The following is a 55,312-nucleotide window of genomic DNA, read 5'->3' on the forward strand; positions in this document are numbered from 1 at the left end:
TGAGCCTCCCCAACTGAACTGGTCCACCGCTATGTTTAGGAAACGGAGGACCGAGAATGGCAAACAAGCGACCCAAGCCAGAAGAGATTGTCTCGAAGTTACGGCAGGTTGAAGTTCTGATGGGTCAAGGAATGTCCCGCCTTGATGCGATCAGACAGATCGGCGTTGTTGAACAGACCTACTATCGCTGGCGCAAACAGTATGGCGGAATGGGCGTAGATCAATTGAAGGAACTGAAGCGGCTGCAGAAGGAAAACGAGCAACTGAGAAGAGCTGTATCTGATCTGACTTTGGATAAATTGATCCTGAAGGAAGCTGCTCGGGGAAACTTCTAAGCCCCGTTCGCCGTCGCGCTTGCATCGATCACGTTCGAAGCCAATTCAAGGTATCGGAACGCAGGGCCTGTCGGGTTCTTGGGCAGCATCGCTCCACACAAAGGCATATCCCGAAAGGCCCTGCAGATGAGGATCGTTTGGTTGCCGATATGATCGAACTGGCCAGACAGTTTGGCCGCTACGGCTATCGTCGGATCGCTGCTTTGCTCAGAGAGGCAGATTGGTCGGTCAGTGATGGCCGTATCGAACGGCTCTGGCGGCGAGAGGGGCTGAAGGTTCCAGCAAAACAACCGAAGAAAGGGCGGCTCTGGCTGAATGACGGATCATGTGTTCGGTTGAGGCCCGAGTATCGGAACCATGTCTGGAGCTACGACTTCGTGCATTGTCGGACAGATGACGGAAAGGTCTTCCGGACGCTGAACATCATTGATGAGCACAGCCGAGAATGTCTGGCGATCAAGGTGAAGCGCAAGCTGAACTCGACAGACGTGATTGATGTTTTGACAGACCTGTTCATCCTGCGTGGCTCGCCTACTTTCATCCGGTCGGATAACGGCCCTGAGTTCGTTGCGCAGGCAGTCCGGGACTGGATCGCCGCCGTCGGAGCGAAGACCGCCTACATCGAGCCAGGATCACCCTGGGAAAACGGATATTGCGAAAGCTTCAACGGGCGGATGCGAGATGAACTGCTCAATGGTGAAATCTTCTACAGCCTGCGCGAAGCACAGATCCTGATCGAACAATGGAGAAAGCACTACAACACAAAGAGACCCCACAGTGCGTTGGGCTATCGCCCACCAGCCCCGGAAACCATCATACCAATGGAACACAGGCCAATCATGCACTAACAATCAATTTGGACCAGTCAGATGAGGCTGCTCAATGAATATTGCCTGTGTCCTCGGCGATCTCGGAGAACTAGAGCAGAATTCGAAGAGACTCTGGGAGGCTATGGACGCGTACGAAGCCGTACTTGCTCTCCGCACGATAAAAAATAACCCAGAAGGTTGGGCGGCAACCCATGCAAATATCGCGATTTGTTGCCGTAGTCTTGCACGATTGACGGGCGATAGCACACTGTTCGATCGAGCTGAGGCTTCTTACGAAAAGGCGCTCCAGGTCAGAGCTCCGGGAAATGCAGCGTATGATTGGGCGAATACTATCGGCGGGCTTGGAGAACTGGCGCTAGATCGCTTCGCACTTGATCCTGACCCGGCACTACTGGAAGTAGCTGAAAAGCGTCTGGCTGATGCGAAGTCAATCATGTCAAAATCAGATGAAGTTCTAAACAGCCGGATCGACGATCTACTTGAAAAGACCAATGAGATGCGAAAACAAGGCGGCATTGTGTGAAAGCAGTTCCAAGTTTGAAACTCTGTTTTCTAGCATTGGGGCTGTCTAGGGATTTGATTTTTAAGAAAGAATTTCATTCTGGGAAGCGGGCGAAATTTTTTTGAGCTAGGTCCAAGTTCGGGAACGCGATTTCAGGAGCCTGCCCGTCACCGCGGCTAGGTTATAATCCTATTTTACAGGGCTTTCAGGGGTGTTTGAAAGTTTGCAACGGGAGGTGTCCTGATTTTCCCTTCAGGCGCCATACCGGCCATTTTGCCGGGTATTGAAGGACAAACGCGCCGAGCCTCATTCCAGGTTCAAACCTTTCTGAAAGCCCCATTCTATATGGCCTCATCCGGGTTCTTCCGGCTTCATCCGGGTTCTTCCGGTACTGCAATATCAAGTGTCTCCTAACATCGTTTTTGATTTTTTCCTGATTTTCAGAGCTTTTCTGGGGGTGTTTTCCCCTCTCTGGAACGGGCCTTGGGGCGGCAGAGGTCTTTAAACGCCCTTTGAACGGAATTTGAACTAGCGGTGGCATCAATCGGTACAGACCACCAAAGGCGAAAATTCCGCTTCACTGCCGGGGACGTAGCCTCCAGCCTGCAGACGTCGGAGGCCAAACCAAAAGTGCTGTTTCGGTAATTCGGCAGGTGAAACAGGCGGGTTTTCCTGTCCGGGGTCAAGCTGGTGCGCAATTGAGCCATTGACGCGCCGGGGACGCCGGAACAGTGTCAAGGCATGAGCACTGCACTGAAAATTTCCCGTATTCCCCGGCCCTTCGACCCTGAACTCGGCGCCGAGGCGCGTGACCTGGTTCCGGCGCTTTCCGGGGATCTGGCGAACCTCGTAGCGGGGGCCTGCGGTTCGAGCCCGTATCTTAAGGAATTGACGGCACGTGAGTCGGCTTGGCTGCCGGAGGCGCTGCAGGATCCCGCAGCGGCACTGGAGGCGGTCTTTGACAACTGCCGGGCGCTGGGGGGGGGGCAGCTGAAACCGGGGCTGCGCCAGGCCAAGCGGCGGATAGCGCTGCTGACAGCGCTTTGCGATCTGTCCGGGGGCTGGAGCCTGGAACAGGTGACCGGGGCGCTCACCGATTTCGGGGCGCTCTGCGCCGATGTGGCTATAAAGGCGGAAATTGCCGCTCTGATCCGCCGAAAGAAGCTGCCCGGGCTGACAGAGAATGACGCAGAGACGGCGGGCGGTTTAACCGTTCTGGCGATGGGCAAGATGGGCGCGCATGAGCTGAACTACAGCTCGGACATCGACCTGATCTGCCTGTTTGATGAAACCCGGTTCGATCCGGATGATTTCTATGAGGCGCGCCAGGGCATGGTGCGGGCCACCAAGAACATGAGTGCTGCGCTCAGCGACCGCACTGGCGATGGCTATGTGTTCCGCACCGATTTGCGGCTGCGGCCCGATCCGGCGGTGACGCCGGTGTGCCTGGCGATGGAAGCGGCAGAGCGCTACTACGAAAGCCTGGGCCGCACTTGGGAGCGGGCTGCCTATATCAAGGCGCGCCCCTGTGCCGGCGACATCGCGGCGGGGGAGCGGTTCCTGAAAACCCTGCGCCCCTTTGTCTGGCGGCGGCATCTGGATTTTGCCGCCATTCAGGACGCCCACGACATCCGCTTGCGGATCCGCGAGAACAAGGGCACCGGTGGTGCGCTGTCTGTGCCCGGACATGACATGAAGCTGGGCCGCGGCGGCATCCGCGAGATTGAGTTCTTTACCCAGACCCGGCAGCTGATCGCCGGCGGGCGCGACGAGAGCCTGCGCCTGCGGGGCACGGTAGAGGGGCTGGCAGCGCTGGCAGAGAAAGGCTGGGTGCCGCAAGAGGCCGCAGAGCAGCTGAGCACCCATTACCGCGCCCACCGCGAGGTGGAGCACCGCATTCAGATGGTGCATGACGCCCAGACCCACCGGATGCCGAAATCCGAGGACGGCATTGCCCGGGTGGCCTGCCTGATGGACCGGGACCCGGATCAGCTGCTGGCTGGGATCAGGGCCCGCCTGGAAGAAGTGCATGAGCTGACCGAGGGCTTCTTTGCGCCGGGCGGCGGGCCTGCGCCGATACCGGATGACACGGCCGAACTGGACGGCGCCATCATTGCCCGCTGGCCAACTTATCCTGCGCTGCGTTCAAACCGCGGCGCGCAGATCTTCGAACGGCTGAAGCCCGAGCTGCTTGCCCGCGTTGCCAAAACCGCCAAGCCGGCTGAAACGCTGGTGGCGCTGGACGGCTTCCTTGCGGGCCTGCCGGGCGGGGTGCAGCTGTTTTCCCTGTTTGGTGCTAATCCACATCTGATTGACCTGCTTGTCGACATCGCCGGCACCTCGCAGGAGCTGGCCAGCTTTCTGTCGCGCAACTCGGCTGTGTTTGATGCGGTGATCGGCGGGTCGTTCTTTGACGATTGGCCAAGCCGGGCGCGGCTGCTTGCCGATCTGAAGCACCGGCTGGCGCAGGAGAGTGACTATGAGGCCCGGCTCGATACCGCCCGCCGCTGGTGCAAGGAGTGGCACTTCCGTGTCGGCGTGCACCACTTGCGTGGGCTGATCGACGGGCACCAGGCGGGGGCGCAATACGCAGAATTGGCCGAGGTGGTGATTGCCTGCCTTTCGCCCGAGGTGGTGGCGCAGTTTGCCCGCAAGCACGGGCCGCCGCCGGGCCGCGGCGCGGCAGTGCTGGCGATGGGATCGCTGGGAGCCGGGCAGATCAACTCGCAATCCGACCTGGATGTGATCGTGATCTACGATCCCGGCGACGCCGAAATGTCCGAGGGCAAGCGGCCGCTTGCCACGCGGCCCTATTTCGCCCGCCTGACCCAGGCCTTTGTCACCGCGCTTTCGGCACCGATGGCGCAGGGACGGCTGTATGAGGTCGACATGCGCCTGCGCCCCTCGGGTACACAAGGCCCGGTGGCCGTCAGCCTCAAGGGCTTCACCCAGTACCAGCAGAACGAGGCCTGGGTTTGGGAGCATCTGGCGCTGACCCGCGCCCGGGTGGTTGCCGGCGAGGCCTCTTTGGCTGCTGAAATCGAAGACTTCCGCGCCGGTTTCCTGCGCCAGCCGCGGGAGCGGGCCAAGGTGCTGGCGGAGGTTGCGGAAATGCGGGCACGGCTGTCGGCGGCCAAGGCGCCCTCCGGTGTTTGGGATGCCAAAAACGGGCCTGGCCGGATGATGGACATCGAGCTGATTTCGCAGGCTGGCGCGCTGACGTCCGGTTCGGTTGCCCGTGATGTGGCTGCAGGTCTGCGCGGCGCTGTCGCTGCCGGATGGCTGAGTGACGCTGACGCAGAATACCTGCAGGCCAGTTACCGCTTATTCTGGTCCGTGCAAAGCGCAGCGCGGCTGCTCTCCGGCAAGGCCATCGAGGCGGACAGGATCGGGGAGGGCGGGGCGCAGTTCCTCTGCCGCACCACCGGATATGCCCGGCTGGACGCGCTGGAGCAGGAGCTGCAGGCCCGCTACACACGCTGCGCTGCGATCATTGCAGAGGCCTTGGAAAGGGATAAGGCGGATGAAGGGCAGCACTGAACAGGACCCGCGCGGTCTGATCTATGAATCCTACCGGATCGAGGGCATTACCGATGCGCAATGCCGCAGCATCTTCTTTGACTGGGCACTTGGCATGGACGCGGCGCGCGACAGCCGCGCCGATATCCAGGCGCTCTTGGAGATGTACGGCAACGACCAGCCGGAACACCCGATGACTGCGGTGCTGCGCGACGGTCTGCAAGGCGCGGAAAAACCGCGCCGCCGCGGCGGCTGGCGCTCGCGCGACCGCTGACAGACCGAGGTGAATGGCCGGGGCAAAAGTTACCCGGCCATAAACATTCGTTAATTTTTCGCTAAATTGGACTGAAATTGTCCCATTTCCGCCCCGATTGAGCGGCACCTTGCCCTTGACCCAGACGCCGGGCACTCACCGGCGAGCGGTTGAAGAATGGTAAGGAGCAGCCCAATGAAGATCTTCCGCAGCCTCGCACTTGTCTCTCTTGGATTGATGGTTTCCGCCTGTGCCTCGGTCGACGTGCCGTCGCGCAACTTGCCGTTCGAAGCGACACCCGATGCGGCAGTGAGCGTGCCGGAGGGCTATGAAACCCTGCCGCAGATCGACCCGCTGCCTGCGCTGCGGGTCAGCAGCGTCACCGTTTCGGTGCCGCGCAGCCTGACGGTCTCCGAGGCCAACAGCTATCTGCCCAAGGGCGACATCGTCTGGCGCGAGGATCCCTTTGGCGACCGCTACACCCAGGTGCAGGCCATCGTTCAGCGCGCCATGGAGGCCGGCAGCACCGGGCTGGAAGGTCCGATTGATGCGGCGCTGAACGTTGAGGTGCAGCGGTTCCACGCGCTGACCCAAAAGGCCCGCTACACCACCGGCGGCATTCACGCCATTACCTTCAAGATGCGGCTGACCGATCTGGCCACCGGCGCGCTCTTGCGCCCGGAAAAGGTGGTCGAGGCTGATCTCAAGGCCTTTGGCGGTGCCCGCGCTCTGGAAGCGATGTCGCGCGGCCAGACCCAGAAGGTGCGCATCACCGGCCATCTGGCCAATGTGATCCGCCAGGAGCTGACCAAGCCCGGCAGCTACCAGAACCCCCGCCTGGGCTTGCTGCAGGCGTTCCAGTAACCGGGCGGGCCGCGGAAAACTTCTTGCCAAGAGGGGCCAGGCGGCCCCTTTCCCTGTTGCGGGCTTAAGGATAAGAGGAGGCCATGACAGCCTCCCCTGAAGCGCCGCAGCGCCCCCGCGTGAAAATGAAGCCCAAGTCGAACGCCCGCGCCATCCGGCACGGGTTTCCTTGGGTCTATGCCAACGAACTGGTCACCGACCGCCGCACCCGCAAGCTGGCGCCGGGCACACTGGCCGTGCTGGAGGACGAAGCGCAGCGGCCCCTGGGGCTGGTCTCGGTCAACCCGGACAGCAAGATTATCGCCCGGATGCTCGATCGCGACCCGGAGGCGGAGATTGACCAGGCCTGGTTCGCGGCCCGCCTGTCACGCGCGCAGGAGATGCGCGAGCGGCTGTATGATGCGCCGTTCTACCGTCTTGTTCATGCGGAATCCGACGGGCTGCCCGGCGTGGTGATCGACCGTTTCGGCGCTGCCTGCGTGGTGCAGCCCAACGCCGCCTGGGCCGAGGCGCATCTGGACGCGCTGACGGCGGCGCTGGCGGATGTGACCGGCGCGGAGGTGATCCTGAAAAACGCCTCCGGCCGCACCCGCGGGCTGGAAGGCCTGGATGACGTGAACAAGACCCTGCTGGGCGAGGCGCCTTCGGCACCGGTGCCTGTGCTGATGAACGGTGCCACCTATATGGCCGACCTCACCGGCGGCCAGAAAACCGGCCTGTTCTTCGATCAGCGTGAAAACCACGCCTTTGCTGCCCGCCTGACGGCCCCTGGCGCCAAGGTGCTGGATGTTTTCTCCCACGTGGGCGGCTTCGGCCTGGCGATGCTGGCAGGCGGGGCAGGGGCCGCCGCCTGCGTTGACGGCTCTGCCGCGGCGCTGGAACTGGCCGCCCATGGCGCCGAGGCCAGCGGCTTCAAGGACAAGTTCACCGCCCGCCAGGGCGACGCCTTTGACGTGCTGGCCGCACTGAAGGAAGAAGGCGAAAGCTTCGATGTGGTGATCTGCGATCCGCCCGCCTTTGCGCCCTCCAAACAGGCGCTGGAGGCAGGTCTGCGCGCCTATGAACGCGTCGCCAAACTGGCAGCCCCTCTGGTCAAACCCGGCGGCTACCTCGGCCTCTGTTCCTGCTCCCACGCGGCGGATCTGGCCAAATTCCGCAATGCCTCCGCCCGCGGCATCGGAAAATCGGGCCGCCGTGGCACGCTGATCCACACCGGATACGCAGGCCCCGACCACCCGCAGCTGCCCCAGCTTGCAGAAAGCGGCTACCTTAAGGCCGTGTTCTTCCGGCTGGACTGACGCCAGTGAAGCTGCTTCTCGATACCTGCGTCCTTTACCCGACAGTTATGCGCGAGATGCTGCTGGGTGCGGCAGGGCTCGGGCATTTCACTCCGCTCTGGTCGGCGCGCATTATCGGGGAATGGGAGCGTGCGGCCCTGAAACTCGGCCCTGAAGGCGCCGCCCAGGCCAAGGCGGAAACCGCCTTGCTGCGCGCCCAGTGGCCGCAGTCCGAAGTGGCGCCGTCACCGGGCACCGAAGCCCGCCTCTGGCTGCCAGACAGCGCTGACATCCATGTCCTGGCCGCCGCCATTTCCGGCCACGCTGACGGGATCGTGACAGTCAACAACAAGGATTTCCCCCGCCACACCTTGGCCGAAGAAGGCCTGGAGCGCTTCGGCCCGGACGAGCTGCTTTACCGCTTCTGGCTGCAGGACGGTGCTGGCATGGAAACCCTCGGATCCCAAGTGCTGGCCGAGGCCAACCGCTTGTCCGGCGGCGGCTGGGAGATCCGCCCGCTTTTGAAAAAGGCCCGCCTGCCGCGTTTAGCGAAAGCTTTGTCCAGCTGACATAAAGCCCTGCAGCTTTGCTGCTTTCCTCTTGCAGGAAATATCCCGGGGAGTTTGAGGGGCTGGCCCCTCAAGCCAAAAGCGCTCTCAGCCTTTGGCCCATTTGTCTTCCAGCCGTTCCAGCGCCTCGATCCGTTCTTCGGTCTTGGGGTGGCTCATCAGCCAGGCAGGTGCCATGCCGGCCCGTGCCTGGGTCAGATCCTCCAGCTTCAGAAACAAGCTCTTCTGCGGCGCCAGCCCGATCCCGGCCTTGGTCAGCAGCGCTGCGGCATACTCATCCGCCTCATATTCATCCCCGCGCGACAGCCGCGCCGCAATCAAATTGGTCAGCACGCCGGCAATCCACGGGCCAACAATGGGGATATAGCGGCCCAGAATCATCATCAGCGCGGTGCGCAGCGCGTTCTGGCCGGAGAAGTCGATCATCCGTTTCTTCGCGTGCCCCAGCGCCACATGCCCCAGTTCATGGGCAATCACCGAGGCCATCTCCTCAGCGCTCACCTCGCCGTTCTGGTACTTGCGGTAAAAGCCGCGGGTGATGAAGATCCGCCCGTCGGGAGCAGCCAGCCCGTTGACCGGGTCGACCTCGTAGATATGCACTGGAATACGGGCGATGCTGAGCGCCGCCGCCAGCCGGTCGGTCAGCGCCTTCAACCGCGGGTCTGCCAGCTCGGTTGAGCGCTGGTCCAGCTCGCGATGCGTGCGCCAGACAGAAATCCGGTACATCACAAGGCCATAGGCGACGGCCAGCAGGATCGGCATGAGGCGCAGCATGGTTTAGATATGGGCGGGAACGGGCCGCAGCGCAAGCCTGCCCGTTCCCTGTCCTTCAGGACGCCAGCCAGAAATAGAGCGGCAGGCCGATGGTGATGTTGAAGGGAAAGGTGACCCCCAGCGACAAGGTCAGGTAAATTCCTGATTCAGCTTTGGGCAGGGCGATCTTCATCGCTGCCGGCACCGCGATGTAAGAGGCCGAGGCCGCCAGCACCATCAGCAGGAACAGGCTGCCGCTGCCCAAGCCCGCCGCCCAGCCTGCGCCATAGGCCAGCAGTGCGCCAATGACCGGCATCAAGGCGCCGAAGACAAACAGGCCCGGCGACAGCATTTCGCGGTTCTTGATCAGGCTGCGGCCTGCCGACAGGCCCATGTCCAGCAGGAACAGGCACAGAATGCCGGTAAAGGGTGTCACGATGAAGGGCGCGATCAGCTCCATGCCCTTGCCGCCGGTGATGGCGCCAATCGCAAAGGCGCCCAGAAGCAGCACAACCGAGCCATTGGCCAGCAGCTCGCGCCAGAACCCCTCAGGCCGCTGGCCATTGCTTCCGGCGCTATGGGCCAGCCAAAGTGCCGAAAGGATCGCTGGCACCTCCATCGCAGCGGCCACCGCCACCATGTAGCCATCATAGGCCACCCCGGTCAGTTCCAGCAGGCTGGTTGCGGTCACGAATGTCACGATCGAGATGGAGCCGTAGTGGCCGGCAACGGCCGCGGCATTCAAGCAATCGAGCTTGGTTAGCACCCGCAGCAATCCGAAGGCGATGAAGGGGATCAGAAAGGACAGGGCCACTCCCGCCAGAATGGTCAGGAACAGATCCTGGCTGACGCCGTGCTCGGCCAAACTCGCGCCGCCTTTGAAACCGATGGCTAAGAGCAGGTAAAGCGACATGAATTTCGCCGCGCCTTCCGGGATCGACAGATCGCTGCGGGCAAAGGCTGCGATCAGGCCAAGGGCAAAGAACAGGATTGTGGGCACCAGCAGGCTGCTGGACAATGTTTCAAGGGCGGTAGGCATCGGTCTCTCCGTTCCAGAATTTCCGCCCTGATGAATTGCACTGCAGCATAGCTCCAATATATTGTATCTAACAATTACATAGATTCAGGCTATGAAATGCGTCCCACACTGCGCCAGCTGGAATACATCGTGACCGTCGCCCGGCTGGGTCAGTTCGGTTTGGCGGCAGAGGCGCTGAACGTCAGTCAGCCCAGCCTCTCGGCCCAGATTGCAGCGGTGGAGGAGGATCTGGGCGCCCGGCTCTTTGAACGCGGCCGGGCCGGAGCGCAGCCTACGGCCAAGGGCACTGAGGTGATCCGCCGCGCTCAGCGGATCCTGGGAGAGATGGATGACCTGCGGGCTTCTGTTGCGGGCAGCGTGCCTTTTGGCGGGCGGCTGCGCCTGGGGGTCTTGCCCTCCATCGGCCCCTATCTGCTGCCGCGGGCGGTGCGTGCCATCCACCAGCGCCAGCCCAGTCTGCGGGTCATCGTGCGGGAGGAAAACACACGCGACCTTGAGCAGGGGCTGAAAGCGGGCCGCTTCGACATGATCATCTCAACCCCCGAGGATCACCCCAACACCAGCCAGATCCGGCTGTTCAACGAACGCCTCTGGATTGCAGCGGCGCTGGACGACCCTCTGGCCAAAGACGAGGGGCCGGTGGACGGCAGCAGCCTGAGGGGGCGGAACTTTCTGACGCTGGACAGCGGCCACCGTCTGTCGCGGATCGTCTATGCGCTGGCCTCGGGCTGCGGAGGGGTGGTGCCGGATGACTACGAGGGTACCAGCCTTGACTCAATCCGGCTGATGGCGGCCACCGGCGCCGGCGTTGCAGTCTTGCCCGAGCTTTACACTTTGCGGCAGCCCAAGGGGCACAGCGAGGTGGTTTTCCGTCCGCTTCAGGCCGAAGGCGCCAGCCGCGACATCGCACTGTTGCAAAGGGCAGGGGAGGAGAACCTGGCCGGCACGGAGCTGATCAGCGGGGTGCTGCTGGAAGTGGCGGCAGGTTTCGGACTGCGCACTGGTGCACCGTCCGAAACCTGACCGCCAGCCCCTAGGGCCCCGGCCCTAGTTCATTCCCAGTTTTCCTGGGAATTCGATATTGATCTCCAGACTCGACAGCTCGTCGCCGCGCTCCATGCGGATGTCGATAGCTTCGTCGCCGATCTGCATATGGCGGCGGATCACGTCCAGAATGTCGCGTTGCAGTTGCGGCAGGCAGTCCGGGCGGGCGCCGCCGCTGCGCTCATGCGCCAAGAGGATCTGGAGGCGTTCCTTGGCAGTGCTGGCCGAGGCTTTGCGGGGGCGGAGGGAAAAGCCGAACATGCTCACGCGGTCCTTCCGAAAAGGCGTTGCAGCAGGCCGGGGCGCCGGTCGGCGGCAATGCGCATTTCGATCTGCTCGCCGATCATCCGGCCCACCGCGTCCTCGTAGGCCGTTCCGGCAGCCGACGGGTCGTCCAGCACGACCGGCACGCCGAGGTTGGAGGCACGCAGGACTGCAGCGCTTTCGGGGATAATGCCAAGCAAAGGCACCGCCAGGATCTCCAGCACATCCTCCACCGGCATCATCTCTCCGCTTTCGATCCGTGCCTTGTTGTGGCGGGTGATCAGCACCTGCGCCTTCACTGGCTCGGCGCCTTCCTTTCCTGCACGCTCGGTGATGCTGTTCAGAAGGCCAAGCACCCGGTCGCTGTCGCGGACCGAAGAAACCTCGGGGTTGGTCACCACAATCGCCTCATCGGCAAAATACATTGCCATCTGTGCGCCGCGCTCGATCCCGGCCGGGCTGTCGCAGATGATATAGTCGAAGTCCTGGCGCAGCTCCTCCAGCACTTTCTCCACGCCTTCGCGCGTCAGCGCATCCTTGTCGCGGGTCTGCGAGGTCGGCAGCACAGACAGCGTTTCCAGCCGCCGGTCGCGGATCAGCGCCTGCTTCAGCTTGGCATCGCCCTGGATGACATTGATGAAGTCAAAGACCACCCGCCGCTCGCAGCCCATGATCATATCGAGATTGCGCAGGCCGACGTCGAAATCGATCACCACCGTTTTATGGCCGCGCCGGGCCAGTTCGGCACCCACCGCTGCCGAAGTTGTCGTCTTGCCCACGCCGCCCTTGCCCGAGGTGACGACAATCACCTTGCCCAGCGGCGCTTCCGGTATCAGGTCCTTGCTCATTGCCCTGCCTTTCTTAGTCTATTGCCTCGACGCACAGCCGCTCATCACGCAGGAACACCTGCGCCGGGCGGCCTTGCAGTCCGGGCTCCAAAGTCTCGCTTGTCCGGTACAGCCCGGCGACTGCCAGCAGCTCAGCCCTCAGGCTGCGGCAGAAGATGCGGGCGCTCTCGTCGCCTTCCGCACCTGCCATGGCGCGGCCCCGCATCGGGCCGTAGACATGAATGCTGCCGCGCGCGATCAGCTCGGCACCGGAACTCACCGGCCCGACCACAATCAGATCGCCGCCCTCGGCCACCACCGACTGGCCCGAGCGCACCGGCTCGGTGATCAGGCGGTTTTCCGGCGGGCGCAGCTTCTTGGAAATTTCCTTGCGCAGCCCAGGTCCGGTGTTCAGCGGCGCATCCTTGCCGCTGGCGAGCGTAATCAGCCCAGCATCCTCGGCTGCGGCCTCCTGCAGGGCGGTGGCATTTTGCACCCCGAATACTGCCAGCCCGCGGCTGCGCAAACTGTCCGCCAGCGCCCGCAGCTGGGCCGGGCGGCTGAGGCTCGGTGCCTGTGCCAGATCCAGGATCAGCGGCGCGCCGTCAAAGAAATGCGGGCTCCAGCGCAGCTGCGCGTCGAGGGCTGCATAGAAGGCCTGGTCCAGCGGCCCTTCTTCGGGACGCAGGGCCACGGCGGTGAAGTAGCGGCCGCGGATCTGGAACGGCTTCACGCTGGCGGCGGGGGCGCCGCCACGGGGTTTGATGTCTTGATGCGGCACGCTCACGCGATGCTCCTGCTCGGGGATGGCGGCCTTTATGTGCCGCGCCTTTTCCTCTTGCGTAGCGTTCGGAAGGCGCGCCGTTCAACCGGGCTGTGGCAGACTCGGCGGACATGCGCCGGATGCCGCATCCAGCGGCGGATTTCCGCAAGCGGACTGCTTGCGGTTGCATGCCGGGCGGCCGGGACGGCGGCATTCCGCCGTCCTGCGGGGCTGTTTACAGCCGCAGCGTTTCCGACTTGCCGGTCATTTCAAAGTCCCAGACCGCCGACCATTCGCCGCCGTTGCGCTCCAGGATCAGATAGTTCCGCTCGGCGGCGTAACGGTCCGGCCGGCCGGGGATTTTGCGGATCCGGATGGGATGGCCTTTGAGCGGCGCGTCCCCCAGCCATGACAGCATCCCGAGCACCTTGGCCCAGGCCCGGGGCGGTGCCCTGTGGGCAATGCCCGAGGCAACCAGCTGGTGCAAAGTCTTGCCGCCGCCAAGGGTCATTTCGCCCCGGGTGGCCAGATGGATCTCGCCCGATACGGCAGTGACCTCCTGCTCCGGTCTGGCGGCCATGTCCCGTATCAGCCGCAGCATCCGGCGCCAGGAGGCCCGGTGCGCCCGGCTTTGCCACTGGTCGCGCAGGTCGTCCTCGTATTTCTGCATCTTCGGGGTCAGCACCATTAGAAGCTCCAGGATGGACAGCCGGGGCCCCAGCAGCGGCACGCTCGACAGGATGAAGGTGCGTCCCGGTGCGCTCTGTTCCGCGGCGGCCTTCATCATCTGCCAGCCGCCCCGCGCCATCACCCGGCGGCGGCTGCGTTCCGAGCGCAGATCAGGCGCCAGCAGCCGCAAGCCCGGTGCCTCTATGCTCCAGCCCAGATGGGTTCCGTCCGGGCCGGCAAACCGCGGCGGCAAGTCTCCATCCACGCAGCCGTGCTGAAAAAGCAGGGCGGCTTCACGGGCGGCGGAAAACAGCGTCTGGCCCACCGGCGAATAAGTGCGCGAACGGCGCAATGAGCCCCAGCCGTCGCAGATATCATGATCGTCCCATTGCATCAGCGACGGTACCCGCGCGGCAATCCAGACAAACTCCGGAGCGCTGTAGACCGCCAAATAGCGCTGCATGAAGCGTTCCCGCAGGTGATCCCGAAGATCCGCCAGGTCCTCCCGCGAGGGATCGCGCGGCAGCTTGTCCGGCCAGTCATTGCTCAACGGATGGCCGTCGGTCACCTCATCCGCGTAAACCTGATCGCCGCCATGCAGGAGCAGCGAGAACGGGTTGCGGGCGTGCTCCTCGCCCATCCGCGCCCACATCGCATTGCGCTCCGCCCCGTCGCGGTCCAGATCGCCATGCTCCTCGCCGTTGCAGGAGGCGTAGGCGATCCGCATGTTTCCACCCAGGCCGGCGGTTTGGAATTCGTCCCCGTTCCACTGGTATTTGGAGGGGCGGTCTGCAGGCAGGCTGAAGCGGGCGCGATGGACCGAGAGTTCCGGGAACTCAGAAAGAAGCACCGGGTAGGTTTCGTTCCCATCGGTTCTGATAGGCGGCACGGCCTTTCCCTTGGGCGCAAGGAAAAGCGCCGCAAGATGCATGCGCCCGTCGCGGACGTGGTCAAGGATCAGGATCGGGCTGATTGTGGCACCGTCTTGAATACTGCTCATGGTCAGCAGAGCTAAGACCGGAAAGAACTTGCGACAAGTGCCGTGCGCTACTTTTCGATACTAGCTAGCTAAAGTTTCCCCAGAAATGCTTGGCATGACTTCGAGCTAGTCTTCTTATTTCGCCATAGTTCGGTTGGCCAACACCAAAACAGAGCCAAACAGCTTCGCTAAACTGTTCTGCTAACGTAACGACGTTTTGAATATCCTCGAGTTCTAGCTTATTGTTTGAAATATACTTTCTATTGGAATGGCTCAGTAGGTTGTCTCTAAAGTGCTTTAGGCGCTTTAAAGCGGTCTTGTGATGGCTTCGGCTGACCTTGAGTGCATCAATGGTTGCGTTGTGTGGAGACCCATTTCCAACTTCTTTCAAAAAAGCATCGTAACAAACAATTCGGTTTGTGTCTGAGAAACCATCAAATTGTCTTGCAAGAGCAGCTGTGGCATCTCTCAGCAAGGAGCCAGAGATCGTAACGTAGGCGTCAGCCAAGCCGGTGTGGTCAAACTTTGAAAGTAGGCTTTCGTTATCATTTGCTGCTTTGAAAGTCTACAAAGCGCGTATGGCTGTAGTTGTGTTTTGGTGGACTGTCTCTGCAAATGTTTTCTTTTCTGCCAAATCCATTTCGTATTTCACCGGCTCAGCTCCCGCATGCCGCGCTCCAGGCCGTCGAGCGTCATGGGCACCATCCGGTCCTCGAAAATCTCCCGGATCATGCCGATCGAATGGGTGTAGTCCCAGTATTTCTCCGGCACCGGATTGATCCACAGGTTTGATGCCCATGCCTCGCGTGCACGCTGCAGCCAGACCTGGCCGGCCTCCTCGTTCCAATGCTCGTTGGCGCCGCCGGGATAGGCGATCTCGTAGGGCGACATCGAGGCATCGCCCACGAAGATGCATTTGTAATCCGGACCGTAAGTGCGCAGAACCTCATGCGTGGGAGTTTTCTCGTTCCAGCGCCGCCGGTTGTCGCGCCACACGCCTTCATAGAGGCAATTGTGGAAGTAGTAGTATTCCAGATGCTTGAACTCGGCCCGGGCAGCGGAGAACAGCTCCTCCACCACCTGGATATGCGGATCCATCGAGCCGCCCACGTCCAGGAACAAGAGCACTTTCACCGCATTGTGCCGCTCAGGCCTCGTTTTCACATCCAGATAGCCGTGCTCGGCGGTGGAGCGGATGGTGCCGTCCAGGTCCAGCTCCTCCTGCGCGCCCTCGCGCACCCAGCGGCGCAGGCGTTTCAGCGCCACCTTGATGTTGCGGGTCCCGAGCTCGACATCACCGTCGAGGTTCCTGAACTCGCGCTTGTCCCAGACCTTGACCGCACGCTGGTGGCGGCTTTCTTTCTGACCGATGCGCACGCCCTCGGGGTTGTAGCCATAGGCGCCAAATGGCGAGGTGCCCGCTGTCCCGATCCACTTGTTGCCGCCCTGGTGGCGGCCCTGCTGTTCTTTCAGGCGCTCTTTCAGCGTTTCCATCAGCTTGTCAAAGCCGCCAAGCGCCTCGATCTCGGCCTTTTCTTCCTCCGAAAGATGTTTCTCCGCCATCTTGGCCAGCCATTCTTCGGGAATGTCCACAGCCTGCATCACCGCCTCGGACGGGATGGCCTCCAGCCCCTCGAAAGTGGCGGCAAAGGCGCGGTCGAACTTGTCGATGTTGCGCTCGTCTTTCACCATCGCCGCCCGGGCGAGGAAATAGAACGCTTCGATGTCATAGGTGGCCAGCCCGGCCTTCATGCCTTCCAGAAAAGTCAGGTACTCGCGCAGGGATACCGGGATCGCTGCTTTGCGGAGATTTTCAAAGAAGGGCTGGAACATCGCGGGGGCCTCCGGCTCGGGTTACGCCAGCACCCGGTGCGCCACGATGGTTGCCAGCAGGCCGAGAATACCAAATACGATGGCATAGACAGCCCCGTATTGCAGCATGTCCAAGGTGTTGCCGCCACGTTTGCGGGCCTGAAACGCGCCGGTCAAAGCGCCCAGCAGCACGGCTGCGATTACGATCATGGTCTTTTCCGTTTCCTAAGTTCAGCCGGTCCGGGCGTCAGGGGGCAGAGGGGCGCAGCGCGGCGATTTCCTCAAGCCTGGCCTCGACAATCCAGTCCGGGCCAAAGCCGTAACGCGCCCATCCCAGGCTGTCCAGCCTGACCCGGCGGGCTTCGGCATTGCGGTGTTCAAGTTCCAGCGCTTCCGCCTGCAGCATCAGCAGCGTTGACAGCAGGGCCGCGTTTTCATGCGCCGCGGCGGACTGCGCTGCAGGCAGCAGGCGCGCAAGGGCAGCAGCGCCACGGCCGTGCGCGATGTCATAAGCGGACAGCTGCACCGCAAGCTTGGCCATATGCATGCTGGTTGCGGGCAGGCCTGCGAGATAGTTTTCGGCGGTCCGGAAATGCTTCTGGGCCAGCTCGGGCTCACGCACATGCAGCATCCGGCCGAGCGTATAGTGGCTGAGGGCGCGGCGGTGGTCCTGCCAGCCCAGGTCGCGGGCGATCTCCGCAGCTCGGTTTGCGGCCCGCAGCCGCTCCTTCAGCGAAGATTGCGGACCCAGAGCCTGCTCCAGAGCGGTCACCCAGGCTCGCGGTGTTTCTGCCAGCCATTGCGCAGGAATCCGTTCGCCAGCCGGATTCAACCGGGCCAGTATTGCAGGCAGGCGGGCTGCGACTTCGCTTCTGCTCATGCCGGTGCGCAGCTCCGGAGCATAGCCGGCGCGCAGGATCAGCATGTCAAAGCCGGTCAGAACGGCGTGGATGTTATCGTCGTTGAAAATCGAATCCGGCAGCCGGTAAAGATCGTTCAGCGGGCCGATTGCCTGGGCCAGTTCCTCGTGCAGGCAGTCGCGCACCTCCTGCGGGCTGACGTCATTGGGGATGAACACTGCCAGCTGCTGGCGGTTGCGCAGCAGCGACCAATTGGTGCGGGGCGCGCGCCGGTTGCGGCGGAATTCGGCCAGCGACGAGACGTTGGGCACCACAAAGCAGGCTGCCTTGGGCAGGGCGCGGCGGATCTCAGCCCGGCTCACGGATTCGATGGTGATGTTTGCCGCCCCGCCGGAGACCTGGCGGATATCAATTCCGGCCTCGCCCTGCAGCCGTGCCAGCAGCCCGTTCAAGTCCCGTGTGAAGTTTGGCGCCGGGTCGCCGGTGACGCGCAGTGTGATCGGCTCCTCGAAGCGCGTGAACTGGGGCAGGGTGCTGCCGCCCTCCAAGGCGAAATGCAGATCCAGGAAGTCCCGCGCGATATCCGCATTGGACCGCTGCGGCGGGCTGGGTTTGCGTGCGGTGAAAACTTTGACCGGCGGCAAGGAGGCAGGTGCAGCCACTGCCCGGGTCGGCGCCTCAGCCCGCGGAGGAGGCATCGAGCAGGCGGCAAGCGCCAGCATGGACAGGCCGGCTGCGGCTCCGCGCAAAACTCGCCTCGTGCAGAGGCCGCGCCAGAGGGCAGCGGGAAAACAATCCGGGGCGGCTTCAGCAGGCAATCAGGCGTCTCCTTCCGGCCTGGCTGTTGGCGCCCGGCTCCATTCCCTCTGATAGGGGAATGCGGCAGCAATTTGAAGCGAAACAGGCAGGCGCCGGGCAACGCGCCTGCTCCTGCGGTTTCCGCCTGCGCCGTCAGCGCCGCCCGCGCGCCATGAAGGCCAGGCGTTCGAACAGATGCACGTCCTGCTCGTTCTTCAGCAGCGCGCCGTGCAGCTTGGGCAAGGCATTGGCGCCGTCGCGGGCAATGTCCTCCGGGCTCAGATCCTCGGCCAGCAGCAGTTTCAGCCAGTCGATCACCTCGGAAGTGGAGGGTTTCTTTTTCAGCCCTTGCGTCTCGCGGATCTCGTAGAACTGAGTCAGCGCCGCGGTCAGCAGCGCCTCCTTGATGCCGGGATGATGCACCTCAACAATCTTCTTCATCGTCTCCGCATCCGGGAAGCGGATGTAGTGGAAGAAGCAGCGGCGCAGGAAGGCGTCCGGCAGCTCCTTTTCGTTGTTGGAGGTGATGATCATGATCGGCCGGTGCTTGGCCTTGACCGTCTCGCCGGTCTCGTAGACGTGGAACTCCATCTTGTCGAGCTCTTGCAAGAGGTCGTTGGGGAACTCGATGTCGGCCTTGTCGATCTCGTCGATCAGCAAGACGACTTTCTCGTCCGCCTCAAACGCCTCCCACAGCTTGCCCTTCTTGATGTAGTTCTTGACGTCATGCACGCGCTCTTCGCCTAGCTGGCTGTCGCGCAGGCGGCTGACCGCGTCATATTCATAAAGGCCCTGCTGGGCGCGGGTGGTGGATTTCACGTTCCACTCGATCATGCGCAGCCCCAGGGCCCCGGCAACCTGCTTGGCCAGCTCGGTCTTGCCGGTGCCCGGCTCGCCCTTGACCAGCAGCGGCCGCTCCAGCGTCACTGCCGCATTGACCGCGACCTTCAGGTCGTCTGTAGCGACATATTCCTTAGTGCCCTGAAATTGCATATCTTTCCTGTTCCGGTCCTGATTGGTGCCGCAGCGCCCAGTTCTTAGCACGCTTTTAACCAAACCTCGCCACTATTGTGTAGTGACATTCCTTCCCGATAGGGATAAACGCTGCGGCAGAGGGGGAGCCACAATGTTCAGGTACCAATTATGACCAGCATTATGGGCCAGACCGAAGGAGCCGAAATGAAGCAAGAAGTGTTTCTGCCGGACGACTACCGCCCGGCCGAAGATGAGCCGTTCATGAATGACCGGCAGCTTGAGTATTTCCGACGTAAACTATTGGAATGGAAGCAGGAGCTTCTGGCGGACAGCCGCGACACCATTGAGGGGCTGCAGGATAACACCCGCAATATCCCGGATGTCGCCGACCGTGCCAGCGAAGAAACCGACCGCGCACTGGAGCTGCGCACCCGCGACCGCCAGCGCAAGCTGGTCGCCAAGATCGACTCGGCCCTGCGCCGCATCGACGAAGGCGAGTACGGCTATTGTGAAGTGACCGGCGATCCGATCTCGCTGAAACGCCTGGACGCACGTCCAATCGCAACCATGAGCCTGGAAGCGCAGGAGCGCCACGAGCGCCGCGAAAAGGTCCACCGCGACGATTGACCGCCAGCTTTGGCGGCAAAAATGAACAAATCCAAGACGCCGGGGCCTTTTGCTCCGGCGTTTTTTGTTCCATGTGAGGGACGTGCAGAAGCTGCAGGAGCCCATGGAACTCAAAGGCTTGAAAATAACCGTGATCGGCGCGGGCATCGGCGGGCTGACCGCAGCGCTGGCGCTGCGCCGCCTGGGCGCGTCGGTGACAGTGCTGGAACAGGCCGAGGCGATTTCCGAGGTGGGTGCGGGTCTGCAGATCACCCCCAATGGGGTGGCGGTGCTGAGAGCGCTGGGGCTGGCTGATGACCTGGCCTGGGGCTCGCAGCGCGCCCGTGCGGTGGTCCTGCGCGGCCACCGGCGCGGCAATGAAGTGCTGCGGCTTGATCTTGATGAATATGCTGCGGGCCTGAATTACTACTTTGTGCATCGGTCCGACCTGATCGGCATTCTGGCCGGCGCGGCCCGCCGCGACGGCGTGCAGGTGCGGCTGCTGCAAAAGGTGGAGAAGGTGGAGCCCGGCGCGCAACCGGTTGTGCACCTCAGCAACGGCGCCCAATGCGGCGGCGATCTGGTGATCGGCGCCGACGGGCTGCATTCCCGTACCCGCGCGGCGCTGAATGGCGAAGATAAGCCGTTTTTCACCGGCCAGGTGGCCTGGCGTGCGACCGTGCCCAACCATTTGAACCTGCCGCCCGAGGCGCAGGTGTTCATGGGGCCCGGCCGCCACCTGGTGGCCTATCCTCTGCGCGACGGCAGCTTGGTCAATCTGGTGGCGGTGCAGGAGCGCCGCGCCTGGGCAGAAGAGGGCTGGCATTTTAAAGACGATCCGGCGCATTTGCGTGCGGCTTTCTCCAGTTTCGGCGGCAGCGCTGCGGCTTTGCTGGAGGCCGTGGAAGATGTGCTGCTGTGGGGCCTGTTCCGCCATCCGGTGGCGGAGCGCTGGCATGGGGAAAACACGGCTGTGCTGGGGGATGCCGCGCATCCGACCCTGCCGTTCATGGCGCAGGGTGCCAACCTGGCTTTGGAGGATGCCTGGGTGCTGACCTGGTCCCTGCAAGAGGCTGCGGACATCGGGTCCGGGCTGGCGCTGTACCAATCCCGCCGCCGGGAGCGGGCAGGCAAGGTGGTGGATGCGGCAAGCCGCAATGCCTGGAAGTACCATCTGCGGGCGCCTCTCAGCTGGCCGGCGCATCAGGTTCTGAAGCTGGGCGGCCGGTATGCGCCGGGCAAGATGGTCAGCCAGTTCGACTGGATCTACCGTCACGACGTCACCGCCTGATCCGGACCGGAGCGCTCCCGCCCCGTTGCGGATCATCAGGATGATCCGAAAAGGTTGGGTCGTGCGCCGCGCTGGCACGCGGCGCGGGGCCGCCTGGCGGCGGCTGGGAAGGTCAGAGGTCCAGGTCTACCCAGACCGGGACATGATCCGAAGGCTTGTCGCGGCCGCGCACGTCCTTGTCGATCTGGCAGTCGCGCAGCAGATCGGCGGCCTGCGGCGTCAACAGGAAATGGTCGATGCGGATGCCGTCGTCGCGGTTCCAGGCGCCGGCCTGGTAATCCCAGAAGGAGTAATGCCCCGGACCCTGGTGGCGCGCCCGGAAAGCCTCGGTGAAGCCGAGATTGACGATCCGCTGAAACGCCGCCCGGCTTTCCGGCCGGTGCAGTGCGTCCTCACGCCAGGCCTCCGGGCGTTTGGCGTCCTCGGCCTGCGGAATGATGTTGTAGTCGCCGGCCATCAGCGCCGGCATCTCTTCGGCCATTAGCTCAGCCGCACGCGCCTGCAGCCGTTCCATCCAGGCCAGCTTATAGGCATATTTGCCGCCCGCCACCGGGCTGCCGTCGGCCTCCAGCTCCACCGGGTTGCCATTGGGCAGGTAAAGGCCGCAAATCCGGATCGCCTGCTTGCCCACCACCGTGGCCTCGATCCAGCGGGCCTGTTCGTCACTGTCATCTCCGGGCAGGCCGCGGCGCACGTCCTCCAGCGGCAGTTTTGACAGGATGGCCACCCCGTTGAAGCTTTTCTGGCCATGGGTTTCGACGTTGTAGCCGCGCTCCTCGAACAGTTCGCGCGGAAACGCCTCGTCCACCGATTTGATTTCCTGCAGCAGCGCGACGTCGGGCTGCGCCTCGTCCAGCCAATCCGGCAGCGCCTTTGCCCGGGCCTTGATGCCATTGATGTTGAATGTGGCGATTTTCATGGCTTGCCTCCGGCCCAGATTGCTGTATTCCGAGGCGATCTATCGCTGAATCAGCGCCGCGGAGCAAGCCCGATGCTGGCTATCCGAATCGCTTTTCCGCCACCAGATCTCCGGTGTTTTGCAGTTGTGAAAAACCGCTTGAGGTTGTTCTCATTTATTTTGCAAAAATATCCGTGTGAGTAACGCGGTGAATATTTTGTGGATTAATCAATTTAAATTAAATGCGGCAAAAAATAATAAGCAAAAGTTAAAGTGGTAATTTAAAAAAATACAATGAAAGATTGCAATTTTTATTTGCGCTGCGCGGGTGCCGTGCCAGCGTGAAGGAGCCTTTTGTCACTAACGAATGGGGTTCCAAAATGACTGCTCAGCGTAAAATCAAGGACTTCCACGCCAACCAGCCGGCCGCAGGCAGCAGCCTGTTTGAAGGCTGCGGGGCTGAAATGTTCTCTTCAGGGTCGGCGCCTGAATGCTCTGCCGGTCTCGCTGCCGGGGAGGGCGTGTCGCTGTTCTCATCCGGATCGATGCCGCAGGCGGCTGAAAGCTGGGCAGGCGGGGAGACCGGGCAGTTTTCCAGCGGTTCGGCGCCGGTTGCGCAGGCTGAAACGGCTGCCGGTGACTTGGCCGGGATGTTTTCGTCGGGCTCGGCACCGGCGGCCAGGGCTGATACCGGGGCGGGGGATCTGGTGCAGCTCTTTTCCTCCGGTTCGGCACCCGCTGCACAGGCTGAGGTTGCCACAGGCGGTCTGACAGAGATGTTCTCCTCCGGTTCTGCCCCGGCTGTGCAGGCGGATACCGCTGCCGGCGGCCTGACGGAAATGTTCTCTTCGGGATCAGCACCTGCGGCGGCAGCGGAGGCAGGGACCGGCGACGGCACCCATCTTTTCTCTTCGGGCTCCGCTCCCGCCGCCGAAGCACGCGTCGGCACCGGCGATGCCACACGGCTGTTTTCCTCGGGCAGCTAAACCGGCCCTCTGAATTGGCTGGAGCCGGCGGCAGTTTCGCCGGCTCCGGTCCTGGCGGCTCTGCAGCAGGGCCGCGGCCGCGCCGTCTTCATCTGCATGAGGTTCCCATGCCCCAGATCATCCCGTTTTTCTCTTCCGCATCCAAACAGTCCCGCGCTTGTGCGCTGCAAGCGCTGATTGCCAGTTTTGCTTTGCACCGGCGGACACAGGAGGACGTTTTCTGGCTCAAGGAAAATGCGGAACTGTTGAATATTCTCGAATGCACGGGGGCGGATCTGCCCGGCGGCGCCTTGGAGCCGCTGCTGCCGTTTTACGAAGGGGCGGCGCGCCATATCAGTTTCTTCCGCCAGTACTACCGCTTCATTCTGTCGATCTGCCTGGACCTGGAAGACCTTGGGATGCCTGGCCAGACAGGCAGCCGGATTGCGGAGTGGGTAGCGCAGCAAGGCCTGGCTCAGGCTGAACTGTCGGACCTGCAGCGCGCTGAGGCCCGCAGGCTGCTGGCGCGGCGCGGTGTGCTGCTGCGGGATGAAGGGCTGGATGATCGGCTGCGCAGCTTTATCTCCCGCCCGCAAACCTTTGCAGTCCCGAACAAAAAGGCGGCTTACGAACTGACCCACATCGTCTTTTACCTGTCCGAGTACGGCCGCCGCGACCCTGCGCTGCCAGAGGCCGCAGAGGCCAGTCTTGAATTTGCCGGGCTGGTGGCTTTCCTCGACCAGAATGCAGACCTGCTGGCGGAGATCTGCATTGCGCTGCGCTTTGCCGGTGTGCTGCCGCCTGCGGAATGGGAGGCATGGCTTGATCGGCAAGTTTCCGCCTATATGCTCGCTAAGGATGAATTTTATGGACTTCATGATGCTTATCACGAGTATTTTGTGGTCAACTGGCTCATGCTGCTGTCTGGGCGCAAGGCCTTCCGGCAGCCGGTTCCCTTAGGGGGCTTGCATGTGTCGGCCTTGCAGGGAGGAAGCATTTTGAGGAGCCTGTCTGAAGCCGTATTTGATGCCGGATCCGCCCGGGCCAGCTGGAGCGCGGTCAAGGCACAGGCCGAAACCCTGCTGAGCGACGAAGAAAACGTGGTTCTGGCAGCCGCTGAACGCAGCTGCGCGCGTTTCGCCGGCTTTTTCGAAGGTTTTGCCCGCGCAGGCAGCGCTGGAGCAGCATGATGCCGGGCGGGCGCAATCAGGTTCTGGCCGGTGCGCTTTTGGTGGTGGCCTATACTGGGCTGATTGCTTCCGCCGATGGGATCACAAAGCTGCTGGCCGGGACTTATGCGGCTGCTCAGCTCTATGCGCTTTCGGGGGCGATGGTGGCTGGTTTCTGCCTTCTGGCGGACCGCTTGCCCCGGATGCGCCAGGGCTTTCGTACCAGCTGTCCACAGGCAATGGCGCTTAGGTCGCTGGCAACTTTGCTGGCGGCCGTTTGTTTTTTCTACGCATTCCGCCTGCTTCCCTTTGCGGAAGTGTTCATCTTCATCGGGCTGATGCCGCTGCTGGCCGGAGCAATGTCCGGATTGGTGCTGAAGGAACCGGTACGCCCGGCAGCCTGGGCGGCGCTTGGCGCTGGTTTCGCTGGTGTACTGTTCCTGTTTCCGGGCGGGATTTCCGAGGCGTCCCTCGGGGATCTGGTTGCGCTCGGGGCCGCGGTGTCGGGTACTTTTTCCATGACTATGGCACGGTTTATCGGCCGTTATGAAAGCAACTCCCTGGCGCAGGTGTTTTATCCGAACCTGACTTTGTGCCTGGCGATGCTGCTGATGCTTCCTTTTGTCTGGATGCCGATGCCTATGGCTGATGTGGCATGGGCTGCGGCCTATGCGCTGCTATTGTTCGGCGCACGCTGGCTGCTGGTGGTGGCGCTGCGTCTGCTGGCCTCATATGCGGTCACGCCGCTGATGAATCTGCAGTTCATCTGGATGTCGCTGATCGGCGCGGTGGTGTTTGGCGAGTTCCCGCCAGCAACAACCTACATCGGCGGCGGCATTGTGATTGCCTCCAGCCTGTATCTGGTTTGGGACCAGTTTGCCCCGTCCTTGCCTGCCCTGCGCCGCCCAGGCCGTCTGCGGACCGATCCGTAACCGGCTTCGCCGGTGCGAAGGCGCAATGGAATTGTGCAATAACTCCAGCTCGGAATAGATGTGAATTCCTTACGTTTGCCGCGCTGGAAAACGTGCAGGCCGTGCAGCAGGCAGCTGGACTAGATCGAAAACGAGGTGCCGCAGCCGCAGCTGGAGGTGGCGTTGGGGTTTTCGATGGTGAAGCGGGCGCCGATCAGCTCTTCGGTGAAATCGATCACCGCATTTTCCAGGAAGGGCAGGGAGACGCTGTCCACCACCACTTTTTCACCCTGGCCTTCTAGCACCAGATCGTCCGGTTTCGGATCGTCCAGCGCGATTTCATACTGAAAGCCCGAGCAGCCGCCGCCTTCGACTGCTACGCGCAACGCCTGGCCCTGATCCGCGGCACCGATCTCGGCCAGCCGGGCAAAGGCACGCTCGGTCACTTTCGGGGGCAGTTGCATGGCGTTTCTCCACAGGCTCATGTTGCAGCGCAAAGCATTATATAGAAAGGTGCAATTCAGGCGGCAAGATGTGGAGCCACTGCTTTGGTTAAAAGATTTGAGATGCATGCGCCTTATGCCACGATGCCGGACCGCAGCCGCGGGCGGCAAGTGCCGGAGGAGGAGAGCTCCTTCCGCTCGCCATACCAGCGCGACCGCGACCGGATCATCCATGCCAGCGCCTTCCGGCGGCTGAAGCACAAAACCCAGGTTTTTGTGGAGCATGAGGGCGACAATTACCGCACCCGGCTGACCCATTCGATCGAAGTCGGACAGGTGGGCCGGACGATCGCCGGGGCACTGGGTCTGAACCAGGAGCTGACCGAGGCGGTGGCGCTGGCCCATGATCTGGGCCACACGCCGTTCGGCCACACTGGCGAGGACGCCCTTCACGCGCTGATGGAGCCCTATGGCGGCTTTGACCACAACGCTCAGGCGATCCGCATCGTCACCCGGCTGGAACGTCATTACGCTGAATTCGACGGCTTGAACCTCACCTGGGAAACCCTTGAAGCCATTGCCAAACACAATGGCCCGGTGATTGAGGAGCTTCCCTGGGCCTTGGCCGAATGCAACGCAGCGGTGGATCTGGAATTGCACACCCATGCCAGCGCCGAGGCGCAGGTGGCAGCGCTGTCGGATGACATTGCCTACAACAACCACGATCTGCATGACGGGCTGCGCGCAGGCCTGTTTGCCGACAGCGACATCGCCCGGCTGCCGCTGATCGGGCCCTGCTACGCGGAGGTTGACCGCCTTTATCCCGGCCTCGATGCGAACCGCCGCCGCCACGAGGCGCTGCGCCGGTTTTTCGGGGTGATGGTGGGGGATGTGATCGACACTGCCCGTGATCTGCTGGCAGAGGCCGGGGTGCAGTCGGTCGAAGAAGTTCGTGCGCTGGGGCGGCCAGTGGTGAAATTCTCCGACCCGCTTTGGACCGACTTGAAGGAGATCCGCGCTTTCCTCTTCACCCGCATGTACCGTGCGCCTGCGGTGATGGAGAAGCGCACCAAAGTGGCCAAGGTGGTCGAGGCGCTGTTCCCATATTTCCTTGATAACCCGTTGGAAATGCCGGAGCGCTGGCATGCCGAGATCGCGGCCGCCACGGACCGCACAGTGCTGGCGCGGATTGTTTCGGACTACATCGCCGGCATGACCGACCGTTTTGCCTTGCAGCTGCATGAGCGGCTGATCGGGAAGAAGGTCGAGGTTTGAGGCCTGTGTGGTTCCGGAGGGAGTGCTTGGAAAAGGGGGAAGAGGGGGCAGGCAGCAGGTGTGATTCTGCAAATGGGGGAATTGGCCGTAAGCCGTGCTATCATCTGGCCCTATGACGCAGGCAGGCATCGGCGTTAAGGCGCGGGGAGGATACCAAGGGGAAAGCCATGGCACGCTGGACCGTTACATTCACAGACAAGCCTGAGATGGACCGGGTGCGCGGCGACAAAAAACGCCGCGAGGCGCATATCGCCTTTGTACGGTCGCGGCCTGAGCTTCAGATCGGCGGCGCGCTGGCGATGCGGCCGATGCAGGACTTTCCCGGTGCGATCTGGAATGTGGAAGCGGAGACCCGGCAGGACGTGGAGCGGCTGATCCTGCAGGATCCCTATTACGTCGCCTCCTTGCGGAGCTACAAAATCACCGAATGGGGCACCGCCTCGGCCATCCAGGGAATGCTGTCATGAATGCCCCTCAGGGAACCCGCAAATCCGCAACCGCGCTGACCCGCTGGGCAGTGATGTTCCGCGATGCCCCCGCGATGATGGATGTCCGGGCCGACAAAGCGCGGCGCGATGCCCATGTGGCCTATGTGCAGGATCATCCCGAACTCCGGATCGGCGGCGGGCTGAAACCGGATCCCGAGGGAGATTTCTGCGGGGCGCTGTGGATTGTCGAGGCCGAGGACCGGATAGAGGTGGAGCATCTGATCCACGGCGATCCGTTTTATGTGCCCGCCTTCCGTTCCTACGAGATTTTCACCTGGGGCAAGATCCTGGAAGACCAGACTGCGGTTCTGTGAGGCATATGCCGCGCTAGCGGCGTTTTGATGGGGCGAAGTGCTGGCCGGTCAATAGAATTCCCCGGCGTGCTGCACCTAGCGCCGGGGCTGCCCCTGCAATCCTGTTGACCCTGCCTGCGGGCCTAGGTATCCGCAGTCCTGAACATATGGGACGCCAGATATGAACCTCTTTACCGATATCCGCTCGCTTGTGATTGACAGCCTGACCGCCATGACCGGCGAAGGCGTGCTGCCCGAGGGGCTCGACTTTGCCAATGTCGCTGTGGAGCCGCCGCGCGATGCCGCCCATGGCGACATGGCGACCAATGCGGCGATGGTGCTGGCCAAGCCTGCCAGGATGAAGCCGCGCGACATTGCTGAAGCGCTGGCCGCGAAACTGGCTGCTGATGAGCGGATCACCTCGGCTGAGGTCGCAGGCCCGGGCTTCCTGAATCTGCGGCTGGCGCCGGGCATCTGGCAGGGGGTTCTGAAATCGGTCCTGGACGCAGGCACGGATTTCGGCCGCTCCGCCATGGGCGACGGCAAGCGGGTGAACGTGGAATATGTCTCCGCCAACCCGACCGGCCCGCTCCATGTGGGCCACACCCGCGGTGCGGTCTTCGGCGACGCGCTGGCGTCGCTGCTGGCCTATGCCGGCTATGACGTCACCCGCGAATACTACATCAACGACGGCGGCGGCCAGGTCGACGTGCTGGCGCGCTCGGTCTACCTGCGCTACCTTGAGGCGCACGGCCAGGAGATCGCCTTTGCCGACGGCACCTATCCCGGCGACTATCTGGTTCCCGTGGGGCAGGCACTGAAGGAAAAGGTGGGCGACGCTTATCTGGACCAGCCCGAAGATGTCTGGCTGGCCGACGTGCGTCTGTTCTCCACCGATGCAATGATGGAGCTGATCCGCGAGGATCTGGCCCAGCTGGGCATTGAGATGGATGTGTTCTACTCGGAGAAATCCCTCTACGGCACCGGCAAGATCGAAGCCTCCCTGGCCGCGCTGGAAGCCAAGGGGCTGATCTACCAGGGCGTGCTGGAGCCGCCGAAGGGCAAAAAGCCCGACGATTGGGAGCCGCGCGAGCAGACCCTGTTCAAATCCACTGACCACGGCGACGATGTCGACCGGGCGGTGAAGAAATCCGATGGCTCCTGGACCTATTTCGCACCGGACATCGCTTATCACTATGACAAGGTGGAGCGCGGCTTTGATGAGCTGATCGACATCTTCGGTGCCGACCATGGCGGCTATGTCAAGCGGATGAAGGCGGCGGTATCGGCGTTGTCCGACGGCAAGGTGCCGCTCGACATCAAGCTCTGCCAGCTGGTGAAGCTGTTCAAGGACGGCCAGGAATTCAAGATGTCCAAGCGGGCAGGGACCTTTGTCACCCTGCGCGACGTGGTCGATGCGGTGGGCGCAGATGTGACCCGCTTCATGCTGCTCACCCGCAAGAATGACCAGGGTTTCGACTTCGACCTCGACAAGGCACTGGAGCAGTCCAAGGACAACCCGGTGTTCTATGTGCAATACGCCAATGCCCGGATCTGCTCGACCCTGCGCAAGGCGCATGAGCAGGGGATTGCCGCGGATGACGCCACCCTTGCAGCTGCCGATCTGGGACTGATCGCAGACCCGGCGCAGCTGGCGGTGGCCAAGAAGCTGGCCGAATGGCCGCGCCAGGTGGAAATCGCCGCCCGTACCCATGAACCGCACCGGGTGGCCTTCTATCTCTACGATCTCGCCTCCGAGCTGCACGGGCTCTACCACCTCGGCAAATCGAACGAAGGTTTACGATTTGTTAACGAGAGCAGCCAATCGGCAACACATGCGAATTTGGCGCTGGCCAAGGCCGTTTCCGTTGTCATTTCTGCAGGTCTTGGTATTCTTGGCGTCAAACCGGCAGAAGAGATGCGATAACCGGAGGCGGTGCCAGCTCCCGCAGGGGGCAGGGGTCGCTTTACCAGCATAAATCGCGCATTCCGCCGGACTGAGGCAGTTCAAGAGACCTGGGTACAGCGCCGAATCCTGGCGCTGCCAATCCGGGCAGTGAGGCGGAAATGGCGTATTTTGCGCAGGCGGGCCAGGGGCACGCCTATACTGGCGGCAATGGTCAGGAACAGGGCTCTGCTGCGGAACAGCCCTACGGTCAGCAGCATTCCGGCCAAACCTATGGCGGCCAGCATTACACCGGGCCGGGAGCTGAACCGGCCTATGGCTATGAAAATCCCGCTTACGGCTATCAGTCTGAGGGCCAGAGCCATGAGGATCAGGGCTACGGAGCCTATACTGCTGCTCCGGCAAGCCTGAAGGCGCGGTTCTCCAAGTCCCTGAGCCTGCTGGGCGCGGCGGCTTCGGTAGCACTGGTCGCAGGTGTTGGTTTCTGGGGCTATAAGCTGGTGATGCGCGATGTCAGCGGTGTGCCGGTGGTGCGCGCGGCCGAAGGGCCGATGCGCGAGCAGCCCGCCAACCCGGGCGGTACCCAGGCCGACCACCAGGGGCTGGCGGTGAACGCAGTTGCCGCAAAAGGCAGCGCCGAAGCGCCTGCCGACCGGCTGACCCTGGCGCCCGCCGCCATCGAATTGACGGACGATGACAAGCCGCTGCCGCAGCTGGCGGCGGAATCGGCCCCGGCAGAGCTGCCCGCGGCGCCGGCCGAGCCTGCGGCCCCCGCAGCAGCAGGGATCAGCGAAGAGGCCGTGGCCTCTTTCCAGAACGGCGATATCGATGCGCTGGTGGCGGAACTGGCGCGCGAGGCTGAGGAAGTGTCCGCTGCGGTGCCGGTCTCCGCACCCGCACCTGCGATCGTGCAGCCCGAGCCGCTGCAGCCGGTGATTTCGGCTGCGGCCGTCTCTCCGGCGCTGCTGAATGCACCCGGGGTGCGGGTCTCGCTGCGGCCATCAGCCCGGCCCGCACGGTTCAGCCCTGCTCCGGCCGCAGCCGCACCGGCAGCATCTGCGGCAACCGTGGATGTGGATCCGGCAACCCTTGCGGCAGGTACCCGCCTGGCGCAGCTTGGCGCCTATGAGAGCCCGGAGGTGGCGCGCGCCGAATGGGACCGTATCCAAGCCCGCTTCCCCGACTATCTTGGCAGCAAGCAGCGGGTGATCCAGCGCGCGGAAAGCGGCGGCCGCACCTTTTACCGGCTGCGCGCCATGGGCTTTGCCGGCCTGTCGGACGCCCGCCGCTTCTGCTCGGCGCTGGTGGCTGGCAATGCCGACTGCATTCCGGTAACCACCCGGTAACAGAACCGCGTGCAGACTTTCGCATTGCCCGGCGGCAACGCCGGGCCGCGCCGCCCCGTCCCCCGCGGGGGCAGGCGCCGGCCGGTCCGCAAGGCATCCGGGGGCGCGAACAGCAGGGAGCCAGCATGACCTACGGAGCCACCATTCTCGACGCCGAAGGGCTGCGCCTGACGGCCGATGAAAAGGCGTTTTTCCGCGATGCCGACCCGTTTGGCTTCATCCTGTTTGCCCGCAATCTGGACGACGTTGAGCAGATCCAGGCGCTTTGCGGCGATTTCCGCGAGGCTGTGGGCCGAAATTGCCCCATTACCATAGACCAGGAAGGGGGCAGGGTGCAGCGCCTGCTGGCGCCTTTGGCGCGGGAATGGCGCCCGCCGCTGGACCATGTCCAGCTGGCTGGCGAAGATGCGGTGCGCGCGATGTATCTGCGCTACCGGCTGATCGCCCACGAATTGCGCACCTTGGGGATCGACAGTAACTGTGCACCGATTGCCGATGTGGCTTGTGCCGAAACCCACCCATTTCTGAAGAACCGCTGCTACGGCACCAGTGCCGAGGTGGTGGCCCGCATTGCCCGCGCCGTGGCCACGGCGCATCTGGACGGCGGCGTGCTGCCGGTGCTGAAGCATATCCCTGGCCACGGCCGCGCCACCGCTGACAGCCACCTGGACCTGCCGCATGTGGCCACCGACCCTGTGACGCTGGAGCAGAACGATTTTGCCGCTTTTCAGGCTCTGAACGATCTTCCGCTGGGGATGACTGCGCATCTGGTCTATGAGGCCTATGACGACCGTCCCGCCACCACCTCGCCGGTCATGATGCGGCTGATCCGCGAGCGTATCGGCTTTGACGGGCTGATCATGACCGATGACATTTCGATGAAGGCGATGGAAGGCTCGCTGGAGGACAACGCCCGCGCCTCGATTGCGGCGGGCTGCGATGTGGTCCTCTTGTGCAATGCCACACTGCAAGAGCGCATCAGTGTGGCGGATGCCGCAGGTACAATGACAGAGGCAGCGCAGACCCGCGCAGACCGCGCTTTGGCGGCACGCACACAGCCCGCTCCCCTTGACATTCTGGGCGCTGAAAGAGAACTTGCCGGCCTCATGGGCGGGCAGGTGTATGGCTGAGCAGACACTTTTTTCGGAAGCGGATTCAACGGTAGAGCAGCGGCTGGCGGCCGAGGCTTTGATCGTGGACGTGGACGGCTTCGAAGGCCCGCTTGACCTGCTGCTGACGCTGTCGCGCACCCAGAAAGTGGACCTACGCAAGATCTCGGTGCTTGAGCTGGCCAAGCAGTATTTGACCTTTGTCGAAAAGGCCAAGGAGCTGCGGATCGAGCTGGCCGCGGACTACCTGGTGATGGCCGCTTGGCTCGCCTTCCTGAAATCGCGCCTGCTGCTGCCGCCGGACCCGGAGGAAGAGGGTCCCTCGGGCGAGGAACTGGCCGCGCATCTGGCGTTCCAGCTGGAGCGCCTGCAGGCGATGCGCGACGCCTCTGCGCGGCTGATGGCGCGCGACCGGCTGGGCCGCGATTTCTTTGCCCGCGGCGAGGTTGAGACCGTCGCCCGGATCAAGACCGTTACCTATACCGCCAACCTGCTGGACCTGATGCAGGCCTATGCCCGAATCCGCACCAAGGATGATTTCCGCCCCTTCGTGATGGACCGCGACTCGGTTTTCACCATGGAGGAGGCGCTGGACCGGATGCGCCACCTCTTGGGCTTTACCGGCGATTGGACCGACCTGATCAGCTATCTGCCCGATGGCTGGCACAGCGACCCCGTGAAGCGCCGCTCGGCGACCGCGGCGACCTTTGCCGCCTCGCTGCAGCTGGTCAAGGAAGGCAAGCTTGAACTGCGCCAGAGCGAAACATTTGCGCCCATTCAGCTGCGCAGCCTCGACGAGGACCATTGATGGAAGACCAGATCATGGACGGCCATAACACATCGGGGCGGAACACCTCGGGCCGGACCGAAAACGACACCCTGTTCGACGCGCCGCCGATGGCGGAGCAGGAACGCATGGTCGAAGCGGTGCTGTTTGCCAGCGCCGAGCCGGTGACCCTGCGCGATCTGGAAGGCCGCCTGCCGCCGGGATGCAACCCGCGCGAGGCGCTGGAACATCTGCGCAAGCGCTACGAGGGGCGCGGCGTGCGTGTCGTGCGTCTGGGCGATGCCTGGGCGATCCGCACCGCGCCGGACCTTGGATTTCTGATGCAGAAGGAAACCACCGAGCTGCGCAAGCTCAGCCGCGCCGCGATCGAGACCCTGGCCATTGTCGCCTACCACCAGCCGGTGACCCGCACTGAGATCGAAGAGATCCGCGGTGTTTCGGTCTCGCGCGGCACCATCGACCAGCTGATGGAGATGGACTGGATCCGCCTGGGCCGCCGCCGGATGACGCCAGGCCGCCCGGTGACCTTTGTGGTGACGCCGGATTTCCTCGACCACTTCGGACTGGAAAGCGCCCGCGACTTGCCGGGCCTCAAGGAGCTGCGCGCCGCGGGCCTCTTGGAGAACCGGCCGCCGCCGGGCGCCTTGCCGATGGGGCAAGGCGATGACGACGGGGACGAGCCGGAGGAACAGGCGGAACTCTTCGAGGAGTGATGCCCTTTCGCCGCGGTGCGCTCTCATTACAGCAATGTGACCGCGGCTTTCCGGTGCCGGGCGTGTGATGCGCCCCGGAATTGTCTTAATCTCGGTTTAACATACCGGGGATACCGGGCAGGCAGCAGACGGGGCTGAGACAATGAACATCAACTGGGTCATCAACATGGTGCTGCGCAAGCTGGTCAGCCGCGCAGTCAATGCCGGTGTGAATGCCGGCATCAATGCGGTGGCCAAACGCGGCAAGCGTCCGGAGCAGGGAAGCGCGCCTGTTCAGCACGCAGGACGCTCGCGCATCCCTTCGGTCAAGCCGGGGCGCCGTCAGGGCTGACCGGCTTGCGGCGCAGCGACAGGGCTTCAGCTGCTGCGCCAAGCGCCAGGAGCGCTGAAAGCGCCAGGCACCCGGCCAGCCCCCATCCCGCGAACAGCAGGCTGCCGGTAAAGGGCGCTGCAAAGACGCACAGATAGGTCACGGTGCTGTAGAGCCCCATGATGGCGCCGCGCTGGGACGGATCCAAAGCGGTCAGCCGCGCCACCAGCAGGTTGAGGCCAAGATGCTGGAACACGCCCCAGACCAGGGCGGCGCCCAGCAGCAGTGCAAAATATGGTGCCGCAACCGCCAGCAGCACATAGCTGGCAGCAATGATCAAAAGAACCGGCGCCGTCGCGCGTGCCAGCCCCAGCCGGTCCAAGAGTGGGTCCAGCAGCACCGCGAGCCCGAAGCCGATGCCGTACAGCAGCGGCAGCAGCCCGGCCTGGGTGGTGGTCAATCCCAGCGCCTGGGTGATATGGGCACCGGTGAAGAAATAGCTGCCGTAAAACCCCATCATCAGCAGGGCCGCCGACAGCAGCCCGCGGAATATCCCCGGCACCCGCAGCGCTGTCAGCGGCGAGGTTGCCCTGCCGCTGGGGCTGCCCGCCCCGCGCAGGGATACAGCCGCGCCCCACAGGAGCAGTGCAATGCCCGCCAGCGCCCCGTAGACGGCCCGCCAGCCCGCCAGGTCGGTGGCCCAGGCGCTCACACTCACCCCCAGCACCATCGACACTGTCCAGCCCGACAGGACCAAACCCAGCACCCGCGCTTCACGGCCCTTGGGGGCAATCACCATAGCCAGCGTGTAGATCGAGGGCAGGGCGGCGCCTGCAGCCAGGCCGCAGACGGCCTGTGCTGCCATTAGTGTCCAGGTATCCGGGGCCAAAGCGCTCGCCATCAGCCCGGCCGCCAGGAGCAGCATCGCCGCCCGCATCAGCCGCCCGGCGCCGAAGCGGTCCCCAAGCGGCGCCAATAGCAGCGCTGCTGCCGCGACTCCCAGCCCATAGGCGCTGGCCGCGCGCATCACCTCTGCGGTGGTGGCGTTCAGCGTTTCGCTCACCGCCGTCACCACCGGCGACAGCAGCAGGGAGTTCGCGCCAATCACGCCAATCGCGCTCATCAGGATCAAAATCGGAGTTCGCATGGGTTTACCTTGAAGTTTGTTCAGGTAAATTTGCTATGTGCTGAATGGTGTTCTGTGAAGGGTGGGCGGAGATGGCCAAGAAAGAAACAGATGAGGTTCGGAAAAGCGGCGCGTCTGCCCGGGTGCTGGACGCCTTGGACCGAAGAATATTAGGCGCGCTCAGCAGTGATGCGACACTCTCCTATGCCGCCATCGGGCGGGAGGTCGGCCTGTCAGCTCCTGCTGTGCACGAGCGGGTGAAGCGGCTGCGCGCCTCCGGCGCGATTGAGGCCACGGTTGCCCGGCTTGATGGCGCCGCGGTGGGAAAGCCTCTGCTGGCTTTCATCCATGTGGAGACTGAAGGCTGGGGGGTGACCACTGATCTGCTGGCGCTGCAGCAGATGCCCGAGCTGGAGGAAATCCACAGCGCCGCCGGAGACGCCAATCTGATTCTCAAAGTCCGCGTGGCTTCGCCCAAGGCCCTGGAGGGCTTGCTGGCGCGGGTCTATGACGTCGGCTGCGTCCGCGGCACCCGCACCCATATGGTGCTCTCCACCCATCTGGACAGGCCGGTGCAGGCCGGGACAACCGGGGAACTATCCGGCGGCGGGCCGGTGAAGTAGCCGCCCGGCCGAAGGCCCGGCAGCGCACGCCCGCCGCTAACGGGGCGGGTGCCGCACTCCGTTCCGGGCGCTCAGCCCGGCGTTTTGAAATGTTTTGACAGCTTCAGCCCCTGGCCCTGGTAGTTCGAGGCAATGCCCGCGCCATATAGCTGTTCCGGCACCTCGGCCATTTTCTCATAGACCAAGCGCCCCACCACCTGGCCGTGCTCCAGCACAAACGGCGCTTCGTGGCAGCGTACTTCCAGCACCCCGCGCGAGCCGGAGCCGCCAGCAGCATCATGCCCGAACCCAGGATCAAAGAACCCTGCATAATGGACCCGGAATTCGCCCACCATTGCCAGATACGGCGCCATTTCGGCGGCGAAAGCGGGCGGGATATGCACGGCCTCGCGGCTCACCAGGATGTAGAAGGCGCCGGGGTCCAGGATGATGCGGCCATCGCTGGTGCGCACCTCTTCCCAGTATTCCTGCGGGTCGTATTCCCCGATCCGGTCCAGATCGATCACACCGGTATGCGGCTTGGCGCGGTAGCCCACCAGGTCGGTGCCTGGCAGGCGCAGGTCGACAGAAAAGCCCAAACCGTCCTCGATCACCGCTTCGCCATCCACCAGCGGCGTGCCTGCGTGCAGCATCTTCAGCTCGGCATCGCTGAGCACCGCCTGGCCGGTGCGGAAGCGGATCTGGTTCAGCCGCATGCCCGGACGTACCAGCACCGAAAACGACCGCGGGCAGATCTCGGCATAAAGCGGGCCGGTATAGCCCGGCTTGATGCGGTCGAATTCCTCGCCGCCGTCAGTGATGGTGCGGGTCAGAAGGTCCAGCCGCCCGGTGGAGCTTTTGGCATTTGCCGCCGCTGACACGTCTTTCGGCAGGGCCAGGCTTTCCATCAGCGGCACCACATAGACGCAGCCTTTTTCGAGCACCGCCCCATCGGTAAGGTCAATCCGGTGCATCTCAAACTCGCTCAGGCGGTCCGAGACGCTGCTGCCCTGGCCGGCCAGGAAGGACGCGCGCACCCGGTAAGCGACATGCCCCAGCCGAAGATCAAGACTGGCGGGCTGGACCTGTCCCTCCACCAATGGCGCGCTGACGGTGATCTCACCGCAATCGAGCATCTTTTCAATGGTTTGGCTGGGCAAAACGCCTGTCATCTTCTGTCCCCCTCCACGCCGGTTCCCGCGGCGATGCTGGCCTATCGGGATATCTTGCGCAATCGGCAAAACGGTTCCCGGACACGAAAACGCCCGGGTGATGAACACCCGGGCGTTTTCATATGGTCGGGCTAGCAGGACTCGAACCTGCGACCTTCCGTCCCCCAGACGGACGCGCTACCAGGCTGCGCCATAGCCCGTTGCAGAGCCTTCTAACTGTTTTCGCGGCAGGAGCAAGAGGGCGCAGCAAGATTTTTTGCAGCAACTAGCAGAAATCCTGCCATCCGAAGCGGTTACGGAGACAATCCCCATTTGCCTCCGCTTGGAGGCACGGGAAAACACTTGGCAATAAAGTGGTGTCCGGACCGGAATTCGTGCTGAATTCCGGTCCGATTGCTCAAGCTTCAGGTGCAGCCAAAGCCCGCAGCTCTTCGGCGCAGGCTGAGATTTCGGCCAATGAATGCAGCGGCAGGCTGCGCAGCACCGCTAGGTGCGCAAGAACCCCGGGCTGTACCGGTGCGGGCCCGGCCGGCGCCTCTACGGGGGCTGCTGCGGGTTCCAGATCTTCAGGGCTTTCTGTTGCGGCCTCTCCGGCGGGCTCCGGAGCCTCGCCGTTCTTGAAACCTGAGGCAAATTCCAGCGCGTCCACCTGACGGGCGGCCTCATCCAGATCATGCGGCGGGAATGGGGCAGGGCCGCCGGTGTCCGGTTCAGGCTCTGTCTCCGGCAGTTCGGACGGGCCGCTTGCCAACGGATCGGCGGCTGCGGTGCCAAAGTCCATCGGCTCCTCAGGCTGTAACCCAGCAGCGGCCACCAGAGTGTCCTCCGCCGGGGGCAGGTCCGCCGCTGTATCCGGTTCCGCTTCTAAAACCGGTTCGGGTGTCAGATCTTCCGCAAGCGCTGTCTCTTCGTCGGCTGCCATCTCGGCTGCCGCTGCTGTTTCGGCGCCAGCCAGCGGTTCGGCGGTGGTGACCGGGTCTGTCTCCGGTTCTGCTTCTGCCGCAGGTTCGAACTCCGCAGCGGGCTCGAAGGCTGCGGCAGATTCGGTCTCCGCAAGCGGATCCGTGCCTGCAGCTTGCTCCAGTTCGGCAGGCATCTCAGCCAGGGCCGCCGGTTCAGCAATGGCTTCCGGTTCCGGCACTGCATCCGGATCTGATTCAGTATCGGATTCAGAATCGGACCCGAATTCCGCGGATGGCATCAGAGGCTCAGGCTCAGCCAGGGCTTCCTCTTCGGAGGCTCCCGCCTCAGACGGGGAAAACTGATCGGCAGCAGCCTCCGCAGCAGGTTCTGCCGGAGAATCCGCCCAGACCGGGGCCGGCGGCTCTGCTGCCGCGGCTTCCGGGTGTTCGGACGCCGCAGAAGCAGGCGCAAGTTCGGCTTCGGCAACAGGGGTTTCGGGGGCTGCCGGCGATTCGTCCGCCACAGCAGGGGCTTCGGGATGGCCAGCGGCAACCGTGTCAGGCGCGGGCTGCCCGGGTTCAGGAGCTTCGCCCTGAAGCTGTTCCGCACCGCCGGATGGAGCCGGAGGGTTCAGGTCCATCCGCATTTGCGGCTCTTCCGCTGCCGGTTTGGGATCCGCGGCTGCAGCGGACTGCTGCGGGAAGCCGACGACATTGTCAGCGCGGGAAGCGCCGTTTCCGGCCTGCAGAAAGGCTTGGTCCTGTTCGGTTTCATCCTGCACCAGATCCAGCGAGCTTTGCCAGTCGTCGCCGAGCTTGTCCGCCGGGGGCACCTTGACTGCAGGCTCTTCGGCAACGGCATCCAGCGGGTGCGAGAATTCCGCGACATGAGCCGCGCCATGCTCGCGCAGCATCGCCTGCACGTCCTTGATCGGCAGCCCGTCGTCGTGCAGCAGCTTTTTGATACCGCCCAGCAGCTGCATATCCGCGGGCCGGTAATAGCGCCGCCCGCCGGCGCGCTTCACAGGCTTGACCTGGGTGAATTTGCTCTCCCAGAAGCGCAGAACATGCGCCTGCACGCCCAGCCACTCCGCAACTTCACTAATGGTGCGGAAGGCGTCCGGTGATTTTGACATGGCTCAGTAGGTCCCGTTTACTTACGGTTGCCGTCTGCCACGCGGTCTTTCATCAGGTGGGAGGGCCGGAAGGTCAGCACGCGGCGCGGCTGGATCGGCACTTCTTCGCCGGTTTTCGGGTTGCGCCCGACCCTGGCTGACTTGTCCCTTACGCTGAAGGTGCCGAACGAGGAGATTTTCACCTGTTCACCGCGCACCAGGGCATCCGACATATGCTGCAGCATGCTTTCCACCAGCTGAGCGCTTTCATTGCGCGACAGGCCGACTTCCCGGAAAACTGCTTCACTCAAATCCATTCTCGTCAGTGTTTTTTCGCCCATACCAATCCCCGTTGTTTGCCAAAGCATAGGGCGCGGGGAAATTCCCTGTCAATATCAATGAATTGCGCGGGGGAATTCGGGCGGAGATTTGGGCGCAGGGTTACCAGCGCACCACAACAGCGCCCCATGCGAGACCGCCGCCGATGGCTTCGGTCACGATCAGGTCGCCTTCTTTGATCTGGCCGCGCGCCTTGCCGACCGACAGGGCCAGCGGAATGGAGGCAGCGGAGGTGTTGCCGTGATCCTGCACGGTTACCACCACGTTGTCCATGCTCAGGCCCATTTTCTTGGCGGTGCCTTGAATGATCCGGATGTTGGCCTGATGCGGCACGATCCAGTCGACATCGCCGGCGCTGAGGCCTGCGCGGTCCAGCGCGGTATTCGCGGTGGAGGCGAGTTTCTCGACTGCGTGGCGGAACACCTGGTTGCCTTGCATGCGCAGATGGCCGGTCGAATTGGTCGACACGCCGCCGTCGACATACAGCAGATCCTTGTAGCGGCCGTCCGAATTCAGATCGGTCGACAGAATCCCGCGGTCCTTGTTGGTGCCAGGCATTTCCTGCGCTTCCAGCAGCAGCGCTCCGGCGCCGTCGCCGAACAGCACGCAGGTGGTGCGGTCGGTCCAATCCATGATCCGGCTGAACGTCTCGGCGCCGATCACCAGCACCCGCTCGGCCTGGCCCGAAGCGATCAGCGCGTTGGCGTTGCTGAGCGCATAGACAAAGCCTGCGCAGACCGCCTGCACGTCAAAGGCAAAGCCCTTGGTCATGCCCAGCTTGGCCTGCACCATGGTGGCTGCGGAAGGGAAGGTAAGATCGGCGGTGGAGGTCGCCACAACGATGGCGTCCACATCATCAGCCGTCAGCCCTGCATCCGCCAAAGCGCCTTCAGCAGCCTTGGCGGCCATGTCTGATGTGGTCTCTCCCTCGGCGGCGAAATGGCGGCGTTCGATGCCTGAGCGGGTGCGGATCCATTCATCCGTCGTATCCAGCTCGGGCATGGCTTCGAATTCCGCGTTTTCAACAACCCGTTCGGGGAGATAATGGCCAGTGCCAACAACTACCGCGCGTCGCGTCATCCGGTGCCTGCCTTGCTTTAGTCTTTTTCAGTGGCCGTCCGCAGTTCGCGGGAGGCGTTCTCATCTTGGGGAGCCGCGCCGGCAGATGCAACCCGCGCAGCCAGTTTTTCGGCAAAACCATGCTGGGCCAGCCGGAAAGCGAGCTTTACTGCTGCTGAAATGCCGGTGGCATCGGCGCCGCCGTGGGATTTCACCACTGTGCCGTTGAGGCCCAGGAACACGCCGCCGTTCACCCGCCGCGGGTCCATGCGTTTTGACAGCCGTTTCAACGAGGTAACGGCCAGCAGCGCGGCGATCTTTGACAGGAAGGAGTACTGGAACGCCTCACGCAAAGCGGTGCGCATCAGGCTGGCAGTGCCTTCGCCGGTCTTGATCGCAACGTTACCGGTGAAACCGTCAGTCACGATCACATCTGCGATATCGCCGGGAATATCGCTGCCTTCAACAAAGCCGACAAAGTCGAAGTTAGACTTCGCGGCATTGTCTGAAATCAGCCCAAAGGCCTCTTTCAGCTCAGCCCGGCCTTTGTGCTCCTCGGTGCCGACGTTCAGCAGTCCGACCCGGGGGCGGGTGATGTCCATCGAATTGCGCACATAGGAGGTGCCCATCAGGGCGTATTGCAGCAAGTCCTCGGCATCCGCTTTCACATCGGCGCCGACATCCAGCATCACGTTGAAGCCCTGCGGGTTGAGCGAGGGCCACAGGATGGCAATGGCGGGCCGGTTGACGCCCGGCAGCTTGCGCAGCCGCAGCATCGACAGCGCCATCAGCGCGCCGGTATTGCCGCAGGAGACCGCGCCGCCGGCTTCGCCGTTCTTGACGGCGTCCAGCGCGGACCACATCGAGGTGCCCTTGCCGTTGCGCATCACCTGGGAGGGTTTGTCCTCCATGGTGACCACATCGCGCACGTCGCGAATCTCGACGCGGCCTTCCAGGACACGCTTTTTTGCGACCAGCGGCTTCAACTGCTCGGCAGGGCCGTGCAGGATGAATCCGATGTCCGGGTTCTTTTCGGCAGACATGGCAATGCCGGCCACTACAACAGCAGGGCCGGCGTCTCCGCCCATGGCGTCAACAGAAATAGTGATGCGGCCGGCTTCTGCCTGATTTTGATCGGGTTTACCCGTCATGCGAAAGCCTGCCTGGCATCAGGATCCTGTCCGTGGCTTACGCCGCGTCCTCATCGATCTCGATCTCGTCTGCAGCCGCGACGATTTCTTTATCGTCGTAGTGGCCGCAGGAGGGGCACACGTGGTGCGGGCGCTTCAGCTCGCCGCAGTTGCCGCATTCGTTGGGGTTCGCAGCAACCAGTGCATCGTGCGCGCGGCGGTTGTTGCGGCGCGATTTGGATACTTTGTTCTGTTGGACGGCCATGTCTCAACCTTTGTCTGTTTGGGGCCTTGGGGCCATCCCCGCGGCTGGATTGCATTCGTGTTCGCTCGGTCTGACGTGCGTTTAGGCGCCTGCCCAAACATTGTCCAACCAAAAATTCCGATGAGCGCGCGAAAATACTGCGAATCTCCGGCGGCGCAAGGCGTTTTTTAAGGCAGCGTGGCGCCGCAGGCCAGATGCAATTTCCGCATGTGCGAAAAAACCGGTTTACTGCTCATCTTTCAACTGGCCGCGCAATGCCGCGAGGCCCGCAAAGGGGCGCGCATCCTCATCCCGCATCGGTGCCACGCCGGGTTCAGCGTAAACCGCTTCACCCAGCTCGGCGCCGTCTTTGCGCGGGTAGGCGGGCAGATGCAGTGCCAGTGCTTCAACCATCACCGCGCCCGGGTCGATGTGAGTGCCAAGCGCCTCGGTGCTGTCGTCTTCGGGCATTTCCACTTCACTGCCTTCCGGTGTTTCAAAGTTTGCCAGAAAGGTCAGGGCTACTTTTTCGTCGATCCGGGTGGTCACCGGTTCCAGCGTCACCACGCAGTCCTGTACTACGGTAGCGCCCAGTTCGCCGGTCAGCTGCCAATCGCGTTTGCCGCGGGCCTTGATCTCGCCATTGAAGCGAAGCTTGCGCAGGGCGTTCAGCCCTAGTTCCGCCGCAAGCGCGGCCAGTTCCTCCTTGTCAGGGGCAATTTCAAAGGCGGTCGGGCTGTTTTGCGGCAAATCCGCAACCCGCAAGGCTGTGCTCTCAGACATGTTAGGGAACTTTCGTTTCTTGAACCGGAAGCGGTCATTAGGTAATCGGGTTCAAAGACGTATTCAAGCCGCACATTGCGGCGGCAGACTGGGGGGCAGTCATGTTTGCAAAGCGGTTTCATTCCAAGGCCATTCTGCGAGGTGCGGTATTTGCAGTTGCCGGGCTGGCGCTGGCGGCCTGCTCTTCGACCTATCGCAAGCACGGGTATGTGCCTACGCCGGACCAGCTGGCGGAAGTGGTGCCCGGGATCGACACGCGGGATTCGGTGGCCGAGAGCATTGGTATCCCTTCCTCGACCGGGGTGCTGAACGAAAGCGGCTACTACTATGTGGCCACACGTTTCCGTCACTATGGTGCCACTGCGCCCAAGCCGGTGGCGCGGGATCTGGTTGCAATCAGCTTTGATGCTCAGGGCGTGGTGCAGGGGATCGAGCGCTTCAGCCTTGAAGACGGCAAGGTGGTGCCTTTGGAGCGCCGGGTGACCAGTTCCGGCGTACAAGACAATACCTTCCTGCGTCAGCTGCTGGGCAACCTTGGCAACTTTGGCCCGGGCCAGTTCCTCGACAATCAGTAAGCCGCTTCGCCGGGCCGTCGCAGCGCCGTTGCTAGGGGGGATCCGGAATACGGGGAGACCGCCATGGCGCTGCCGGACATCTTGTTGAGCAAGGGGCGCTACCGCGCCCGCCTTGCCGCAGGCGCGCAGGATTTGGCTGAAGCCCAGAAGCTGCGCAGCCTCTGTTTCCGCACTGAAGCTCCTGATTGCGACGCATTTGACGCAGCCTGCAGCCATGTGCTGGTTGAGGACACCGTCAGCGGCACCCTGGTTTGCTGCTTCCGGCTTTTGCTGCTGGAGGGCGGCGGCGGTCTCGAGGGCAGCTATTCAGCTCAGTTCTACGACTTGAGCGGCTTGCAGGCGTTTCAGGGCCGGATGGCAGAGATGGGCCGGTTTTGCATCCGCCCGGACCGCAGCGATCCCGACATCCTGCGCATTGCCTGGGGCGCACTGACGGCCATGGTTGATGCCCGCGGGGTGCAGCTGCTGTTTGGCTGCTCGTCTTTTGCGGGCACCTCGGCCGAGGTCTATGTGGACGCGTTTGCGATGCTCAGGGATCAGTACCTGGCCCCCAAGCGCTGGCTGCCGCGGGTGAGGGCGCCCGATGTGGTCCGTTTTGGGGCTCTGCAGCGGCGCAAGCCGGATGCGAAGAAGGCAATGCAGCAGATGCCGCCGCTGTTGCGGACTTATCTGCTGATGGGCGGCTGGGTCAGTGATCATGCAGTGGTCGACACCCATATGGACACCCTGCATGTGTTCACCGGGCTGGAGATCGGTGCGATTCCCCCGGCACGCAAACGCCTGCTGCGGGCGGTAGCCGGCGGGAAATGAGTATTTTCGGCAAGATGAAAAGGGAGCGTTGACGCGTTTCTGCTGCCGGGGTAGCTGGCTGGCATGGCACGTATTCCTCTTTTGCAGATGTCCGGTATCTCGCTGACCTTCGGCGGCAACCCGGTTTTCGCGGATCTTGAACTGGTGGTGCAGCCCGGTGACCGGGTGGCGCTGGTGGGCCGGAACGGCTCAGGAAAATCCACCCTTATGAAGGTGATGGCAGGGCTTGTCGAAGCGGATCAGGGTTCGATTGTTGTGCCGCCGGGCAAGTCGGTGGGTTACATGGAGCAGGACGCGAAGATGGAAGGCTTTGCCACGCTGGGCGATTTTGCCTCCAGCGGGCTGGAGCCGGGGGAGCTGTACAAGGTTGAGCGCGCGGGCGAAGGGCTGAAGTTTGACCCCGCACGCCCCGTAGAGACCGCGTCCGGCGGCGAGCGGAGGCGGGCGGCGCTGGCCAAGCTGATGGCTGAGGCACCGGATCTGATGCTGCTGGACGAGCCGACCAACCACCTGGATATCGAAGCGATCACCTGGCTGGAAAATGAGCTGAAGGCCACCCGCGCGGCTTTTGTGCTGATCTCGCACGACCGGGCGTTTCTGCGGGCGCTGACCCGGGCAACGCTGTGGGTCGACCGCGGTGAGGTGCGTCGGCAGGAAAAAGGGTTTGAGCATTTCGAGGCCTGGCGCGACAAGGTCTGGGACGAGGAAGACCAGCAGCGCCACAAGCTGAACCGGCTGATCAAGTCGGAAAGCCGCTGGGCGGTGGAAGGCATCTCGGCCCGGCGCAAGCGCAACATGGGCCGGGTGCGGGCGCTGCAGGATCTGAAGGCGGAGCGTTCCGCGCAGATCAAGCGCCAGGGCACGGCTGAGATGGCGCTGGAGGCGGGGCCGAAATCGGGCCGCAAGGTGATCGAGGCGGAGGGGCTGGATAAGGCGTTCAGCGGCAAGCCGATTGTGCAGAACTTCTCACTGAAGGTGCAGCGCGGCGACCGGGTGGCCTTTGTCGGCCCCAATGGCGCGGGCAAGACAACGCTGCTGAAGATGCTGCTGGGCATGGAAGACCCGGATGCCGGCGCGGTGAAGCTGGGCACCAACCTGGAGATTGCGCTGTTCGACCAGACCCGCGATCAGCTGGATGGCGATTCGACCTTGTGGGAGAATCTGACCGCGGATCCGCTGTTGGGGATTTCCGGCAAGGCGGATCAGGTGATGGTGCGCGGCCAGCCAAAGCACGTGGTGGGCTACCTCAAGGAATTCCTGTTCGACGAACGCCAGGCGCGCGCGCCGGTGCGGTCCTTGTCGGGTGGCGAGAAGGCGCGGCTCTTGCTAGCGCGGCTGATGGCGCGGTCCTCGAATCTGCTGGTGCTCGATGAACCCACCAACGATTTGGATGTAGAGACACTGGACCTCTTGCAGGAGCTGCTGGACAATTACGACGGCACCGTGCTCTTGGTGAGCCACGACCGGGATTTCCTGGACCGGGTGGCGACCACGACAATTGCGATGGAAGGCAACGGCAAGGCCACCGCTTATGCCGGCGGATGGAGCGACTACATCGCGCAGCGCGGGCCGCTGGAAACTGCGGCCAAGCCCGAGAAGGTGAAGCCTGCCAAGCCGAAAGCAAAGCAGGAGGCCCAGCCGAAGGATGGTCTGAGCTTCAAGGAGAAGCACCGGCTGGAGGCACTGCCTGCCGAGATCGAGCGGCTGGAAGCCGAGATCGGCAAGCTGCAGGAGCTGATGGCGGATCCTGAGCTGTTCACCCGCGAGCCGGTCAAGTTCAAGAAGGCGACAGAAGCACTGGTGGAACGGCAGGAGAAGCTGGCGGCGGCCGAAGAGGAATGGCTGGAGCTGGAGGAAAAGGCTGGCGGCTGAAGCCGTCTTGCAAATAGGGCAGCCAGGCTGACCAAATGTTTCGCACGCGAAACATTTGGTCAAAGATATTGCCGTAAATATTTGTAAGTTATCAGGAAAACCTAACTGAAGGTAACCGCGCAGTGCGCTGGTGCCAGCGCCGGCTTACCGGTCCGGGAGGCGGGCTGGATTGCCGGTTACGGTTGCTCCGGCTGGAACGTCTTTGGTCACCACAGCGCCTGCTCCGACGATGGCACCGTCGCCGATAGTGACGCCGGGCATCAGGATGGCAGCGCCGCCGATCCAGACATCCTGGCCCAGGGTGACAGGATAGGCGATTTCCAGTCCCCGAGCCCGCAGTGCCCTGTCCTTGTGGTGCTGCGCGCAGTAGATCTGCACATTCGGACCCAGCATGCTGCCGTCACCGATGGTGACAGATGCCGTGTCGAGAATTGTGCAGCCCGCGTTCAGATAGACGTTGCGGCCGAGGCGGATGTTGATGCCGTAAGCGCAGTGGAAAGGCGCCTCGACCATGCAGTTTCCACCGTGGGCGGCAAAGAGAGCCGCCAGGGCAGGGCTGAGGTTTTCCGCCGGGTCAGGAGGCGCCATATTGTGCTGGTGCACCGCAACCCGCGCCTGGTGGCGCAACGCTGCCAGTTCGCTGTCAAGGCAACAGTACCATTCGCCTGCCTGCATTTTCTGCCGTTCGGTTTTGGTCATCGGGGCCTCCTGGTCAGGAGTGAAGGGATGGCTGGCGGGATTGTCAATTGCCAGGAACTCCCGCGCCCGCAGGCGTCTTGGCTGCGCCAAGGCGCCTTTGTACGGCCTTGGGCCGGGCGCCGCTGCGCGGCGCTGAGGGATTGCTGAGAAGCGCTTCAGGGGCAGGTATGCCCTGAAGGCACTTGTCCGAGTGTGTGCTGCTGGTTGCGCGTCAAGGGTGAACCGTGCTGCGCACGGCGGCTGCGCCGCCCTTGACCCGCAACCAGCGGAAGGGGATCACCGCATGCGGAGTGCACCGTCGATGCGGATGACCTCGCCGTTCAGGTAGCCCATCTCGACGATGAAGCCGGCCAGGCGGCCGTATTCGCGCGGATCGCCCAGGCGGGCCGGGTTGGGGACATCGGCGGCGAGCTGCTGCTGCACCTCTTCCGGAAGGCCGGCCAGCATCGGGGTCATGAAGATGCCGGGGGCGATGGTCATCACCCGGATGCCGGAGGAAGCAAGATCGCGCGCCATCGGCAGGCACATGCCGGCAACGCCGCCCTTGGAAGCCGCATAGGCGGCCTGGCCCTTTTGCCCGTCGAAGGCTGCAATGGAGGCCGTGTTGATGATCACGCCGCGGGCGCCGTCGTCTTCGGGGGTGTTCTTGGCGATTTCCACGGCTGCGAGGCGGGCGACGTTGAAAGTGCCGACCAGGTTGATGTCGATGGTGCGCTTGTAGGCGTCGAGCGGATGGGGGCCGTCCTTGCCCACGGTTTTGGCGCCGATGGCGATGCCTGCGCAGTTCACACAGGCGGTGATTCTGCCCATTTTCGCGGCCGCATGGGTGATAGCGGCAGCGACCGAGTCTTCGCTGGTCACATCGGTCTGGGCAAAATGCCCGCCGATCTCTTGCGCTACCGAGGCGCCGCGGTCAGCGTCGCGGTCCAGGATCGTCACTTGGGCGCCTTGTTCCGCAAAGTAGCGGGCGGTGGCTTCGCCAAGGCCGGAGGCGCCGCCGGTGATTACGGCAGCTGTGTCTGCAAGTTTCATGAGCGGGGCTCCTCCCGGTTATATGAACATGTGTTCATATAATGCGGGCGGGCGGCGCCTGTCCAGCGGGACGGGGCGTCGCGGCCGATCAGGCGGGCGCCATCAGCTTGCTGTCCAGCGCCGCCAGGGGCCGCAGCAGGCGGCCGAGCGGCGGCCAGTAGCCCCAGGTGCCGCCCAGGCGGTGGAGCTGCGCGCCGGTGCCGAGTTTGAAGCGGGCGAGGCCGGGGGCGTCCTCGGTATTGACCAAGCCAAGATCAAGCCGGGTGATGCCCTTGGCCGCGAGCCAGGACATGGCCTCCCACATCAGCAGGTTATGGGCGCTGAGCTGTTTGCCGCGGGCAGTGGCATGGGCGATGTGGTAAGTGGCGCCCTGGCCATGTGTGAGGATCAGGATGGCGGCCGCAGGGTCCCTGCCGTCGAAGGCCTGGAACAGTTTGGCCTGGCCCTTGTTCTCCCGGGCATAAGCCAGGGTCAGAGCGAGCGGCCAGCTGCGGTAGCCGCGGCTGGTCTGCTGCCGGGCATCGGCCTGGAACAGCCAATGGCCGGGGTCGTTGGGCAGGTTCTGACGTGTCAGGCGCAGGTTCTGCGCTGCGCCATGTTTCAGCCGGTTGCGCCATTTCTGATGCAGCGCGGCACGGCGCTGGTCCAGGCCCGGGGTGAGATCCAGCATCGCCACCGATGCCGGGCTCATCAGCGGAACGGCGCCGCAACGGGCAAGCTCCGGCGCAGGCGTCTCCGGCGACAGAATCACCGGCGTGCGGCGCAGGCCCTTTTCCTGCAGCAGTTCCAGCAGGCGCAGCGGTTTGCTGATGGGCGCGCGGTTGACCATTGCCGCGGTGAAGCCGCCGGCAAAGCGGCGCTGCAGCACAACCGTGTCCTTCAGAGCGTCCAGCAGAAGCGGTTTCTGCCCGCAGGCCTGAAGGGCACGGGTGAACTCCGGCGTTTGCTGCAGGGCGCGGGGCGGTTCGGTGCTGCTGGCAGGGCGGGGCATGGCATCGGCGGGGGTGAGATCGAACATGGTCCTATTTACGGACTGGAAACCTAAATGGCGGTTAATGGGGGTATGAAAAAATCGATTCAAATTATGGGGCAATCTGCCCCGGCACCGCGGATGACCAAGGCAGCGGCGCTGCTGGCTGCGGTTGGGCTGTCGGTGCCGGTGTTTGTACTGCTGACACTGCTGGACGTGCTGCTGTTCTGAGGCACGGCAGGGAAGCTCCCGCGCCCGCAGGCGCATTGGCGGTGCCAATGCACCTTTATGCGGCCTTGGGCCGGGCGCCGCTGCGCGGCGCAAGGCTTAGCTGAGAAGCGCTTAAGGGCCGGTTTGCCCTTAAGGCGCCATTTCAAGTGCTAACCGGCTTTCCCTGCCTCAAGGGTAAACCGTGCTGCGCACGGCCGCAGATGCGGCCCTTGACCCAGGGCCAGCCTGATTGGCCTAACCATGAAGCTTCATCTTCGATGCAGCTGGAATGGGCGGGAGCCATCGCTGGAAAAAGAAAGAGGAGCGCGGGGGCTCCTCATTACCCTTTCCTGTCTGATGGATCAGCCGTCCAGCCGCACCAGCGCGTGGCGTTTCTTGCCTGCGCTCAGCTTGATCGGCGAGGACAGAGCACCTGCGTCGATCATCAGGCCTGCGTCGGTCAGCGGCTGGTCGTCGATCCTGGCGCCGTTTTCGCTGATCAGGCGCTTGGCGTCCTTGCCGGATTTCGCGAGGCCGGACTTCACGATCAGCTGGACAATCGAGATGCCGTCGCCCAGGTCGGCAGGCGTGAGGCTGAGGGTCGGGAGGTCGTCGCCGACGCCGCCTTTCTCGAAGACTTCGCGCGCGGTGGCTTCGGCCGCTGCCGCCGCATCTGCACCGTGCAGCAGCTTGGTCACCTCATTGGCGAGGATCACTTTGCCTTCGTTGATCTCAGACCCCTGCAGGGCGCCAATGCGCTCGCATTCCTCGACCGGCAGCTCGGTGTAGAGCTTCAGGAAACGGCCCACGTCGGCATCAGTAGTGTTGCGCCAGAACTGCCAGAATTCATAAGGGCTGCGCATTTCGGCGTTGAGCCAGACCGCGCCGTCCTGGGATTTGCCCATCTTCTTGCCGTCCGAGGTGGTCAGCAGCGGCGAAGTGAGGCCGTAAATCTCATTCTCCAGCACCCGGCGGGTCAGGTCGATGCCGTTGACGATATTGCCCCATTGGTCCGAGCCGCCCATCTGCAGGATGCAGCCGTAGCGGCGGTTCAGCTCCAGGAAGTCATAGGCCTGCAGGATCATGTAGTTGAATTCAAGGAACGACAGCGACTGCTCGCGGTCGAGGCGCGATTTCACGCTCTCAAACGACAGCATCCGGTTGACCGAGAAATGGCGGCCGATGTCGCGCAGGAATTCCAGGTAGTTCAGCCCGTCCAGCCATTCGGCGTTATTGAGCATCAGCGCCTTGTTTGGCGCGTCGGTGTCATAGTCGATATAGGCCGAGAACACCTTCTTGATGCCTGCGATATTGTCGTTGATCGCGGCTTCGTCCAGCAGCGGGCGTTCGTCGGCGCGGAAGGAGGGGTCGCCCACCTTGGTGGTGCCGCCGCCCATCAGGGTGATCGGCTGGTGGCCTGTCTTCTGGAACCAGCGCAGCATCATGATCTGGATCAGCGAGCCGACGTGCAGCGATTTCGCTGTTGCGTCAAAGCCGATATAGGCCGGGCGCACACCTTGCAGCAGAGCCTCGTCCAGGCCCTGATAATCGGTGCAGTCCGCGAGGAACCCGCGTTCCATCATGACTGCGACGAAATCCGATTTCGGTGTGTAGGTCATAACATGCCTCGGTCTATGGTTTTGCACCATGCCCTATAAATCGCATTGGCGCCGGTTGGAACCTGTTTTCCCGGCAAAATATGCGCGGTAACATGGCGGGCGAACGGGCGGGACAGCCCGGCAAATGTGCGATGAGGGTGGAAATGAGCAGAGCCATTGCAAAAACCGGGCCGGTGCGGGCGCTTGGCGCGATGAGCGGCACCTCGCTGGACGGTGTGGATGCGGCGGTGGTGGTGACCGATGGGGAGCGCATCAGCGGGTTCGGGGAGAGCAGATACCGCGAGTATTCGGTGCGGGAGCGCAGTGTTTTGCGCGCCGGGCTGGGCAATTGGACCGGACCCGAGGTGGAGGCTGCAGCTGAGGTCTGCGACGCGGCCCATGCGGCAGCGCTGACGGAATTCACAGACGTGGAGATCGTCGGGTTTCACGGTCAGACCCTGGCTCACGCGCCGCGGTTGCAGGGCACATTGCAGGTCGGCGACGGGGCGGCTTTGGCGGAACGCCTGGGCAAGCCTGTGGTCTGGGATTTCCGCTCTGATGATGTGGCGATGGGCGGCGAGGGCGCGCCGCTGGCGCCGTTCTTTCACTTTGCCTGTGCGAAATACATCGGCGCTGAGAAGCCGCTGTGCTTTCTGAATCTCGGCGGCGTCGGCAATATCACCTATGTTGATCCGCGCTTTGACCGGCCCGAGGAGCCGGGCGCGCTGCTGGCGTTTGACACGGGCCCGGCCAATGCGCCGGTCAATGATCTGGTGCAGGAGCGGCTGGGCATTCCCTGGGACGCGGATGGCAAGGTGGCAATGTCCGGCACTGTGGAGACTGGTGCGCTGGAGCTGTTCCTGGCCGAGCCCTATTTCTCAAGAATACCGCCCAAGTCGCTGGACCGGAATGATTTTGCCGAGATGGTCACCCTGGTGCGCGAGCTGAGCGATGCCGATGCCGCCGCGACACTGACGGCGATGTGCGCAGCGTCCGTCGCGCAGGGCATGCAGCATTGCCCGGAGCCGCCGGAGATGGTGCTGGCCACCGGCGGCGGGCGGCGCAATCCGGTGCTGATGGAGATGCTGCGGGTTTCGCTCGACTGCCCGGTGAAACCCGTTGAGGAGGCAGGCCTCGACGGCGACATGCTGGAGGCGCAGGCCTTTGCCCATCTTGCGGTGCGGGTGGCGCGCGGGATGCCGACCTCGGCGCCTGGGACTACGGGAGTCAGCGCCTGTGTCGGCGGCGGGGTGGTGAGCGTGCCTAGAGCAGAGGCAGGGGATTAAGGCCGTTGCCGTGCGGCCGGGCAGGCGCTGATGGCAATGCCTGCTCTGACAGAGCAGCAGGCTTATGAAACCTGGCAAGTCCGGCAGGCGGTCCGCGCTGATATGCCTGCAGAGGCTTGGTTGCACCGCTGGCAGGGACCGCAACGGTTGAAGCGGGCGAGGAAAGGCCGGCCGTTATAGGGTGGGCGCATTCAGGGCAGAATGATCCATGGCCTGGGCACGTCAGGACCGCACGCGCACCAGGCGGCCGTCAAGGGCGGTGGCCCGTTTTGCAGCACAGGCTGCCGCTGCTCCTATTTGAGAGCGCCAAACCTGAAGGCCCTGCTGCTTCGGATCGGGCTGCAAGGCATGCTGTGGCGGCGGCTTTACAAATGCGGCGGGCTTGATGCGCGCAGACATGGCCAGCAACTGAAACCGCCGCAATTGGGCTGTCCTCAGCCGCGCGGAATGTCGAAACCGGGCGCAGCCAGCTCAAAACCCTCGAATTGAAAGCCGGGGGAGACGGTGCAGCTGACCAGCGTATATTCACCTGTGGTGCGGGCTGCCTGCCAGTGGCCTTCCGGCACGATCAGCTGCGGTGCGCCCTTGGTCAGGTCCGGGGTCAGCAGGTGATCCTCCGCCGGGCCCTCATCGGTTGCCGCCATAGACAGAACCAGCGGCGCACCTGCATGGTAAAGCCAGATTTCGCTGGCATCGACGCGGTGCCAATGGCTGCTCTCGCCTTCCTTTAAAAGGAAGTAAATACAGGTGCCTGCGGGGCGGCCTTCATTCGATGCGCGCCAGGTCTCCTTGTACCAGCCGCCCTCGGGGTGCTGCTGCAGGCCCAAATGGTCAATGATCTGATCCGCGTTCATCGCTGCTCTCCCTGATTTTGGCGCTGGTAAATCCATATCCTGCGCATATGTTTGGGCCATGACACTCACGATCCCCTTTGACAATACTTACGCTGCCCTGCCGGACGGCTTCTACAGCAAACTGCCGCCGCAGCCGGTGAAGGCGCCGGAACTTGTGGCCTTCAACGAGGATCTGGCGCGGGTTTTGGGTGTATCGCCGGGCGAGGCGGAAGAGATGGCCGGGGTTTTTGGCGGCAATCATGTGCCGGAGGGGGCGGAGCCGCTGGCGCAGCTTTATTCCGGCCATCAGTTCGGTACCTACAATCCGCAGCTGGGCGACGGGCGGGCGATCTTGCTGGGTGAAACGGTGGGCACTGATGGCAAGCGGCGGGACATCCAGCTGAAGGGTTCCGGCCGCACGCCATATTCCCGCAATGGCGACGGGCGGGCCTGGCTGGGGCCGGTGCTGCGCGAATATGTGGTGAGCGAAGCGATGCATGCGCTTGGGATCCCGACCACCCGCGCTCTGGCGGCGGTGGAGACCGGGGAAACGGTCTGGCGCGAGGGCGGCATGCCCGGTGCGGTGCTGACCCGGGTGGCATCGAGCCACCTGCGGGTGGGCACGTTTCAGATCTTTGCCGCCCGCGGCGACAAGCACAGCCTGCGGCAGCTGACGGACTATGCCATTGCCCGCCATTACCCCGGAGCTGATGGCCCAATGGGGCTTTTGCGTGCGGTGCGCGATGCGCAGTCCGAACTGATAGCTGCTTGGATGGCTGTGGGCTTCATCCATGGGGTGATGAACACCGACAATTTCTCGATCTCGGGCGAGACCATCGACTATGGTCCTTGCGCCTTTATGGACGTTTATCATCCGCACACGGTGTTTTCGTCCATCGACCGCGGCCGCCGCTATGCCTATGCCAACCAGCCGACGATAGCTGTCTGGAACCTGGCGCAGCTGGCAACGGCTCTGATCCAGCAGTTGGAAGACCCGGAAGCCGGCGTCGAGGAGGCAACAGAGATCGTGCATGCGATGCCGCAGCTGACTGAGGCCGCCTGGCTGACGCGGTTCCGTGCCAAGCTGGGGATCTCCTCTGCGCAAGAGGGGGATCTGGAACTGGTCACTTCTCTGCTGGGGCTGATGGCGGAGAACCAGAGCGATTTCACCAATACGTTCCGGGCGCTGGCGGATGGTACAGTGCGGGATCAATTCACCGACCCGGCGGCCTTTGACGGCTGGGCGGAAGGCTGGCAAGCGAGGCTGGAAAGTGAACTGGACCCGCCGGCAGTGATGCGCGCCGCCAACCCGGCCTTCATACCGCGCAACCACCGGATCGAAGAAATGATCGCCGCTGCCGTTGCGGGAGATTACGCGCTGTTCCACCGGCTGAATGCGGTTCTGGCCGCGCCTTATGAAGATCAGCCGGAGCATATGGAACTGCAGCGCCCGCCACTGCCGGAAGAAGTGGTGCAGGCAACCTTCTGCGGAACCTGATCCCTCTTCTTCTTGCTGAAAATATCCTCGGGGGTGAATTGAGCTGAAAGCTCAAGAGGGGGCAGACAGCCCCCGTTCCACCTTCCTGAGGGCGAAACGGTTGTGCCAGGGCCGCTCCCGTCGCAAACTGGGGCATGGGCCGGGATCCGCAGATATCACACCAGCCGCCGGGCAGCCTGCGGATTGCCAGCTACAACATCCAGAAATGCATAGGCATGGATCTGCGCCGCCGACCTGAACGCACGCTGCAGGTGCTCGAAGGCCTGTGCGCGGATATTGCGGTGCTGCAGGAAGCTGACAAACGGCTGCCGCCGCGGCCCGCGGCGCTGCCGCTTTTTCTGGTTGAGGAAACCGGCTGGCAGGCTGCGGATCTGGGCGGAGCGGGATCGCTGGGCTGGCATGGAAACGCGGTGCTGTTCCGGGGCGGCGTGGCGTTGCGGGACAAAGGCCATATCCCGCTGCCTGGGCTGGAGCCGCGCGGCGCGGTCTGGGTGCTGCTGGACAGCCCTTTGGGGCCGCTGAAAGTGGTCGGCGCCCATTTGGGGCTGACCGGCCGCGCCCGGCGCGAGCAGATGCATGCGCTGGCGCGGGCGGCGGAGGCGGAGGATTGTGCCGTCGTGCTGGCAGGTGATTTCAATGAATGGTCGCGCACGCCGGTGCTGGAGCATATCGCGCCGGCGCTGACTTTCCTGCCTGCAAAGGCAAGTTTCCCGGCGCTGCGGCCTCTGGGCGCCTTGGACCGTATTGCCCATTGCCGGCGGCTGAAAGCGGTGGCGCATGGGGTGCATGAGCGGCGGCCTGCGCATATCGCCTCGGACCATCTGCCGGTCTGGGCGGACTTGCAGCTGGCGTGATGTGATGAAGAGAGGGCAGGGGCTCCCGCGCCCGCAGGCGGATCGGCTGCACCAATCCGCCTTTTTTGCGGCCTTGGGCGTGGCGCTGCTGCGCAGCGCGGAAGATTTTGGCTGAGAAGCGCTTGAGGAGCAGAACTGCCCCTCAAGACGCCGGTGCAAGTGTGATGTCCGCCATCACCGCGTCAAGGGCAAGCCGCGCGTACCGCGCGGTCCCTGCGGGCCCCTTGACCCGGCGCTGCCGGAGAGCGCTGGTGGTCAGCGGGCGCGCTGTTTGGCGCCGCCGCGGCGCTGGCCGCCCGGCTTGCCGCCTTGGGGTTTGCCCTGTCCGCCGCCGCCCCCGCCGCGGCGCCTGAAACCGCCCGGCTTGCCGCCGGGGCCGCCGCGGCGGCCGCCCGGTTTGCCTGCCGGGGCTGCCGGATCCGGCATGGCTTCCCAGGCGCGGCCGGAGGCCACGGGGATGGAGAGCTTCATCACTTTCTGGATTGCTTTCAGGTCATCCATTTCGTCCGGAGCGCAGAAGGCCACGGCCTGGCCGTCCTTGCCGGCCCGCGCGGTGCGGCCGATGCGGTGGACATAGGCGTCCGGCACATTGGGCAATTCGTAGTTGTAGACGTATTTCACGTCCGGGATGTCGAGGCCGCGGGCCGCGACGTCGGTGGCCACCAGCACCTTGATCTCGCCGGCCTTGAAGGCGGCCAAGGCGCGTTCGCGCTGGCCCTGGCTTTTGTTGCCATGGATGGCGGCAGCTGCGAAGCCGGATTTTTCCAGCGTCTTCATCAGCTTTTCCATGCCCCATTTGGTGCGGCCGAAGACCAGGGTGCGCTCATCCTTGTGGGCGTCCAGCAGCTCTTTCAGAAGCGAGAGCTTCTCCGCCTTGGCGATGAAATGCACCGACTGGGTGATCTTGTCGGCAGCTTTGCCCGGGGGTGAAACCTCGATCCGGACCGGGCTTTGCAGGTAGGAGTTGGCGATCTCGTTCATCTGCTTGGGCATGGTGGCCGAGAACAGCATGGTCTGGCGCTCATCCGGGATCAGCGCCGCGATCTTGCGCAGAGTGTGGATGAAGCCGAGATCCAGCATCTGGTCGGCCTCGTCCAGCACCAGGAAGTCGCAGGAGCCGAGGTCCAGCGCGCCGCGGTCGAGGATGTCGATCAGGCGGCC

The 55,312-nt window shown here is 63.4% G+C and carries 56 protein-coding genes and 1 tRNA gene (1 of these 57 cut by a window edge); 29 read left to right on the forward strand and 28 right to left on the reverse strand.

The genetic code is table 11. From position 1 onward, the window contains the following. The first annotated feature begins 56 nt into the window (after positions 1-56). The 7 genes from RA19_RS06780 (at position 57) to RA19_RS06810 (ending at position 8,149) form a co-directional block, all read left to right on the forward strand. A protein-coding gene (locus RA19_RS06780) for an IS3 family transposase (protein ID WP_152615706.1) occupies positions 57-1,183 on the forward strand; the annotation gives its coding sequence in 2 pieces (ribosomal slippage) (positions 57-321 and positions 321-1,183; 1,128 coding nt in all). 34 nt (positions 1,184-1,217) lie between these two features. Beyond that, positions 1,218-1,688, forward strand: coding sequence for a hypothetical protein (locus RA19_RS06785; RefSeq protein ID WP_039160893.1), 471 nt, complete (start codon positions 1,218-1,220; stop codon positions 1,686-1,688). 720 nt (positions 1,689-2,408) lie between these two features. Beyond that, entirely contained in the window at positions 2,409-5,207 is a 2,799-nt protein-coding gene (locus tag RA19_RS06790) for a [protein-PII] uridylyltransferase family protein (protein WP_039160895.1), read from the forward strand. Next, positions 5,191-5,460: a hypothetical protein gene (locus tag RA19_RS06795; RefSeq protein WP_039160897.1), complete on the forward strand. Its 270-nt coding sequence runs from the start codon at positions 5,191-5,193 to the stop codon at positions 5,458-5,460. Before RA19_RS06790 ends, RA19_RS06795 begins: the two co-directional genes overlap by 17 nt. Positions 5,461-5,634: 174 nt before the next feature. Then, entirely contained in the window at positions 5,635-6,303 is a 669-nt protein-coding gene (locus tag RA19_RS06800) for a DUF6778 family protein (RefSeq protein ID WP_039160899.1), read from the forward strand. Positions 6,304-6,386: 83 nt separating this feature from the next. Continuing rightward, positions 6,387-7,601, forward strand: coding sequence for an RSP_2647 family RNA methyltransferase (locus tag RA19_RS06805; protein WP_039160901.1), 1,215 nt, complete (start codon positions 6,387-6,389; stop codon positions 7,599-7,601). Between the two features lie 5 nt (positions 7,602-7,606). Beyond that, positions 7,607-8,149, forward strand: coding sequence for an RSP_2648 family PIN domain-containing protein (locus tag RA19_RS06810; protein WP_039160903.1), 543 nt, complete (start codon positions 7,607-7,609; stop codon positions 8,147-8,149). 87 nt (positions 8,150-8,236) lie between these two features. Here the strand turns inward: RA19_RS06810 and RA19_RS06815 are convergent, their stop codons facing one another. Further along, the gene (locus RA19_RS06815) at positions 8,237-8,923 is read right to left on the reverse strand and encodes a M48 family metallopeptidase (RefSeq protein ID WP_039160905.1); all 687 of its coding nucleotides are present in this window, start codon (positions 8,921-8,923) and stop codon (positions 8,237-8,239) included. A gap of 55 nt (positions 8,924-8,978) precedes the next feature. Further along, complete coding sequence (locus RA19_RS06820) at positions 8,979-9,941, reverse strand: sodium-dependent bicarbonate transport family permease (protein WP_039160907.1); 963 nt, start codon at positions 9,939-9,941, stop codon at positions 8,979-8,981. Positions 9,942-10,037: 96 nt separating this feature from the next. Here RA19_RS06820 and RA19_RS06825 point away from each other — a divergent pair, with 96 nt between their 5' ends. Further along, positions 10,038-10,964 carry a hydrogen peroxide-inducible genes activator gene (locus tag RA19_RS06825; protein ID WP_039160910.1) on the forward strand — a complete coding sequence of 309 codons (927 nt, stop codon included), beginning with the start codon at positions 10,038-10,040 and terminating at the stop codon, positions 10,962-10,964. A 24-nt stretch (positions 10,965-10,988) separates the two neighbouring features. Here the strand turns inward: RA19_RS06825 and minE are convergent, their stop codons facing one another. The 9 genes from minE to RA19_RS06865 form a co-directional block, all read right to left on the reverse strand. Beyond that, the gene (gene minE / locus RA19_RS06830; protein ID WP_039160912.1) at positions 10,989-11,246 is read right to left on the reverse strand and encodes a cell division topological specificity factor MinE; all 258 of its coding nucleotides are present in this window, start codon (positions 11,244-11,246) and stop codon (positions 10,989-10,991) included. Between the two features lie 2 nt (positions 11,247-11,248). After that, positions 11,249-12,097: a septum site-determining protein MinD gene (gene minD, locus RA19_RS06835; protein WP_039160913.1), complete on the reverse strand. Its 849-nt coding sequence runs from the start codon at positions 12,095-12,097 to the stop codon at positions 11,249-11,251. A 13-nt stretch (positions 12,098-12,110) separates the two neighbouring features. After that, complete coding sequence (gene minC / locus RA19_RS06840; protein WP_039160915.1) at positions 12,111-12,863, reverse strand: septum site-determining protein MinC; 753 nt, start codon at positions 12,861-12,863, stop codon at positions 12,111-12,113. A gap of 211 nt (positions 12,864-13,074) precedes the next feature. Then, positions 13,075-14,508 (reverse strand): alkaline phosphatase D family protein, encoded by a 1,434-nt coding sequence (locus RA19_RS06845; RefSeq protein WP_039160917.1) that lies wholly within the window; start codon positions 14,506-14,508, stop codon positions 13,075-13,077. A 64-nt stretch (positions 14,509-14,572) separates the two neighbouring features. Next, positions 14,573-14,995 carry an AbiU2 domain-containing protein gene (locus tag RA19_RS26490; protein WP_152615707.1) on the reverse strand — a complete coding sequence of 141 codons (423 nt, stop codon included), beginning with the start codon at positions 14,993-14,995 and terminating at the stop codon, positions 14,573-14,575. Between the two features lie 140 nt (positions 14,996-15,135). Beyond that, the gene (locus RA19_RS06850) at positions 15,136-16,320 is read right to left on the reverse strand and encodes a vWA domain-containing protein (protein ID WP_039160919.1); all 1,185 of its coding nucleotides are present in this window, start codon (positions 16,318-16,320) and stop codon (positions 15,136-15,138) included. Positions 16,321-16,341: 21 nt separating this feature from the next. Beyond that, a complete protein-coding gene (locus RA19_RS26935) occupies positions 16,342-16,509 on the reverse strand; it encodes a hypothetical protein (protein ID WP_039160920.1) in 168 nt (55 codons plus the stop codon). A 37-nt stretch (positions 16,510-16,546) separates the two neighbouring features. Further along, entirely contained in the window at positions 16,547-17,881 is a 1,335-nt protein-coding gene (locus RA19_RS06860) for a DUF2927 domain-containing protein (protein ID WP_082020471.1), read from the reverse strand. 229 nt (positions 17,882-18,110) lie between these two features. After that, a complete protein-coding gene (locus RA19_RS06865) occupies positions 18,111-18,950 on the reverse strand; it encodes an AAA family ATPase (RefSeq protein ID WP_039160925.1) in 840 nt (279 codons plus the stop codon). A gap of 186 nt (positions 18,951-19,136) precedes the next feature. Between RA19_RS06865 and dksA the strand changes: the two genes are divergently transcribed. Together dksA and RA19_RS06875 are read left to right on the forward strand one after the other, a co-directional pair. Further along, positions 19,137-19,559 (forward strand): RNA polymerase-binding protein DksA, encoded by a 423-nt coding sequence (gene dksA / locus RA19_RS06870; RefSeq protein WP_039161623.1) that lies wholly within the window; start codon positions 19,137-19,139, stop codon positions 19,557-19,559. A gap of 103 nt (positions 19,560-19,662) precedes the next feature. Beyond that, complete coding sequence (locus RA19_RS06875) at positions 19,663-20,829, forward strand: FAD-dependent monooxygenase (RefSeq protein WP_039160927.1); 1,167 nt, start codon at positions 19,663-19,665, stop codon at positions 20,827-20,829. A 112-nt stretch (positions 20,830-20,941) separates the two neighbouring features. Here the strand turns inward: RA19_RS06875 and xth are convergent, their stop codons facing one another. Next, positions 20,942-21,748 carry an exodeoxyribonuclease III gene (gene xth / locus RA19_RS06880; protein WP_039160929.1) on the reverse strand — a complete coding sequence of 269 codons (807 nt, stop codon included), beginning with the start codon at positions 21,746-21,748 and terminating at the stop codon, positions 20,942-20,944. Between the two features lie 359 nt (positions 21,749-22,107). Between xth and RA19_RS06885 the strand changes: the two genes are divergently transcribed. The 3 genes from RA19_RS06885 (at position 22,108) to RA19_RS06895 (ending at position 24,793) form a co-directional block, all read left to right on the forward strand. Then, the gene (locus RA19_RS06885) at positions 22,108-22,713 is read left to right on the forward strand and encodes a DUF6749 family protein (RefSeq protein ID WP_039161624.1); all 606 of its coding nucleotides are present in this window, start codon (positions 22,108-22,110) and stop codon (positions 22,711-22,713) included. A gap of 107 nt (positions 22,714-22,820) precedes the next feature. Further along, the gene (locus RA19_RS06890) at positions 22,821-23,882 is read left to right on the forward strand and encodes a DUF6902 family protein (RefSeq protein WP_039160931.1); all 1,062 of its coding nucleotides are present in this window, start codon (positions 22,821-22,823) and stop codon (positions 23,880-23,882) included. After that, a complete protein-coding gene (locus tag RA19_RS06895; RefSeq protein ID WP_039160932.1) occupies positions 23,882-24,793 on the forward strand; it encodes a DMT family transporter in 912 nt (303 codons plus the stop codon). Before RA19_RS06890 ends, RA19_RS06895 begins: the two co-directional genes overlap by 1 nt. 119 nt (positions 24,794-24,912) lie before the next feature. Here the strand turns inward: RA19_RS06895 and RA19_RS06900 are convergent, their stop codons facing one another. Then, positions 24,913-25,236 (reverse strand): HesB/IscA family protein, encoded by a 324-nt coding sequence (locus RA19_RS06900; RefSeq protein WP_039126111.1) that lies wholly within the window; start codon positions 25,234-25,236, stop codon positions 24,913-24,915. Between the two features lie 102 nt (positions 25,237-25,338). Between RA19_RS06900 and RA19_RS06905 the strand changes: the two genes are divergently transcribed. The 9 genes from RA19_RS06905 (at position 25,339) to RA19_RS06945 (ending at position 33,463) form a co-directional block, all read left to right on the forward strand. Continuing rightward, positions 25,339-26,490 carry a deoxyguanosinetriphosphate triphosphohydrolase gene (locus tag RA19_RS06905; RefSeq protein WP_039160934.1) on the forward strand — a complete coding sequence of 384 codons (1,152 nt, stop codon included), beginning with the start codon at positions 25,339-25,341 and terminating at the stop codon, positions 26,488-26,490. A 167-nt stretch (positions 26,491-26,657) separates the two neighbouring features. Next, positions 26,658-26,957, forward strand: a complete 300-nt coding sequence (locus tag RA19_RS06910; RefSeq protein WP_039160936.1) for a YciI family protein — start codon at positions 26,658-26,660, stop codon at positions 26,955-26,957. Continuing rightward, the gene (locus tag RA19_RS06915; protein WP_052261685.1) at positions 26,954-27,292 is read left to right on the forward strand and encodes a YciI family protein; all 339 of its coding nucleotides are present in this window, start codon (positions 26,954-26,956) and stop codon (positions 27,290-27,292) included. The genes RA19_RS06910 and RA19_RS06915 overlap by 4 nt, the downstream gene beginning before the upstream one ends. A gap of 160 nt (positions 27,293-27,452) precedes the next feature. Then, the gene (argS, locus tag RA19_RS06920; protein ID WP_039160938.1) at positions 27,453-29,198 is read left to right on the forward strand and encodes an arginine--tRNA ligase; all 1,746 of its coding nucleotides are present in this window, start codon (positions 27,453-27,455) and stop codon (positions 29,196-29,198) included. Between the two features lie 140 nt (positions 29,199-29,338). Continuing rightward, complete coding sequence (locus RA19_RS06925) at positions 29,339-30,523, forward strand: SPOR domain-containing protein (protein ID WP_039160940.1); 1,185 nt, start codon at positions 29,339-29,341, stop codon at positions 30,521-30,523. 125 nt (positions 30,524-30,648) lie between these two features. Then, positions 30,649-31,653, forward strand: a complete 1,005-nt coding sequence (nagZ, locus tag RA19_RS06930) for a beta-N-acetylhexosaminidase (RefSeq protein WP_039160943.1) — start codon at positions 30,649-30,651, stop codon at positions 31,651-31,653. Beyond that, on the forward strand, positions 31,646-32,440 hold the full coding sequence (locus RA19_RS06935) for a segregation and condensation protein A (RefSeq protein ID WP_039160946.1): 795 nt from the start codon (positions 31,646-31,648) through the stop codon (positions 32,438-32,440). The genes nagZ and RA19_RS06935 overlap by 8 nt, the downstream gene beginning before the upstream one ends. Next, positions 32,440-33,132 (forward strand): SMC-Scp complex subunit ScpB, encoded by a 693-nt coding sequence (scpB, locus tag RA19_RS06940; RefSeq protein ID WP_446720264.1) that lies wholly within the window; start codon positions 32,440-32,442, stop codon positions 33,130-33,132. Before RA19_RS06935 ends, scpB begins: the two co-directional genes overlap by 1 nt. Positions 33,133-33,274: 142 nt before the next feature. Continuing rightward, positions 33,275-33,463, forward strand: coding sequence for a hypothetical protein (locus RA19_RS06945; protein WP_039160948.1), 189 nt, complete (start codon positions 33,275-33,277; stop codon positions 33,461-33,463). Here the strand turns inward: RA19_RS06945 and RA19_RS06950 are convergent. Beyond that, positions 33,438-34,589: an MFS transporter gene (locus RA19_RS06950; protein ID WP_039160950.1), complete on the reverse strand. Its 1,152-nt coding sequence runs from the start codon at positions 34,587-34,589 to the stop codon at positions 33,438-33,440. The two genes, RA19_RS06945 and RA19_RS06950, sit on opposite strands and share 26 nt — an antisense overlap. 71 nt (positions 34,590-34,660) lie before the next feature. On the opposite strand from RA19_RS06950, the gene RA19_RS06955 reads away from it, so the two are divergent. Beyond that, positions 34,661-35,191 (forward strand): Lrp/AsnC family transcriptional regulator, encoded by a 531-nt coding sequence (locus RA19_RS06955; RefSeq protein ID WP_039161632.1) that lies wholly within the window; start codon positions 34,661-34,663, stop codon positions 35,189-35,191. A gap of 71 nt (positions 35,192-35,262) precedes the next feature. Here RA19_RS06955 and RA19_RS06960 read toward each other — a convergent pair whose 3' ends face one another. From RA19_RS06960 to RA19_RS06995, 8 genes are all read right to left on the reverse strand, one after another. Then, positions 35,263-36,342 carry a 2'-deoxycytidine 5'-triphosphate deaminase gene (locus RA19_RS06960; RefSeq protein WP_039160952.1) on the reverse strand — a complete coding sequence of 360 codons (1,080 nt, stop codon included), beginning with the start codon at positions 36,340-36,342 and terminating at the stop codon, positions 35,263-35,265. Between the two features lie 123 nt (positions 36,343-36,465). Further along, a tRNA-Pro gene (locus tag RA19_RS06965) sits at positions 36,466-36,542 on the reverse strand. Positions 36,543-36,739: 197 nt separating this feature from the next. Beyond that, the gene (locus RA19_RS27355; RefSeq protein ID WP_082020472.1) at positions 36,740-38,380 is read right to left on the reverse strand and encodes a MerR family transcriptional regulator; all 1,641 of its coding nucleotides are present in this window, start codon (positions 38,378-38,380) and stop codon (positions 36,740-36,742) included. A 17-nt stretch (positions 38,381-38,397) separates the two neighbouring features. Further along, positions 38,398-38,700 carry an integration host factor subunit alpha gene (gene ihfA, locus RA19_RS06975; RefSeq protein WP_008207184.1) on the reverse strand — a complete coding sequence of 101 codons (303 nt, stop codon included), beginning with the start codon at positions 38,698-38,700 and terminating at the stop codon, positions 38,398-38,400. A gap of 100 nt (positions 38,701-38,800) precedes the next feature. After that, the gene (locus RA19_RS06980) at positions 38,801-39,778 is read right to left on the reverse strand and encodes a beta-ketoacyl-ACP synthase III (RefSeq protein ID WP_039160954.1); all 978 of its coding nucleotides are present in this window, start codon (positions 39,776-39,778) and stop codon (positions 38,801-38,803) included. Positions 39,779-39,795: 17 nt separating this feature from the next. Further along, positions 39,796-40,908, reverse strand: coding sequence for a phosphate acyltransferase PlsX (gene plsX, locus RA19_RS06985; RefSeq protein ID WP_039160956.1), 1,113 nt, complete (start codon positions 40,906-40,908; stop codon positions 39,796-39,798). 37 nt (positions 40,909-40,945) lie between these two features. Continuing rightward, positions 40,946-41,152, reverse strand: a complete 207-nt coding sequence (gene rpmF / locus RA19_RS06990) for a 50S ribosomal protein L32 (protein ID WP_008558107.1) — start codon at positions 41,150-41,152, stop codon at positions 40,946-40,948. Between the two features lie 225 nt (positions 41,153-41,377). After that, positions 41,378-41,914 (reverse strand): YceD family protein, encoded by a 537-nt coding sequence (locus RA19_RS06995; RefSeq protein ID WP_039160958.1) that lies wholly within the window; start codon positions 41,912-41,914, stop codon positions 41,378-41,380. A gap of 101 nt (positions 41,915-42,015) precedes the next feature. Between RA19_RS06995 and RA19_RS07000 the strand changes: the two genes are divergently transcribed. From RA19_RS07000 to RA19_RS07010, 3 genes are all read left to right on the forward strand, one after another. Then, positions 42,016-42,489: an outer membrane protein assembly factor BamE gene (locus RA19_RS07000; protein ID WP_039160959.1), complete on the forward strand. Its 474-nt coding sequence runs from the start codon at positions 42,016-42,018 to the stop codon at positions 42,487-42,489. A 63-nt stretch (positions 42,490-42,552) separates the two neighbouring features. Further along, on the forward strand, positions 42,553-43,299 hold the full coding sequence (locus RA19_RS07005; RefSeq protein ID WP_039160961.1) for a GNAT family N-acetyltransferase: 747 nt from the start codon (positions 42,553-42,555) through the stop codon (positions 43,297-43,299). A 63-nt stretch (positions 43,300-43,362) separates the two neighbouring features. Further along, positions 43,363-45,171, forward strand: a complete 1,809-nt coding sequence (locus RA19_RS07010; RefSeq protein ID WP_039160964.1) for an ABC-F family ATP-binding cassette domain-containing protein — start codon at positions 43,363-43,365, stop codon at positions 45,169-45,171. A 144-nt stretch (positions 45,172-45,315) separates the two neighbouring features. On the opposite strand, the gene RA19_RS07015 is transcribed toward RA19_RS07010, so the two are convergent. From RA19_RS07015 to tyrS, 4 genes are all read right to left on the reverse strand, one after another. Next, a complete protein-coding gene (locus RA19_RS07015) occupies positions 45,316-45,870 on the reverse strand; it encodes a sugar O-acetyltransferase (RefSeq protein WP_039160966.1) in 555 nt (184 codons plus the stop codon). Between the two features lie 276 nt (positions 45,871-46,146). Beyond that, positions 46,147-46,902 (reverse strand): SDR family NAD(P)-dependent oxidoreductase, encoded by a 756-nt coding sequence (locus RA19_RS07020; protein ID WP_039160968.1) that lies wholly within the window; start codon positions 46,900-46,902, stop codon positions 46,147-46,149. A gap of 88 nt (positions 46,903-46,990) precedes the next feature. Further along, positions 46,991-47,920: a GNAT family N-acetyltransferase gene (locus RA19_RS07025; protein ID WP_039160969.1), complete on the reverse strand. Its 930-nt coding sequence runs from the start codon at positions 47,918-47,920 to the stop codon at positions 46,991-46,993. A 524-nt stretch (positions 47,921-48,444) separates the two neighbouring features. Then, positions 48,445-49,701: a tyrosine--tRNA ligase gene (tyrS, locus tag RA19_RS07030; RefSeq protein WP_039160970.1), complete on the reverse strand. Its 1,257-nt coding sequence runs from the start codon at positions 49,699-49,701 to the stop codon at positions 48,445-48,447. Between the two features lie 143 nt (positions 49,702-49,844). Between tyrS and RA19_RS07035 the strand changes: the two genes are divergently transcribed. Continuing rightward, positions 49,845-50,966, forward strand: coding sequence for an anhydro-N-acetylmuramic acid kinase (locus RA19_RS07035; protein WP_039160971.1), 1,122 nt, complete (start codon positions 49,845-49,847; stop codon positions 50,964-50,966). A gap of 434 nt (positions 50,967-51,400) precedes the next feature. On the opposite strand, the gene RA19_RS07040 is transcribed toward RA19_RS07035, so the two are convergent. After that, entirely contained in the window at positions 51,401-51,820 is a 420-nt protein-coding gene (locus RA19_RS07040; RefSeq protein ID WP_039160973.1) for a cupin domain-containing protein, read from the reverse strand. A gap of 58 nt (positions 51,821-51,878) precedes the next feature. On the opposite strand from RA19_RS07040, the gene RA19_RS07045 reads away from it, so the two are divergent. Both RA19_RS07045 and RA19_RS07050 read left to right on the forward strand, forming a co-directional pair. Beyond that, on the forward strand, positions 51,879-53,297 hold the full coding sequence (locus tag RA19_RS07045; RefSeq protein ID WP_039160975.1) for a protein adenylyltransferase SelO: 1,419 nt from the start codon (positions 51,879-51,881) through the stop codon (positions 53,295-53,297). Positions 53,298-53,431: 134 nt separating this feature from the next. Beyond that, positions 53,432-54,151: an endonuclease/exonuclease/phosphatase family protein gene (locus RA19_RS07050; RefSeq protein ID WP_052261686.1), complete on the forward strand. Its 720-nt coding sequence runs from the start codon at positions 53,432-53,434 to the stop codon at positions 54,149-54,151. 255 nt (positions 54,152-54,406) lie between these two features. On the opposite strand, the gene RA19_RS07055 is transcribed toward RA19_RS07050, so the two are convergent. Further along, a protein-coding gene (locus tag RA19_RS07055) for a DEAD/DEAH box helicase (RefSeq protein ID WP_039160977.1) crosses the window boundary here: on the reverse strand, positions 54,407-55,312 show its 3' portion. The gene runs 399 nt beyond the window's last position; 906 of the gene's 1,305 nt are visible here — the last part of the coding sequence; its start codon lies off the right edge, out of view; its stop codon occupies positions 54,407-54,409.

This window comes from Leisingera sp. ANG-M1, from assembly GCF_000813745.1.
GTDB lineage: Bacteria > Pseudomonadota > Alphaproteobacteria > Rhodobacterales > Rhodobacteraceae > Leisingera.

Coding starts and splice junctions, on each gene's coding strand:
- RA19_RS06785 (WP_039160893.1), top strand. CDS start 1,218: ATGAATATTGCCTGTGTCCTCGGCGATCTCGGAGAACTAGAGCAGAAT.
- RA19_RS06790 (WP_039160895.1), top strand. CDS start 2,409: ATGAGCACTGCACTGAAAATTTCCCGTATTCCCCGGCCCTTCGACCCT.
- RA19_RS06795 (WP_039160897.1), top strand. CDS start 5,191: ATGAAGGGCAGCACTGAACAGGACCCGCGCGGTCTGATCTATGAATCC.
- RA19_RS06800 (WP_039160899.1), top strand. CDS start 5,635: ATGAAGATCTTCCGCAGCCTCGCACTTGTCTCTCTTGGATTGATGGTT.
- RA19_RS06805 (WP_039160901.1), top strand. CDS start 6,387: ATGACAGCCTCCCCTGAAGCGCCGCAGCGCCCCCGCGTGAAAATGAAG.
- RA19_RS06815 (WP_039160905.1), bottom strand. CDS start 8,923: ATGCTGCGCCTCATGCCGATCCTGCTGGCCGTCGCCTATGGCCTTGTG.
- RA19_RS06820 (WP_039160907.1), bottom strand. CDS start 9,941: ATGCCTACCGCCCTTGAAACATTGTCCAGCAGCCTGCTGGTGCCCACA.
- RA19_RS06825 (WP_039160910.1), top strand. CDS start 10,038: ATGCGTCCCACACTGCGCCAGCTGGAATACATCGTGACCGTCGCCCGG.
- minE (WP_039160912.1), bottom strand. CDS start 11,246: ATGTTCGGCTTTTCCCTCCGCCCCCGCAAAGCCTCGGCCAGCACTGCC.
- minD (WP_039160913.1), bottom strand. CDS start 12,097: ATGAGCAAGGACCTGATACCGGAAGCGCCGCTGGGCAAGGTGATTGTC.
- RA19_RS06845 (WP_039160917.1), bottom strand. CDS start 14,508: ATGAGCAGTATTCAAGACGGTGCCACAATCAGCCCGATCCTGATCCTT.
- RA19_RS06850 (WP_039160919.1), bottom strand. CDS start 16,320: ATGTTCCAGCCCTTCTTTGAAAATCTCCGCAAAGCAGCGATCCCGGTA.
- RA19_RS26935 (WP_039160920.1), bottom strand. CDS start 16,509: ATGATCGTAATCGCAGCCGTGCTGCTGGGCGCTTTGACCGGCGCGTTT.
- RA19_RS06860 (WP_082020471.1), bottom strand. CDS start 17,881: ATGCTGGCGCTTGCCGCCTGCTCGATGCCTCCTCCGCGGGCTGAGGCG.
- RA19_RS06865 (WP_039160925.1), bottom strand. CDS start 18,950: ATGCAATTTCAGGGCACTAAGGAATATGTCGCTACAGACGACCTGAAG.
- dksA (WP_039161623.1), top strand. CDS start 19,137: ATGAAGCAAGAAGTGTTTCTGCCGGACGACTACCGCCCGGCCGAAGAT.
- RA19_RS06875 (WP_039160927.1), top strand. CDS start 19,663: ATGGAACTCAAAGGCTTGAAAATAACCGTGATCGGCGCGGGCATCGGC.
- xth (WP_039160929.1), bottom strand. CDS start 21,748: ATGAAAATCGCCACATTCAACATCAATGGCATCAAGGCCCGGGCAAAG.
- RA19_RS06885 (WP_039161624.1), top strand. CDS start 22,108: ATGACTGCTCAGCGTAAAATCAAGGACTTCCACGCCAACCAGCCGGCC.
- RA19_RS06890 (WP_039160931.1), top strand. CDS start 22,821: ATGCCCCAGATCATCCCGTTTTTCTCTTCCGCATCCAAACAGTCCCGC.
- RA19_RS06895 (WP_039160932.1), top strand. CDS start 23,882: ATGCCGGGCGGGCGCAATCAGGTTCTGGCCGGTGCGCTTTTGGTGGTG.
- RA19_RS06900 (WP_039126111.1), bottom strand. CDS start 25,236: ATGCAACTGCCCCCGAAAGTGACCGAGCGTGCCTTTGCCCGGCTGGCC.
- RA19_RS06905 (WP_039160934.1), top strand. CDS start 25,339: ATGCATGCGCCTTATGCCACGATGCCGGACCGCAGCCGCGGGCGGCAA.
- RA19_RS06910 (WP_039160936.1), top strand. CDS start 26,658: ATGGCACGCTGGACCGTTACATTCACAGACAAGCCTGAGATGGACCGG.
- RA19_RS06915 (WP_052261685.1), top strand. CDS start 26,954: ATGAATGCCCCTCAGGGAACCCGCAAATCCGCAACCGCGCTGACCCGC.
- argS (WP_039160938.1), top strand. CDS start 27,453: ATGAACCTCTTTACCGATATCCGCTCGCTTGTGATTGACAGCCTGACC.
- RA19_RS06925 (WP_039160940.1), top strand. CDS start 29,339: ATGGCGTATTTTGCGCAGGCGGGCCAGGGGCACGCCTATACTGGCGGC.
- nagZ (WP_039160943.1), top strand. CDS start 30,649: ATGACCTACGGAGCCACCATTCTCGACGCCGAAGGGCTGCGCCTGACG.
- RA19_RS06935 (WP_039160946.1), top strand. CDS start 31,646: ATGGCTGAGCAGACACTTTTTTCGGAAGCGGATTCAACGGTAGAGCAG.
- scpB (WP_446720264.1), top strand. CDS start 32,440: ATGGAAGACCAGATCATGGACGGCCATAACACATCGGGGCGGAACACC.
- RA19_RS06945 (WP_039160948.1), top strand. CDS start 33,275: ATGAACATCAACTGGGTCATCAACATGGTGCTGCGCAAGCTGGTCAGC.
- RA19_RS06950 (WP_039160950.1), bottom strand. CDS start 34,589: ATGCGAACTCCGATTTTGATCCTGATGAGCGCGATTGGCGTGATTGGC.
- RA19_RS06955 (WP_039161632.1), top strand. CDS start 34,661: ATGGCCAAGAAAGAAACAGATGAGGTTCGGAAAAGCGGCGCGTCTGCC.
- RA19_RS06960 (WP_039160952.1), bottom strand. CDS start 36,342: ATGACAGGCGTTTTGCCCAGCCAAACCATTGAAAAGATGCTCGATTGC.
- RA19_RS27355 (WP_082020472.1), bottom strand. CDS start 38,380: ATGTCAAAATCACCGGACGCCTTCCGCACCATTAGTGAAGTTGCGGAG.
- ihfA (WP_008207184.1), bottom strand. CDS start 38,700: ATGGGCGAAAAAACACTGACGAGAATGGATTTGAGTGAAGCAGTTTTC.
- RA19_RS06980 (WP_039160954.1), bottom strand. CDS start 39,778: ATGACGCGACGCGCGGTAGTTGTTGGCACTGGCCATTATCTCCCCGAA.
- plsX (WP_039160956.1), bottom strand. CDS start 40,908: ATGACGGGTAAACCCGATCAAAATCAGGCAGAAGCCGGCCGCATCACT.
- rpmF (WP_008558107.1), bottom strand. CDS start 41,152: ATGGCCGTCCAACAGAACAAAGTATCCAAATCGCGCCGCAACAACCGC.
- RA19_RS06995 (WP_039160958.1), bottom strand. CDS start 41,914: ATGTCTGAGAGCACAGCCTTGCGGGTTGCGGATTTGCCGCAAAACAGC.
- RA19_RS07000 (WP_039160959.1), top strand. CDS start 42,016: ATGTTTGCAAAGCGGTTTCATTCCAAGGCCATTCTGCGAGGTGCGGTA.
- RA19_RS07005 (WP_039160961.1), top strand. CDS start 42,553: ATGGCGCTGCCGGACATCTTGTTGAGCAAGGGGCGCTACCGCGCCCGC.
- RA19_RS07010 (WP_039160964.1), top strand. CDS start 43,363: ATGGCACGTATTCCTCTTTTGCAGATGTCCGGTATCTCGCTGACCTTC.
- RA19_RS07015 (WP_039160966.1), bottom strand. CDS start 45,870: ATGACCAAAACCGAACGGCAGAAAATGCAGGCAGGCGAATGGTACTGT.
- RA19_RS07020 (WP_039160968.1), bottom strand. CDS start 46,902: ATGAAACTTGCAGACACAGCTGCCGTAATCACCGGCGGCGCCTCCGGC.
- RA19_RS07025 (WP_039160969.1), bottom strand. CDS start 47,920: ATGTTCGATCTCACCCCCGCCGATGCCATGCCCCGCCCTGCCAGCAGC.
- tyrS (WP_039160970.1), bottom strand. CDS start 49,701: ATGACCTACACACCGAAATCGGATTTCGTCGCAGTCATGATGGAACGC.
- RA19_RS07035 (WP_039160971.1), top strand. CDS start 49,845: ATGAGCAGAGCCATTGCAAAAACCGGGCCGGTGCGGGCGCTTGGCGCG.
- RA19_RS07040 (WP_039160973.1), bottom strand. CDS start 51,820: ATGAACGCGGATCAGATCATTGACCATTTGGGCCTGCAGCAGCACCCC.
- RA19_RS07045 (WP_039160975.1), top strand. CDS start 51,879: ATGACACTCACGATCCCCTTTGACAATACTTACGCTGCCCTGCCGGAC.
- RA19_RS07050 (WP_052261686.1), top strand. CDS start 53,432: ATGGGCCGGGATCCGCAGATATCACACCAGCCGCCGGGCAGCCTGCGG.